The organism is Streptomyces sp. NPDC017448 (genome assembly GCF_044330565.1).
Taxonomy (GTDB): Bacteria; Actinomycetota; Actinomycetes; order Streptomycetales; family Streptomycetaceae; genus Streptomyces.
Genome location: NZ_JBIRLM010000009.1, coordinates 215,452 through 273,122, shown reverse-complemented (window position 1 = coordinate 273,122; position 57,671 = coordinate 215,452). Strand labels below are relative to the sequence as shown.

At 73.6% G+C, this 57,671-nt stretch carries 37 protein-coding genes and 1 other RNA gene (2 of these 38 only partly in view); 25 read left to right on the top strand and 13 right to left on the bottom strand.

What is annotated here, in order from left to right; genetic code table 11:
* Positions 1 to 75, bottom strand: partial view of a GNAT family N-acetyltransferase gene (locus ACH4K1_RS17905; protein ID WP_398090244.1) — the 5' end (the start) only. Its footprint begins 537 nt before the window's first position; only the first 75 of its 612 coding nucleotides appear in the window; the start codon lies at positions 73 to 75; the stop codon falls past the left edge of the window.
* Positions 76 to 315: 240 nt separating this feature from the next.
* Here ACH4K1_RS17905 and secA point away from each other — a divergent pair, with 240 nt between their 5' ends.
* Entirely contained in the window at positions 316 to 3,123 is a 2,808-nt protein-coding gene (gene secA, locus ACH4K1_RS17900) for a preprotein translocase subunit SecA (RefSeq protein WP_398090243.1), read from the top strand.
* 62 nt (positions 3,124 to 3,185) lie between these two features.
* Here secA and ACH4K1_RS17895 read toward each other — a convergent pair whose 3' ends face one another.
* Entirely contained in the window at positions 3,186 to 3,632 is a 447-nt protein-coding gene (locus ACH4K1_RS17895; protein WP_398090242.1) for an Rv3235 family protein, read from the bottom strand.
* Positions 3,633 to 3,906: 274 nt separating this feature from the next.
* Here ACH4K1_RS17895 and ACH4K1_RS17890 point away from each other — a divergent pair, with 274 nt between their 5' ends.
* From ACH4K1_RS17890 to ACH4K1_RS17880, 3 genes are all read left to right on the top strand, one after another.
* Positions 3,907 to 4,413: a DUF6912 family protein gene (locus ACH4K1_RS17890; protein WP_398090241.1), complete on the top strand. Its 507-nt coding sequence runs from the start codon at positions 3,907 to 3,909 to the stop codon at positions 4,411 to 4,413.
* A 38-nt stretch (positions 4,414 to 4,451) separates the two neighbouring features.
* Positions 4,452 to 5,129 carry an HAD family hydrolase gene (locus tag ACH4K1_RS17885; RefSeq protein WP_398090240.1) on the top strand — a complete coding sequence of 226 codons (678 nt, stop codon included), beginning with the start codon at positions 4,452 to 4,454 and terminating at the stop codon, positions 5,127 to 5,129.
* A 390-nt stretch (positions 5,130 to 5,519) separates the two neighbouring features.
* Entirely contained in the window at positions 5,520 to 10,496 is a 4,977-nt protein-coding gene (locus ACH4K1_RS17880) for an NAD-glutamate dehydrogenase (RefSeq protein WP_398090239.1), read from the top strand.
* A gap of 156 nt (positions 10,497 to 10,652) precedes the next feature.
* Here the strand turns inward: ACH4K1_RS17880 and ACH4K1_RS17875 are convergent, their stop codons facing one another.
* Positions 10,653 to 11,444: an ABC transporter ATP-binding protein gene (locus tag ACH4K1_RS17875; RefSeq protein ID WP_398090238.1), complete on the bottom strand. Its 792-nt coding sequence runs from the start codon at positions 11,442 to 11,444 to the stop codon at positions 10,653 to 10,655.
* On the bottom strand, positions 11,437 to 12,387 hold the full coding sequence (locus ACH4K1_RS17870; RefSeq protein WP_398090237.1) for an ABC transporter permease: 951 nt from the start codon (positions 12,385 to 12,387) through the stop codon (positions 11,437 to 11,439). Before ACH4K1_RS17870 ends, ACH4K1_RS17875 begins: the two co-directional genes overlap by 8 nt.
* Before the next feature lie 224 nt (positions 12,388 to 12,611).
* On the opposite strand from ACH4K1_RS17870, the gene ACH4K1_RS17865 reads away from it, so the two are divergent.
* Positions 12,612 to 13,244: a TetR/AcrR family transcriptional regulator gene (locus tag ACH4K1_RS17865; RefSeq protein WP_398090236.1), complete on the top strand. Its 633-nt coding sequence runs from the start codon at positions 12,612 to 12,614 to the stop codon at positions 13,242 to 13,244.
* An 83-nt stretch (positions 13,245 to 13,327) separates the two neighbouring features.
* Here ACH4K1_RS17865 and ACH4K1_RS17860 read toward each other — a convergent pair whose 3' ends face one another.
* Positions 13,328 to 14,551 carry a hypothetical protein gene (locus tag ACH4K1_RS17860; protein ID WP_398090235.1) on the bottom strand — a complete coding sequence of 408 codons (1,224 nt, stop codon included), beginning with the start codon at positions 14,549 to 14,551 and terminating at the stop codon, positions 13,328 to 13,330.
* A gap of 137 nt (positions 14,552 to 14,688) precedes the next feature.
* Entirely contained in the window at positions 14,689 to 18,435 is a 3,747-nt protein-coding gene (locus ACH4K1_RS17855) for a CDP-glycerol glycerophosphotransferase family protein (RefSeq protein ID WP_398090234.1), read from the bottom strand.
* Positions 18,436 to 18,536: 101 nt separating this feature from the next.
* Here ACH4K1_RS17855 and ACH4K1_RS17850 point away from each other — a divergent pair, with 101 nt between their 5' ends.
* The 6 genes from ACH4K1_RS17850 to ACH4K1_RS17825 all read left to right on the top strand — a co-directional run bounded on the left by ACH4K1_RS17850 (position 18,537) and on the right by ACH4K1_RS17825 (position 29,395).
* The gene (locus ACH4K1_RS17850; RefSeq protein ID WP_398090233.1) at positions 18,537 to 19,865 is read left to right on the top strand and encodes a CDP-glycerol glycerophosphotransferase family protein; all 1,329 of its coding nucleotides are present in this window, start codon (positions 18,537 to 18,539) and stop codon (positions 19,863 to 19,865) included.
* Between the two features lie 40 nt (positions 19,866 to 19,905).
* Complete coding sequence (locus tag ACH4K1_RS17845) at positions 19,906 to 20,691, top strand: methyltransferase domain-containing protein (RefSeq protein WP_398090232.1); 786 nt, start codon at positions 19,906 to 19,908, stop codon at positions 20,689 to 20,691.
* 11 nt (positions 20,692 to 20,702) lie between these two features.
* Positions 20,703 to 21,563: a TylF/MycF/NovP-related O-methyltransferase gene (locus ACH4K1_RS17840; RefSeq protein ID WP_398090265.1), complete on the top strand. Its 861-nt coding sequence runs from the start codon at positions 20,703 to 20,705 to the stop codon at positions 21,561 to 21,563.
* A gap of 301 nt (positions 21,564 to 21,864) precedes the next feature.
* Positions 21,865 to 25,386, top strand: a complete 3,522-nt coding sequence (locus ACH4K1_RS17835) for a CDP-glycerol glycerophosphotransferase family protein (RefSeq protein ID WP_398090231.1) — start codon at positions 21,865 to 21,867, stop codon at positions 25,384 to 25,386.
* On the top strand, positions 25,383 to 28,256 hold the full coding sequence (locus tag ACH4K1_RS17830) for a CDP-glycerol glycerophosphotransferase family protein (RefSeq protein WP_398090230.1): 2,874 nt from the start codon (positions 25,383 to 25,385) through the stop codon (positions 28,254 to 28,256). The genes ACH4K1_RS17835 and ACH4K1_RS17830 overlap by 4 nt, the downstream gene beginning before the upstream one ends.
* The gene (locus tag ACH4K1_RS17825) at positions 28,253 to 29,395 is read left to right on the top strand and encodes a glycosyltransferase (protein WP_398090229.1); all 1,143 of its coding nucleotides are present in this window, start codon (positions 28,253 to 28,255) and stop codon (positions 29,393 to 29,395) included. The genes ACH4K1_RS17830 and ACH4K1_RS17825 overlap by 4 nt, the downstream gene beginning before the upstream one ends.
* Positions 29,396 to 29,424: 29 nt before the next feature.
* On the opposite strand, the gene ACH4K1_RS17820 is transcribed toward ACH4K1_RS17825, so the two are convergent.
* From ACH4K1_RS17820 to ACH4K1_RS17800, 5 genes are all read right to left on the bottom strand, one after another.
* Positions 29,425 to 31,650: a CDP-glycerol glycerophosphotransferase family protein gene (locus tag ACH4K1_RS17820; protein ID WP_398090228.1), complete on the bottom strand. Its 2,226-nt coding sequence runs from the start codon at positions 31,648 to 31,650 to the stop codon at positions 29,425 to 29,427.
* Between the two features lie 204 nt (positions 31,651 to 31,854).
* Complete coding sequence (locus ACH4K1_RS17815) at positions 31,855 to 32,796, bottom strand: carbohydrate ABC transporter permease (RefSeq protein WP_398090227.1); 942 nt, start codon at positions 32,794 to 32,796, stop codon at positions 31,855 to 31,857.
* Positions 32,793 to 34,079 carry a carbohydrate ABC transporter permease gene (locus ACH4K1_RS17810; protein ID WP_398090264.1) on the bottom strand — a complete coding sequence of 429 codons (1,287 nt, stop codon included), beginning with the start codon at positions 34,077 to 34,079 and terminating at the stop codon, positions 32,793 to 32,795. The genes ACH4K1_RS17815 and ACH4K1_RS17810 overlap by 4 nt, the downstream gene beginning before the upstream one ends.
* Before the next feature lie 100 nt (positions 34,080 to 34,179).
* On the bottom strand, positions 34,180 to 35,544 hold the full coding sequence (locus tag ACH4K1_RS17805) for an ABC transporter substrate-binding protein (RefSeq protein ID WP_398090226.1): 1,365 nt from the start codon (positions 35,542 to 35,544) through the stop codon (positions 34,180 to 34,182).
* Positions 35,545 to 35,868: 324 nt separating this feature from the next.
* Complete coding sequence (locus ACH4K1_RS17800) at positions 35,869 to 39,585, bottom strand: FHA domain-containing protein (protein ID WP_398090225.1); 3,717 nt, start codon at positions 39,583 to 39,585, stop codon at positions 35,869 to 35,871.
* Positions 39,586 to 40,056: 471 nt separating this feature from the next.
* Between ACH4K1_RS17800 and ACH4K1_RS17795 the strand changes: the two genes are divergently transcribed.
* From ACH4K1_RS17795 to ACH4K1_RS17780, 4 genes are all read left to right on the top strand, one after another.
* Complete coding sequence (locus tag ACH4K1_RS17795) at positions 40,057 to 41,730, top strand: serine/threonine-protein kinase (RefSeq protein WP_398090224.1); 1,674 nt, start codon at positions 40,057 to 40,059, stop codon at positions 41,728 to 41,730.
* 313 nt (positions 41,731 to 42,043) lie between these two features.
* Positions 42,044 to 43,291, top strand: a complete 1,248-nt coding sequence (locus ACH4K1_RS17790; protein WP_398090223.1) for a serine/threonine-protein kinase — start codon at positions 42,044 to 42,046, stop codon at positions 43,289 to 43,291.
* 94 nt (positions 43,292 to 43,385) lie between these two features.
* Positions 43,386 to 44,492, top strand: a complete 1,107-nt coding sequence (gene prfB / locus ACH4K1_RS17785; RefSeq protein ID WP_073766593.1) for a peptide chain release factor 2 — start codon at positions 43,386 to 43,388, stop codon at positions 44,490 to 44,492.
* A gap of 331 nt (positions 44,493 to 44,823) precedes the next feature.
* A complete protein-coding gene (locus ACH4K1_RS17780; protein WP_398090222.1) occupies positions 44,824 to 45,774 on the top strand; it encodes an LPXTG cell wall anchor domain-containing protein in 951 nt (316 codons plus the stop codon).
* Positions 45,775 to 45,974: 200 nt separating this feature from the next.
* On the opposite strand, the gene ACH4K1_RS17775 is transcribed toward ACH4K1_RS17780, so the two are convergent.
* Positions 45,975 to 46,175, bottom strand: a complete 201-nt coding sequence (locus tag ACH4K1_RS17775; protein ID WP_398090221.1) for a hypothetical protein — start codon at positions 46,173 to 46,175, stop codon at positions 45,975 to 45,977.
* Between the two features lie 257 nt (positions 46,176 to 46,432).
* Here ACH4K1_RS17775 and ftsE point away from each other — a divergent pair, with 257 nt between their 5' ends.
* The 5 genes from ftsE to ssrA all read left to right on the top strand — a co-directional run bounded on the left by ftsE (position 46,433) and on the right by ssrA (position 50,351).
* On the top strand, positions 46,433 to 47,122 hold the full coding sequence (ftsE, locus tag ACH4K1_RS17770) for a cell division ATP-binding protein FtsE (protein WP_003968787.1): 690 nt from the start codon (positions 46,433 to 46,435) through the stop codon (positions 47,120 to 47,122).
* A gap of 54 nt (positions 47,123 to 47,176) precedes the next feature.
* Positions 47,177 to 48,094, top strand: a complete 918-nt coding sequence (ftsX, locus tag ACH4K1_RS17765) for a permease-like cell division protein FtsX (protein ID WP_145800320.1) — start codon at positions 47,177 to 47,179, stop codon at positions 48,092 to 48,094.
* A gap of 68 nt (positions 48,095 to 48,162) precedes the next feature.
* Entirely contained in the window at positions 48,163 to 49,350 is a 1,188-nt protein-coding gene (locus ACH4K1_RS17760; RefSeq protein ID WP_398090220.1) for a S41 family peptidase, read from the top strand.
* Positions 49,351 to 49,368: 18 nt separating this feature from the next.
* Positions 49,369 to 49,857, top strand: a complete 489-nt coding sequence (smpB, locus tag ACH4K1_RS17755; protein ID WP_228991657.1) for an SsrA-binding protein SmpB — start codon at positions 49,369 to 49,371, stop codon at positions 49,855 to 49,857.
* A gap of 107 nt (positions 49,858 to 49,964) precedes the next feature.
* Positions 49,965 to 50,351, top strand: a transfer-messenger RNA (tmRNA) gene (ssrA, locus tag ACH4K1_RS17750).
* 170 nt (positions 50,352 to 50,521) lie between these two features.
* Here ssrA and ACH4K1_RS17745 read toward each other — a convergent pair.
* Positions 50,522 to 51,964 carry an MFS transporter gene (locus ACH4K1_RS17745; protein WP_398090219.1) on the bottom strand — a complete coding sequence of 481 codons (1,443 nt, stop codon included), beginning with the start codon at positions 51,962 to 51,964 and terminating at the stop codon, positions 50,522 to 50,524.
* A 103-nt stretch (positions 51,965 to 52,067) separates the two neighbouring features.
* Here ACH4K1_RS17745 and ACH4K1_RS17740 point away from each other — a divergent pair, with 103 nt between their 5' ends.
* The 5 genes from ACH4K1_RS17740 to ACH4K1_RS17720 form a co-directional block, all read left to right on the top strand.
* Complete coding sequence (locus tag ACH4K1_RS17740) at positions 52,068 to 53,039, top strand: LysR family transcriptional regulator (RefSeq protein WP_398090218.1); 972 nt, start codon at positions 52,068 to 52,070, stop codon at positions 53,037 to 53,039.
* A 162-nt stretch (positions 53,040 to 53,201) separates the two neighbouring features.
* Positions 53,202 to 53,858 carry a hypothetical protein gene (locus tag ACH4K1_RS17735; RefSeq protein WP_398090217.1) on the top strand — a complete coding sequence of 219 codons (657 nt, stop codon included), beginning with the start codon at positions 53,202 to 53,204 and terminating at the stop codon, positions 53,856 to 53,858.
* Positions 53,859 to 56,264, top strand: a complete 2,406-nt coding sequence (locus tag ACH4K1_RS17730) for a glycosyltransferase (protein WP_398090216.1) — start codon at positions 53,859 to 53,861, stop codon at positions 56,262 to 56,264.
* A complete protein-coding gene (locus tag ACH4K1_RS17725; protein ID WP_398090215.1) occupies positions 56,261 to 57,439 on the top strand; it encodes an acyltransferase family protein in 1,179 nt (392 codons plus the stop codon). Before ACH4K1_RS17730 ends, ACH4K1_RS17725 begins: the two co-directional genes overlap by 4 nt.
* Before the next feature lie 131 nt (positions 57,440 to 57,570).
* Positions 57,571 to 57,671: the 5' end (the start) of a nitrate/nitrite transporter gene (locus tag ACH4K1_RS17720; protein ID WP_398090214.1), read on the top strand. Its footprint extends 1,231 nt past the window's final position; the window shows 101 of its 1,332 coding nt (coding positions 1-101); the start codon lies at positions 57,571 to 57,573; its stop codon lies off the right edge, out of view.

Here is a 57,671-nt window from a genome sequence, read left to right as displayed (position 1 = left end):
GTGCACCTGGAAGGTGTCCTGCGGACCGAAGGGCCGCAGCAGCAGGCGTTCCGTGGTGAGGGTGATCGGCTCCATGGTCCGATTCTCGTGAGGCCGCTCCGCCGGCGCGAGCACTTTCGGGGCTTCCCGGCACCTTCCGCGCGCCCGGACCGTTGTCCTGCGAGGGGGCGGAGAGGTCCACGCGGCAGCAGCCCTCCCGACGCGGTGGTGTCCTCGCTTACGATGGCCGTTGCGGTGGGGCCCACCTGCCGTGCCCGCGCCAGTGTCCATCACACGACCCAGTGCCAGGCCCGACCGGCAAGGAGACCAGCCTCAGTGTCCGTCTTCAACAAGCTCATGCGTGCAGGCGAAGGCAAGATCCTGCGCAAACTGCACCGCATCGCGGACCAGGTCAGCTCCATCGAAGAGGACTTCGTCAACCTCTCCGACGCCGAGCTGCGGGCGCTCACCGACGAGTACAAGGAACGGTACGCGGACGGCGAGAGCCTGGACGACCTGCTTCCCGAAGCGTTCGCCACGGTCCGCGAGGCCGCCAAGCGCGTTCTCGGACAGCGCCACTACGACGTACAGATGATGGGCGGAGCCGCCCTGCACCTCGGCTATGTGGCCGAGATGAAGACCGGTGAGGGCAAGACCCTCGTCGGCACCCTGCCCGCGTACCTGAACGCGCTCTCCGGCAAGGGCGTGCACCTGATCACGGTCAACGACTACCTCGCCGAGCGCGACTCCGAGCTCATGGGCCGGGTCCACAAGTTCCTGGGCCTGACCGTCGGCTGCATCGTCGCCAACATGACCCCGGCCCAGCGCCGCGAGCAGTACGCCTGCGACATCACGTACGGCACGAACAACGAGTTCGGCTTCGACTACCTCCGCGACAACATGGCGTGGTCCAAGGACGAGCTCGTCCAGCGCGGCCACAACTTCGCCGTGGTCGACGAGGTCGACTCGATCCTGGTCGACGAGGCCCGTACGCCGCTGATCATCTCCGGCCCGGCCGACCAGGCCACCAAGTGGTACGGCGACTTCGCCAAGCTGGTCACGCGGCTCACCAAGGGTGAGGCGGGCAACCAGCTCAAGGGCATCGAGGAGACCGGCGACTACGAGGTCGACGAGAAGAAGCGGACCGTGGCCATCCACGAGGCCGGCGTCGCCAAGGTCGAGGACTGGCTCGGCATCGACAACCTCTACGAGTCGGTCAACACCCCGCTCGTCGGCTACCTGAACAACGCCATCAAGGCGAAGGAACTGTTCAAGAAGGACAAGGACTACGTCGTCATCGACGGCGAAGTCATGATCGTCGACGAGCACACCGGCCGTATCCTCGCCGGCCGCCGGTACAACGAGGGCATGCACCAGGCGATCGAGGCGAAGGAAGGGGTGGACATCAAGGACGAGAACCAGACGCTCGCCACGATCACCCTGCAGAACTTCTTCCGCCTCTACGACAAGCTCTCCGGCATGACCGGTACGGCGATGACCGAGGCCGCCGAGTTCCACCAGATCTACAAGCTCGGCGTGGTGCCGATCCCGACCAACCGGCCGATGGTCCGCGCCGACCAGTCGGACCTGATCTACCGCACCGAGGTCGCCAAGTTCGCCGCGGTCGTCGACGACATCGCCGAGAAGCACGAGAAGGGCCAGCCGATCCTGGTCGGCACCACCTCGGTCGAGAAGTCCGAGTACCTCTCGCAGCAGCTCTCCAAGCGCGGCGTCCAGCACGAGGTCCTCAACGCCAAGCAGCACGACCGGGAGGCGACGATCGTCGCCCAGGCGGGCCGCAAGGGCGCCGTCACCGTCGCCACGAACATGGCCGGACGAGGCACCGACATCAAGCTCGGCGGCAACCCCGACGACCTCGCCGAGGCGGAGCTGCGCCAGCGCGGCCTCGACCCGGTGGAGAACGTCGAGGAGTGGGCGGCCGCGCTGCCTGCCGCGTTGGAGGCGGCCGAGGCGGCCGTGAAGGCCGAGTTCGAAGAGGTCAAGAACCTCGGCGGGCTCTACGTGCTCGGCACCGAGCGCCACGAGTCGCGCCGTATCGACAACCAGCTACGCGGCCGCTCCGGCCGTCAGGGCGACCCGGGCGAGTCCCGCTTCTACCTGTCGCTGGGCGACGACCTGATGCGCCTGTTCAAGGCCCAGATGGTCGAGCGCGTCATGTCGATGGCGAACGTCCCCGACGACGTCCCGATCGAGAACAAGATGGTCACCCGCGCCATCGCCTCCGCCCAGTCGCAGGTCGAGCAGCAGAACTTCGAGACGCGTAAGAACGTCCTGAAGTACGACGAGGTGCTCAACCGGCAGCGCGAGGTCATCTACGGCGAGCGCCGCCGCGTCCTGGAGGGCGAGGACCTCCAGGACCAGATCCGGCACTTCATGGACGACACGATCGACGACTACATCCGGCAGGAGACCGCCGAGGGCTTCGCCGAGGAGTGGGACCTGGACCGGCTGTGGGGCGCCTTCAAGCAGCTCTACCCGGTGAAGGTCACCGTCGAGGAGCTGGAGGAGGCGGCCGGCGACCTGGCGGGCGTCACCGCCGACTTCATCGCGGAGTCGATCAAGAACGACATCCACGAGCAGTACGAGGAGCGCGAGAAGACCCTCGGCTCCGACATCATGCGTGAGCTGGAGCGGCGCGTCGTCCTCTCGGTGCTCGACCGCAAGTGGCGCGAGCACCTCTACGAGATGGACTACCTCCAGGAGGGCATCGGCCTGCGGGCCATGGCCCAGAAGGACCCGCTGGTCGAGTACCAGCGCGAGGGCTTCGACATGTTCAACGCCATGATGGAGGGCATCAAGGAGGAGTCCGTCGGCTACCTGTTCAACCTGGAGGTCCAGGTCGAGCAGCAGGTCGAGGAGGTCCCGGTGCAGGACGGCGCCGAGCGTCCCTCGCTGGAGAAGGAGACCACCCCGCAGATCCGCGCCAAGGGTCTGGAGGCCCCGCAGCGGCCGGACCGGCTCCACTTCTCCGCCCCCACGGTGGACGGTGAGGGCGGTGTCGTCGAGGGCGACTTCGCCAACGACGAGGCCGCCGGCGCCACCCGCTCCGCCGACGGCATGACGCGTGCGGAGCGCCGCAAGGCGCAGAAGAGCGGTGGCGGCGGCCGCCGCCGCAAGAAGTAGCGGCACCACCCCGGCAGGGGCCGGACACCTCCCGGTGTCCGGCCCCTGCCGCGTTTCCCGGCTCACCGCGGCCCCGGGGCCGCGGCGGCGAGGCGTTCGCCGCCCAGCTCCACGGCGGCGCAGCGCCAGCGCCGGTCGGGGCCCTGCTCCAGGCGGAAGGCCATCGCCCGGACCCGGTCGCCCGCCGCGATGCTGGCGAACGCCTCGACCACGCCGGTGGCGGGCTGCGCCCCGCGGCAGTGGCGGAGGACGGGACGGCTGCCCCGGACGGCCCCCAGCGGGGTGCTGGGAGCCAGTTCGGCAAGCTGGTCGTACGCCTCGCCGATGGTGTGGCCGAGCATCCAGTGCACCGGGCGCTGGCCGCTGAGGACCGCGAGCAGACGCTCGGCGAACCACTGGTGCGGCCGCTGCGGCCGGCGGGCCAGCTGCCCTCGGGACCGCTGCGGAGGTACCGACCGGGGACCGCGCTGGTCGCGGCGGCCGGCGGGCCTCGTCCTGTCCGTGCTCATGATCGATCGCCCCCGTTGACCGGGCCCGGCGGTACCGGGCGGTAACTTGTGTTGGGGATCTTCTACGGGTGCGGTCGTCAGCCCCGCAACCGGCCTCCGGGCGCCGAACGGGCGGGGGCGGATTCACCTATCCGTGGCGAACCCCTTGTGCGGCAAGGGCGATGGCGGGGGTGACGAGACGTCGGCCGTTAACGGAGGCCCCCGGTTGCCGAAACCCGAAAGGGGACGGCCCCACGTATCCTGAGGACGTTTCCCCCTACGAAAGCGGCCTGTCATGCGCGTGTACGTCCCCCTGACCCTCTCCGGTCTCGCAGCGGCGCACGGTGCGGGCGAGGTCGGACCCGGACCGCTGACCGCCTACGCGGTGACCCCCGGGCTGCGCGAGTGGTACGTCTCCGACGACATCGAGGAGCTGGAGTACGCGGCGCTCAGCCGGGCCGCCGCCGCCTCGCTCCGGATGATCGCCGGCGACCCGGGGGCGGCGCGCCGGCGGGTCGTCGTCGCCGTCGACGTACCGGAGGGGGCCGCCGTCGCCGACCCCGATCAGGGGCTGAGCGCGGCGTCGCTCGGCGAGGTGCGGATCGCCGCCCCGCTGCCGCTGGCCAAGGCGGCGGCGGTGCACGTGGACGCCGACGAGGCGGAGGAGGACGTGGCCGCCGCGGCGGCCGCCCTGGGCGCGGCCGACCTCGGCGACGACGACGCGCGGTTCACCGTGGACGGGGCCGAGGACCACGAGCTGCTCTGGTTCGGCGTCCAGGAGATCCCGCAGCTCATCGGCTGAGGACCGGGGCTGTCGGACCCGGCCGGTAGATTCTGTGCATGACTTCCGGAACGACACGCACACATCTGGTCTGGGACTGGAACGGCACGCTGCTCGATGACACGCACGCCGTCATCCGGGCGACGAACGCCGCGTTCGCGGAGGTCGAGCTGGCGCCGATCACGCTGGAGCAGTACCGGGAGATGTACACCATCCCCATACCCCGCTTCTACGAGCGGTTCCTCGGCCGGCTCCCCACCGAGGCCGAGTGGGAGCGGATGGACGGCATCTTCCACCGGTACTACGCGGAGCAGCGGGCGGCCTGCGGGCTCACCGCCGGGGCGGAGGAGCTGCTGCACCGGTGGCAGCGGGCCGGGCGCAGCCAGTCGCTGCTGAGCATGTACGGGCACGAGCAGCTGGTACCGGTGGTGCGGGGGTACGGGATCGAGCCGAGGTTCGTCCGCGTCGAGGGGCGCACGGGGCCGTCCGGCGGGAGCAAGGCGCTCCACATGGAGCGGCACTTCGAGGCGCTGGCCGGGGCGGGCGGAATCCTCCCGGAGAACTCGGTGGTCATCGGGGACGCGCTGGACGACGCCGTCGCGGCGGCGCACGTGGGGGCGCGGGCGGTGCTGTACACCGGGGGGTCGCACAGCCGCAACAGCCTGGAGGGCGCGGGGGTGCCGGTGGTGGACAGCCTGGCGGAGGCGGTGGCGCTGGCGGAGACGTTCGCCGCATAGGGGGCGTTCGGCGGAGGAGTGCCGAGCGGGGGGCGGGGAACGAGCTCCGGTGAAGGGCGTCGCGCACTGTCCGGAGTGTCAAAGTTCGGGGGGTTCTTTTGTACACAAGCAGCTCATGACGTGAGGGGCCCCGGGGGCGATAGCCTGGTGCCGTGATCAGCGCGATACGCCTCGGGGGCAGCGAAGCCCCCGGCCGCCGTCCGGAGTGCCACAGCACCCGGGCGATCCGCGATCTCCCGACCCCGGCCCCCCTGCCGAAAACGGCCCACACGGTCCGGGGTATCTCTCGAAGCGGCATAGCGTCGACCCAGACCGGAAACCCCGCGTCGTGGCGGTACGCCGCTTTTCTCACCTACGTCACGCAACGGCGCGCGACAGGAGCCAGAGGACATGCAGACCAAGCTGGACGAAGCCAAGGCCGAGCTGCTCGAAGGGGCCGCCAAGGTAGCTGAAAACGGTCCGGGCGGTGGTGTCGACGGGCCGGGAGGCGCCCCCCGGGCGAGGGCCGCCGGGGCCGAGGGGAGCGCCTCCACCGGCGAGGAGACCGTGCTCGCCTACCTCCAGCGTTACTACCTGCACACGGCTCCGGAGGACCTCGGCGGCCGTGACCCGGTCGACGTCTTCGGCGCCGCCGCCTCGCACTACCGGCTGGCGGAGAACCGCCCGCAGGGCACCGCGAACGTCCGGGTGCACACCCCGACCGTCGAGGAGAACGGCTGGACCTGCAGCCACTCCGTCGTCGAGGTCGTCACCGACGACATGCCCTTCCTGGTGGACTCGGTCACCAACGAGCTGTCCCGGCAGGGGCGCGGCATCCACGTCGTGATCCACCCGCAGGTCACCGTCCGCCGCGACGTCGCCGGCCGGCTCCTCGAGATCCTCTCCGGCGGACCGGGCGCCCCGAAGCCCGGGGCGAAGGCGGAGCGGCCGCACGACGCGCTCGTCGAGTCCTGGATCCACGTCGAGATCGACCGCGAGACCGACCGCGCCGACCTCCAGCAGATCACCTCCGGCCTGCGCCGCGTCCTGTCCGACGTGCGCGAGGCCGTCGAGGACTGGCAGAAGATGCGCGAGGCCGCCCTCCGGATCGCCGACGACCTGCCCGGCGAACCGCTCGACGACCTCGCCGACGAGGAGGTCGAGGAGGCCCGCGAGCTGCTGCGCTGGCTGGCCGCCGACCACTTCACCTTCCTCGGGTACCGCGAGTACGAGCTGAAGGACAGCGACGCGCTGGCCGCCGTGCCCGGCACCGGGCTCGGCATCCTGCGCTCCGACCCGCACCACAGCGAGGACGAGGCCCACCCCGTCAGCCCGTCGTTCGACCGGCTGCCGGCCGACGCCCGCGCCAAGGCCCGTGAGCACAAGCTCCTCGTCCTGACGAAGGCCAACAGCCGGGCCACCGTGCACCGCCCCAGCTACCTCGACTACGTCGGCGTGAAGAAGTTCGACGCCAAGGGCAACGTGGTCGGCGAGCGCCGCTTCCTCGGCCTGTTCTCCTCCGCCGCCTACACCGAGTCCGTGCGCCGGGTGCCCGTCATCCGCCGCAAGGTCGCCGAGGTCGTCGAGGGCGCCGGCTTCTCGTACAACAGCCACGACGGCCGCGACCTGCTCCAGATCCTGGAGACCTACCCGCGCGACGAGCTGTTCCAGACGCCCGTCGACCAGCTCCGCTCCGTGGTGACCTCCGTCCTCTACCTCCAGGAGCGCCGCCGGCTGCGGCTCTACCTGCGCCAGGACGAGTACGGGCGCTACTACTCCGCGATCGTCTACCTCCCGCGCGACCGCTACACCACCGGCGTGCGCCTGCGGCTGATCGACATCCTCAAGGAGGAGCTCGGCGGCACCAGCGTCGACTTCACCGCCTGGAACACCGAGTCGATCCTCTCCCGCCTGCACTTCGTCGTCCGCGTCCCCGTCGGCACCGAGCTGCCGCACCTGACCGACGCCGACGCCGAACGCATCGAGGCCCGTCTCGTGGAGGCCGCCCGCTCCTGGGCCGACGGCTTCCAGGAGGCGCTCACGGCCGAGCTGGGCGAGGAGCGCGCCGCGGAGCTCCAGCGCCAGTACGGCCACTCGTTCCCCGAGGGCTACAAGGCCGACCACTCGCCGCGCGCCGCCGTCGCCGACCTGGTCCACCTCGAAACCCTCAAGGAGGGCGAGAAGGACTTCGCCCTCAGCCTGTACGAGCCGGTCGGCGCGGGCCCCGGCGAGCGCCGCTTCAAGATCTACCGGACCGGTGAGCAGGTCTCCCTCTCCGCCGTCCTGCCGGCGCTCCAGCAGCTCGGCGTCGAGGTCGTCGACGAGCGTCCGTACGAGCTGCGCTGCGCCGACCGCACGCACGCCTGGATCTACGACTTCGGGCTGCGGATGCCGGTGGCCGAGGGCAACGGCGGCCACCTCGCCGACGACGCCCGCACCCGCTTCCAGGAGGCGTTCGCCGCCGTCTGGAAGGGCGAGGCGGAGAACGACGGCTTCAACGCGCTGGTCCTGGGCGCCGGGCTGTCCTGGCGGCAGGCCATGGTGCTGCGCGCGTACGCCAAGTACCTGCGGCAGGCCGGTTCGACGTTCAGCCAGGACTACATGGAGTCCACGCTCCGCAACAACGTCCACACCACCCGCCTGCTCGTCTCGCTCTTCGAGGCCCGCATGTCGCCCGGCCGCCAGAGCGCCGGCACCGAGCTGACCGACGGGCTCCTGGAGGAGCTGGACGGGGCCCTGGACCAGGTCGCCTCGCTCGACGAGGACCGCATCCTGCGCTCCTTCCTCACCGTCATCAAGGCCACCCTGCGCACCAACTTCTTCCAGAGGACGGACGAGGGCGCGCCGCACTCGTACGTCTCGATGAAGTTCGACCCGCAGGCCATCCCGGACCTGCCCGCGCCCCGCCCGGCGTTCGAGATCTGGGTCTACTCGCCGCGGGTGGAAGGCGTCCACCTGCGCTTCGGCAAGGTCGCGCGCGGCGGCCTGCGCTGGTCGGACCGGCGCGAGGACTTCCGCACGGAGATCCTCGGCCTGGTCAAGGCGCAGATGGTGAAGAACACCGTCATCGTGCCCGTCGGCGCCAAGGGCGGCTTCGTCGCCAAGCAGCTCCCGGACCCGTCCGTGGACCGGGACGCCTGGCTCGCCGAGGGCGTCGCCGCGTACCGCACGTTCATCTCGGCGCTGCTGGACATCACCGACAACATGGTGGCCGGCGAGGTCGTGCCGCCCGCCGACGTCGTCCGGCACGACGAGGACGACACCTACCTCGTCGTCGCCGCCGACAAGGGCACCGCGAGCTTCTCCGACATCGCCAACGAGGTCGCCGTCGCGTACGGCTTCTGGCTCGGGGACGCGTTCGCCTCCGGCGGCTCGGCCGGCTACGACCACAAGGGCATGGGCATCACCGCCCGGGGCGCCTGGGAGTCGGTCAAGCGGCACTTCCGGGAGCTGGGCCACGACACCCAGACCGAGGACTTCACCGTGGTGGGCGTCGGCGACATGTCCGGCGACGTGTTCGGCAACGGCATGCTGCTCTCCGAGCACATCCGCCTGGTCGCCGCCTTCGACCACCGGCACATCTTCCTCGACCCGAACCCGGACGCCGCCACCTCCTACGCGGAGCGGCGCCGCCTGTTCGACCTGCCGCGCAGCTCCTGGGCCGACTACGACAAGGACCTGCTCTCGGCGGGCGGCGGCGTCCACCCGCGCAGCGCCAAGTCGATCCCGCTCAACCCGCACGTCCGCGAGGCGCTCGGCATCGACGCGTCGGTGAGCAAGATGACGCCCGCCGACCTGATGCAGGCCATCCTCAAGGCCCCCGTGGACCTGGTGTGGAACGGCGGCATCGGCACGTACGTCAAGGCCGTCTCCGAGTCGAACGCCGACGTCGGGGACAAGGCCAACGACGCGATCCGCGTCAACGGCGAGGACCTGCGGGCCAAGGTCGTCGGCGAGGGCGGCAACCTCGGCGCGACCCAGCTCGGCCGGATCGAGTTCGCGCGCAGCGGTGGCCGGATCAACACCGACGCGATCGACAACAGCGCCGGTGTGGACACCTCCGACCACGAGGTGAACATCAAGATCCTGCTCAACGGCCTGGTCCGCGACGGCGACATGACCGTCAAGCAGCGCAACAAGCTGCTCGCGGAGATGACCGACGAGGTCGGCGCGCTCGTCCTGCGCAACAACTACGCGCAGAACGTCGCGCTCTCCAACGCCTCCGCCCAGGCGCAGTCCCTGCTCCACGCCCAGCAGCGCTTCATGCGCCGCCTGGAGCGCGACGGCGCGCTCGACCGGGCCCTGGAGTTCCTGCCCGCCGACCGGCACATCCGGGAGCTACTGAGCAACGAGAAGGGGCTCACCCAGCCCGAGTTGGCCGTCCTGATCGCCTACACGAAGATCACGGCGGCGGACGAGCTGATCTCCACCGTGCTGCCGGACGACCCGCACCTGCAGAAGCTGGTCCACGCCTACTTCCCCAGCCAGCTGCGCGAGCGGTTCCCCGAGGCGGTCGACGGCCACGCGCTGCGCCGGGAGATCATCACGACGGTTCTGGTCAACGACACGGTGAACACCGCCGGTTCGACCTTCCTGCACCGGCTGCGGGAGGAGACCGGGGCGTCGATCGAGGAGATCGTGCGGGCCCAGTTCACCGCCCGTGAGATCTTCGGCCTCTCCCAGGTGTGGGACGCCGTCGAGGCGCTCGACAACAAGGTCGCCGCCGACGTCCAGACCCGGATCCGGCTGCACTCGCGGCGGCTGGTCGAGCGCGGTTCGCGCTGGCTGCTGGGCAACCGGCCGCAGCCCGTCGCCATCGCGGAGACCATCGGGAGCTTCCGGGACGGCGTGGCGCGGGTCTGGGACGAGCTGCCCAAGCTGCTCAAGGGCGCGGACCTCGACTGGTACCACTCGATCCTGGAGGAGCTGACGGCCGCGGGCGTGCCGGACGAGCTGGCCGTGCGGGTCGCCGGGTTCTCCTCGGCCTTCCCGGCGCTGGACATCGTGGCCATCGCCGACCGCACGGGCAAGGAGCCGCTGCAGGTCGCGGAGGTCTACTACGACCTCGCGGACCGGCTGCGGATCACCCAGCTCATGGACCGGATCATCGAGCTGCCCCGGGACGACCGCTGGCAGTCGATGGCCCGTGCCTCCATCCGCGAGGACCTGTACGCGGCGCACGCGGCGCTCACCTCGGACGTGCTCAGCGTGGGCAACGGCTCGTCCACGCCGGAGGAGCGGTTCCGGGCGTGGGAGGAGAAGAACGCGGCGATCCTGGCCCGTTCGCGGGCGACGCTGGAGGAGATCCAGGGGTCGGACGCGTTCGACCTGGCGAACCTGTCGGTGGCGATGCGGACGATGCGGACGCTCCTGCGTACGCACGCGTAAGTCCTGGTACGTCGAGGGGCCGGCGCCCGGTGGGGTGCCGGCCCCTCGGCGCGGGCTCCCGTCCTCATGTGCCGGGCGGGCGGGGGAGACGTCCTCGGCCGCCGGGCGGACCGAACAGGCGCCCCCGGCCGCCGGGCCGGGGCCGGACCCCAGCGGTCACTTGCGTTTGGTGAAGGCCTCGTACGCCTTCACCACGTCCTCGGCCGGACCGTCCATCCGCAGGGTGCCCGCCTCCAGCCACAGGGCGCGGTCGCAGGTCTCGGTGATCGACTTGTTGCTGTGGCTGACCAGGAAGACCGTGCCCGCCTCGGCGCGCAGCTCCTTGATGCGGTCCTTGCTGCGGCGCTGGAACTTCGCGTCGCCCGTGGACAGGGCCTCGTCGATCAGGAGCACGTCGTGGCTCTTGGCCGCCGCGATGGAGAAGCGGAGCCGCGCGCCCATCCCGGAGGAGTACGTGCGCATCGGCAGGGTGATGAAGTCGCCCTTCTCGTTGATGCCGGAGAAGTCGACGATCTCGTCGTAGCGTTCGCGGATCTGCGCGCGCGTCATCCCCATCGCGAGCCCGCCCAGCACCACGTTGCGCTCGCCGGTCAGGTCGCCCATCAGCGCCGCGTTGACGCCGAGCAGCGAGGGCTGGCCCTGGGTGTGGACCCTGCCCCGGGTCGGCGGGAGCAGGCCCGCGACCGCCTTCAGCAGCGTCGACTTGCCGGAGCCGTTGGAGCCGATCAGGCCGATGGCCTCGCCCTTGTACGCGGCGAAGCTGACCCCCTTCACGGCGTGCACCGTGCGTGCGCCGGGGGTGCGGCGGCGCGAGGTGAGCCGGCTGAGCGCCGAGGTCGCGCTGCCCCGGCCCGTACGCGCGCCGTTGACCGTGTAGGTGATGTGGACGTCGTCGACGACGACGGTCGGAACCCGCAGGTCCTCGGGGGTGTCCTCGACGTCAGCCACGTCCGTACGTCTCCTCGGCCTTCCAGAAGTACACGAATCCCGCCACCCCGCACAGCAGCGCCCAGCCGGCCGCCGCCGCCCAGGCGAAGGGCGGCAGCTGGTCCCAGGTGTAGCTGTCGATGAGCGCGTACCGCACGAGGTTGATGAAGAGGGCCGCCGGGTTGTACTCCAGCACCACCATGACCGCGTGCGGCACCCGGTCGCCCGCCAGCAGGTGGTCCAGGCTCCACATGACGCCCGAGGAGTACATCCAGGTCCGCAGCACGAACGGCGTCAGCTGCGCGATGTCCGGGGTCCGCGCGGCCAGCCGGGCCATGGCCATCGACAACCCGGTGTTGAACAGCGCCTGCAGCGCCAGCGCGGGGACGGCGATGAGCCAGGCCGGGCTCGGGTACTGGCCGAACACCAGCAGGATCAGGGCCAGCGCGCCCAGGGAGAACAGCAGTTGCTGGAGCTGCTGGAGCGCCAGCGCCACCGGCAGGGAGGCGCGCGGGAAGTGCAGGGCCCGCACCAGGCCGATGTTGCCGCTGATGGCCCGGGTGCCGGCGGTGATCGAGCTGCTGGTGAAGGTCCAGATGAAGACGCCGGTGACCAGGAACGGGACGAAGTCCTCCACCCCGCGCCGGGTGTCCATGAGGACGCCGAAGATGAAGTAGTAGACCGTGGCGTTCAGCAGCGGCGTCATGATCTGCCAGATCTGGCCGAGCTTCGCCTGGCTGTACTGGGCCGTCAGCCTGGCCGTCGCGAACGCCGTGATGAAGTGCCGCCGCCCCCACAGCTGCCGGACGTAGGCGGGCAGGGAGGGCCGGGCCCCGCTGACCGTCAGTCCGTGCCGGGCGGCCAGGGCCGCCAGCTCGCCGGGGGCGTAGGTGGGAGCGGGCTGGTCGAGGGCGCTCGCCGGAGACGGCGCCGGGGACGGTGGGGCTGCTGTCTGGCTCACCACGAACGATCGCTTTCGACGGAAGCGGGAGGGGGGAAGGGGGACGGAAGGAGGGGCGGGGAGGACGGGAGCCGGGTGGCGGGGCGGGAGGGGGTGGAGCGGGTGGAACGACACGGTCCCGTGGGGACGACCTCGTAGGGACGGGACCGTATCGTCGTAACGCTGAGAGTAGGACGCTTCTACGTCGCAACGCAACCGTTTCGTCGCGGCGGACTATCATGCGGGCCATGACCACCGAACGGGGAACCCGCCGCCGAGCCCCCGCGGGCGCCGCCGTCCTGCGGGAGGACGTGACGGACGCCATCCGCGCCGCCGTCTTCGAGGAACTCGCCGCCGTGGGGTTCGCCCGGATGTCCATCGAGGGCATCGCCCGGCGCGCGGGGGTCGGCAAGACCGCCGTGTACCGCCGCTGGAAGTCCAAGCTGGCGCTCGTCCTCGACCTGGTCGCCGCCGTCGCCGCCCAGGGGATGCCCGCCCCGGCCACCGGTTCGCTGTACGGGGACGTGCGCGCCGTCCTCGAACTGGCCGCCTACGCCCTGCGCCACCCGGTCGCCTCGCAGGTCATCCCGGACCTGCTGGTGGAGGCGGCCCGCAACCCGGAGATCTCCGAGGCGATCAAGGCCGCCCTCCTGGACCAGCAGCAGGGCGTCGCCGCCGTGGTGGTCCGGGAGGCGGTGGCCCGCGGCGAACTGCCGCCGGGGAGCGATCCGGACCGGGCGCTCGACCTCATCGTCGGCCCGCTGTACTGGCGGCTCGTCGTCGTGCGCGGCGAGCTGCCGCAGGGGTACCTGGACGACCTGGCCGCGTCGGCGGTCGCCGCCCTCAACCACCCCGGGCACGAGCCGCCGGACGTCCCCTAGAGTCTGTCGTCGCCCTGCCGCCTGCCGCCTGCCGCCTGCCGCCTGCCGCCTGCCGGGCGACGACGGCAGGGCGACGGCAGGTCCTAGCCCGGCGCCACCCGCGCCAGTACCTCGCCGGTGCGCGGGCTGAACGCCAGCACCGTCGCGTTCTCGGGCAGCCGTTGGTTGCGGGTGAGCAGCAGCCACCGCACGCCGTACCGGCCGGTGATCCCGTCCCGCCGGGCCTGCGGGGTCGCCGTGTCGAGGTAGGCGGCCACCGCCCGGCTCCGCTCCCGCCGCTCCGCGGCCGCGAGGCCCGCGTCCGGCAGCGCGTCGGCCAGGACGTACGCCCCGTGCCCGGCCAGCGCGTACATCGCCGGGCGGCTGTCCGTCAGGACCACCTCGCCCGGGGGCACGTAGGCGGTCGCCCAGGTGTACGGCTCCCCGGCCGCCCGGACCCCCTCCACCGCCGGAGGCCGCGTGGTCCTGCCCTCGGAGGGGGTGCGCGGGGCGGTGAGCCCGTTGTAGTACGGCCACGCCGCCGCCACGGTCACCGCGCACACCGCGGCGGCCGTCCACCGCCACACGACCGGTCTGACCCGGGTCCGCGTCCGCACCGCGATCAGGGCGAGGCAGCCGATCGCCGCACCGATCGCCGTGAGCGGATGGACCAGCAGGACGAGCCCGAGCAGCACGCCGATCCCGGCCGCCTCGCACCACGTGGGCGTCCGGCCGGGCCTCGGTGCGCCCGGGCGCGGGGCCCGGACGACCACGCGTCCGGTCCACGCCCACAGGTGCAGGGTCACCGCCACCGCGAACGTGCTCGGCGCGCTCCAGCGGGCCGGGTCCGCCCAGTGGATCAGGGCCAGCGGCGCCAGCACGAGGACCGGCACCCAGCGGTTCGGGGTCAGCAGCCGGGTGAGCCGTCCGATCCCGGTGAGCAGGAGCAGCAGGTTCGCCGAGGCGGCCAGCGCGACGACGGACGGGCCGGAGAACCCGGTCGCGCGGGCCGTCAGACCCTGGAGCAGCGCGTACGGGGAGTAGTGCGCGCTCGCGACGGCGGGCAGGTCCGTCATCGGGAACGCCGGGTGCAGCAGGCTCGTCCGCAGCCGCTCGACGATCGCCGCCTGGAGCCCGGCCTCGCAGCACAGCGGGGCCCGCCAGGCCGCCGCCGACAGCACCGCCCACAGCAGACCGCCCAGCACCAGGTAGGGCGAGGGCAGCCACAGGGGCGGCCGGGCGGCCTTGCCGCCCCCGCCCCCCTCGGTCGCGACGGGCGGGAGATCGGGGGCGGCGGACGGGGCGGAGGCAGCGGAGAAGAGGGGCACACCCCATGGGTTCCGTGCGACGCGCCCGCTCTCCCCGCAGCCACCCGTCCGAGGGATTCCGCGCCACGGATCGCCGGGGCGGCGTCCGGGCCGGTGCGGCGGGCCCGCGGGCCGGGGAGCCCGGGCCCGCGGGCGCGCTACGCGGGGTCCGCCAGCAGCCGGTCCGCGACCCGGGCCGCCGCGCCGCCGTCGTCCAGGTCGCAGAAGTCACGGCGGAAGCTCTCGTACGCGTCCGCGTGCCGGGCCGCCACCGCCCGGGTGTCGCGCAGCGCCTGCGCCACCTCGTCCGTCGTGACCAGCAGCGGTCCCGGCGCACGGGTCTCGAAGTCCAGGCAGAAACCGCGCACGGTGTCGCGGTAGTGCTCCAGGTCGTAGGCGTGGAAGAGCATCGGCCGGCCCGTCAGCGCGAAGTCGAACATCAGCCCCGCGTAGTCCGTCACCAGGACGTCGGCGACCAGGAGCAGGGCCGCCGCCTCCGGGTGCCCGGACACGTCGAGCACGCCGGGACCGTCCTGGAGTCCGCCGGTGACCCGGGGGTGGCGGCGGACCAGCACCGTGTGGCCCGGGCCGAGCGCGCGGGCCAGCGCGTGCGGGTCGAGCGCCGGATCCCAGCGGTAGGGGCCGGGGAGCGTGCGGTCCGGGGAGGCGGAAGGGGGGTGGGCCAGGTGGTCGCGGTAGGTCGGGGCGTACAGCACGACGCGGTGGTCCTCCGGCACGCCGAGCCCGCGCCGGACCTCCTCCGCGGCCTTGTCCCGGTCGGGCGGGAACAGCACGTCGTTGGCGGGCGAACCGGCCTCCAGCACCTCGCCCCCGTACCGGAGCGACCGGCGCAGCCACGGGGTCGCGAAACTGCTCGGGGAGATCAGGACCGACCACTGGGCCGACCGCTGCGGCAGGGTGGCGAGGTACTGGTGATCGGCGTAAAGGGTGTCCGCCAGGTCGACGCCGAACCGGCCGAGCGGGGTGCCGTGCCAGGTCTGGACGACCGTCTGCCCGGGACGCCGTTCGAACCAGGCGGGCAGCTGCCCGTCCGTGACGATCCGGCGGGCGCGGGCCAGCGCCTCGTACCAGTCGGCGCTGTGCACGGGGACGGCCCGCGCGCCGGGCGGTACGGCGGTGGTGCGGCCGGGGGCGGTGCCGGTGACCCACAGGTGCTCGACCTCCGTGCCCCGGCGCACCAGCTCGGCGTGCACGGCGCGCGGGGAGTCGCCGCCCGCGTAGAGGACGGCGTCCCGGAGCGGAGGTCCCCCCGGCGCACGCCGGCCGGGGAGGCGCGGGGCGGGCGTGCGCCGGTCGGGGTGGTGCGCGGCCCGCAGGAGCCGCCTGCCGTACGCGCTCCGCCCGGCGGCGGCGGTGGGGCCGGGCTCCGCGACGACGGACAGCCGGTCTCCGTGCCGCCGCTCCGGGCGCAGCGCGGTCCCGCCGTCGCCGGTGCCGGGCCACCGCGTGGCGAGCGGGCCGAGGACGCGTACGGGAAGACCGTCCAGCCGCACCTCCCAGCGGCCCTCGGCGAGGGGCGGCGCGATCAGGGCGGAGAACCGGAGGCGGCCGCCCGGGGCCGGGGCCGCGTCCGGGTGCCGGAGGCCGCCCGGGGCCGGACCGGCGACGACCGCCGGGGCCCCGGAGGACCCGGTGTCCGCGCCGGTTTCCGTGTCCACGGCGGCCCCCGTGTCCATGGCCGCCTCCGTGACCCTCACCTCCTCGTGCAGCGTCTCGTGGCGCAGGACGAGGCGGCTGCCGGGCGGGGCCGCCGCCCCCGGCGCGTACCTTCCCGTCCCGTGCGCCCCTGCCCCGTGCGCCTCCGGCACGTACGTCCCCGAGATGCGCAGGCCCCCCTCCCGGGTGGGCTCCACGCGGTCCGCGTACGGGTGGCCCGCCAGCTCCAGCACCAGGTCGCCCGCGGCGTCCGCGAGCGCGGGCGGCGGCAGGTGCGGGGCGGCGGGCAGCGGGACGCGCTCACCGCCCGGCAGCAGCAGCCGGACCCGCCACCGCGTGCCCCCCGCCTCCTTGACCTCACGAGGAGCGCGGCGCGGGGCGGGCGGGGCGGCGGCCAGCTCGGCCAGCGGCACGCGCACGGTGAACGCGACCCCGCCCCCGCCACTGCCACCGTCCTCATCACCAGCACCAGCACCAGCACCAGCACCAGCACCAGCACCAGCACCAGCACCAGCACCAGCACCGCCATCGGCATCCGCTTCGTACTCCACCGGACAGGAACGCTCCTCCTCGCCTTCTCCGCCCCCCGCGCCCTCCCGGACCAGCAGCAGCGCCACCGGCCTGGCCCCGTCGAACAGCCGGCCCCCGATCTCCAGCGCCTCTCCCGCCGCCCCGGCCGCCCGGTGGGAGTCCGCCCGGGCCCGCAGACGGGACACGGTCAGCCGGAGCCGGCCGTCGCGGTAGTCGAGCACCGCCCGCCGCCCGTCGTCCAGGTCGTGGGCCCACGGCTGGTCCGCACCCGCGTCCGGGGCGCGGACCGCCACCCGGCGTACCGCCCCGGGGGCCGCGAGGACCAGCCCCACCAGCCAGCCGCCCTCCGCCGTCGCGGGCAGCCGGTCCGGGTCGAGGACCATCTCGAAGCCCGCGTGGTCGTAACCGTGCAGCTCCTGGCCGGAGTCGACCGTCGCCTCGGGCGCGTCCACGGGCCGCACCGGCACCGGCCGCACCCGGGAGCCCCGTTCCGCCCGGACCACGCCCACCGTCAGCCGCCGGCGCGCCGACCCGGCGGGGAGGTTGCGCAGGTAGGCGTACCCGCGCAGTCGCAGCTTCCCGTCCGCGCCCCACCGCGCCTCCAGGAGCCGTGCCACGGCGGGGATGTCCGTGCGGGCGAGCCGGGCGCTCGCGCCGCGCACGCCGGGGTACACCGCCCGCCGTCGGCCCGGCGGTCCTTCGACGGCGAACACCCCTGTCCCGTTGGCCCGTTCGAAGGCCAGCACCTCCAGCAGCTCCTCCATGCGCCGCTCCCGCACCAGCGACCACTTGACGCGCAGCTCCGCCGGCAGCCCCTCCAGCACCCTCTCGCCCGCCCGGTCGACGAAGGCTCCCGCACCCTCCAGGAACGCCGTCCGGTAGGCCGGTCCCCCCATCGGCAGGCCGTCCAGGAAGTACCCGAAGTCGTCCCGCAGGCAGGACGCGTCGTAAGCCCGCCGGTGTGCCGCGTCCCGGCGGCCGAGGAACGCGCTGACCTGCTCGCACGCGGCGATCCGGTCTCGTACGCCCGTGACGTCCGTGCGCCGCCGGGTGATCGAGCCCTCCCGCACCCGCCAGTAGTAGACGTGCTCGTGCAGGACGTCGACGGCCCCGGCGAGGTAGTGGGCGGGGATCATCACCGGGGTGTCCTCGTACAGCCTGCCCTCGGGGAAGGCGAAGGCGTGCGCGTCCCAGAAGGAGCGGCGGAACACCTTGTTCCACGCCACCCGGTCGGCCAGCAGGCGCGGATCCCGGGTGATGTGGGTACGCGGCCGGGGGCCGGTCAGCCAGCGGTACTGCCACGCCTGGTGCCGCCCCTGCCCGGTCAGCCGCCACACGTTGCCGGTCGCCAGGTCGGAGCCGGTCGACTCCAGCGAGGCCGTCATCCGCTCGTACGCGTCGTGCACGACGACGTCGTCGCTGTCCGCGAACGCCAGGTACGGGACCGTGGGGGTGGTGTGCCGTACGCCGGTGTTGCGGGCCGCGCTCAGCCCCGCGTTCTCCTGCCGCACCAGCCGGAAGCGGTCGTCCCGGGCGGCGAACTCCGCCGCGATCCGGCCGCTGGCGTCGGTCGAGCCGTCGTCGACCATGACCACCTCGATCGCGCCGAGGGTCTGGTCCGCCACCGACCGCAGACAGTCCTGGAGGTAGGCCTCCACGTTGTGGACGGGGACGACGACGCTGAGGAGTGGCTTCATGTCCTGGTCAACACGGGGCCGGTCCCGGGGTCACCGACGCTGACCCGAACGGGTGAACGCGACCCGCCCGCCGTCCGGCCCCGCCAGTACGCTCGGCTCCCATGCCCACCCGAGCCACCGTGAAGCGGTATGTCCGCAGGCGCGTCCTGCGGGCCGTCTACCGCGCCGACCTGCGCCGACCGCTCGACCCGAACCTGGCGGTCTACGGGGCGTACTGGAACCGGGGCGTCGCCTGCAATCCCGCCGCGATCCACGCCAAGGCGCGCGAACTGATGCCCCACATCCAGGGGTTGTGGGTGGTCTCCTCCCGGCACCGCGACCGGATGCCGCCCGGGGTGCCGTACGTCGTCGAGGGCTCGCGCCCCTACTGGCGGGCCATGGCCACCGCCGCCTACCTGGTCAACAACTCCAGCTTCCCCGGCGGTTTCGTCAAACGGCCCGGCCAGCGCTACCTCCAGACCCACCACGGCACCCCCCTCAAGACCATGGGGCTCGACCAGCGCGCGTACCCCGCCCTCGCCCGGAGGACCGACTTCGGCAAGCTCCTCGCCCACGTCGGCCAGTGGGACGCCAGCCTCTCCGCCAACCCGCACTCCACCGGGGTCTGGGACCGCGTCTACCCGGGTGGCTACGAGCGGCTCGACCTCGGATACCCGCGCAACGACGTGTACTTCACCGCCACCGCCGATGAGATCGCGACGATCCGGGCCGGGCTGGGCATCGCGGAGGGGCAGACCGCCCTGCTGTACGCCCCGACCCACCGCGACTACCGGGACGGCTTCGTCCCCGACCTCGACCCGGAGCGGCTGGCCCGCGAACTGGGGCCGGACCACGTGGTTCTGGTGCGGGCCCACTACTTCTACGGGCGGAACGCCGGAGCCGGCGCGACGGGGGGAGCACCGGACGTGCATCACGCGTCGAGGCTGTGTAGAGAATGCGGAAATGGCTCGCCCCCCGCCGCGCCGCCACCCCCGGCGGCACGGGTCCTCGACGTCACCGGGCACCCCCGGGTCGAGGAACTGTGCCTGGCCGCCGACGCGTTGATCACCGACTACTCCTCCCTCACCTTCGACTACGCCTGCCTGGACCGCCCCATCGTCGTCCACGCCCCCGACTGGCCCGCCTACCGGGCCGCGCGCGGGACCTACTTCGACCTGCTCTCCGGCCGTCCCGGCGACACCCCCGGGCCGGTCACCACCACCCCGGCCGAGCTGGCCGACGTGTTCCGCACGGGGGAGTGGCGTTCGCCGGAGGCGACCGCGCTGCGCACCGCGTTCCGGGAGCGGTTCTGCCCGTACGACGACGGGCGCGCGGCCGAACGCGTCGTGAGGCACTTCTTCACCCGGCCCGGAGAGGACCCCGGTCGCACCGCCACCCGGATGGCTCATTCGGCCACCGGCCCCGATTCCTCCGCCCCGCACGGTCGTTGAGCCCCACAGCCCGCTCGCCCCGCCATGTTGGGAGACGTCCATGCACCGGTCCGCCTACGAGCAGATGGAACTCTGCATCAAGGAGTACCTGCCCGTCGAAGGGCCCGTCGCGGGGCCCGCGTCCGGCAAGGGCGGCCGCCGGAGCGGCACGTACCGGGTCGTCGACCTCGGCTCCCGCGTCTCCGGCAAGCAGACCCGCACCCATCGGGCGCTCCTCGCCGGCCACCCCGTCGACTACTTCGGGGTCGACGTGCAGGACGGACCCAACGTGGACGCCGTGATGGCGAAGCCGTACCGCATCCCCGCCCGCTCCAACAGCGCCGACGTCGTGCTCTCCGGTCAGGCGTTCGAGCACATCCCGTTCTTCTGGGCGTCGATGCTGGAGATCGCCCGGGTGCTCAAGCCCGGCGGCCACGCGTTCATCACCGCCCCCTCGCGCGGCCACGTCCACGACGCCCAGGACTGCTGGCGCTACTACCCGGACGGCTTCCGAGCCCTCGCCGCCCACTCCCGGCTCGAACTGCGCGAGGCGTACACCGACTTCCCGCCGCGGCAGGGCATCTGGCACGACTACCGCGCCATCGACAAGAAGGCCGCCTACTGGGGCGACTCCGTCGGCGTCTTCCGCAAGCCCGAGCGCTACCCCCGCCTGACCATGTTCGCGGTACGGGAGTTGGCCGTCTGGTGGGCCAACCGGGTCGGCGGTGTGGACGGCGTCCCGCTCCCTCCTCCGGTGGACGGCCGCCAGCGGTGCGGGCGCCCGGAGGCCGTGCCCGCGCAGACAGCCTCACTCGAACAGGAGCCGCCCCGATCAATGGCAGGTTGACGAAAGATGACATGTGGCGCAAAGCGCGCGTACTGTCCCGGGGCATGGCTTGGCGCAACGCCGTCAACGGCGTCCTTCAGCAGCTCACCGGATACCAGCTCAGGCGCGTCACCGTGCCCGCCGCCCGCACCGCCCCCGCCCCGGCCGCTCCTGCGGCCCCCGCGCCCGCGCGGCCGAAGGCGAAGAAGCCCGCCCCCGCGTTCCCGGCGGACTACGACGACGAGGCGAAGGACATCATCCGCGCGGTCAAGCCGTACTCGATGACCTCGCCGGAGCGGCTCAACGCCTTCATCCTCGCCACCCGGTACATCGCCCGGCACGGCATCCCCGGCTCCGTCGTGGAGTGCGGCGTCTGGCGCGGCGGCTCCATGCAGGCATGCGCCCGCACCCTGCTGTCCGTCGGGGAGACCGAGCGCGACCTGTACCTCTTCGACACGTACGAGGGCATGACCCCGCCCACCGCCGAGGACCTGCGGCGCGACGGCCGGCCGGCCCAGGAGCTGCTGGACGCCCAGGGCAAGGACCGGCCGATCTGGGCGGTCGCCTCGCTGGAGGACGTCCGGGCGGGCTTCGCCGAGGTGCCGTACCCGGAGGAGCGCGTGCACTACGTGCGGGGCCGGGTCGAGGACACCGTCCCCGGCCAGGCCCCCGAGCAGATCGCGATCCTGCGCCTGGACACCGACTGGTACGCCTCCACCAAGCACGAACTGGAGCACCTGTACGACCGGTTGGTCCCCGGCGGAGTGCTCCTGATCGACGACTACGGCTACTGGCAGGGGTCGCGGCAGGCCGTCGACGAATTCCTGGAGAAGACCGGGGAGCGGCTGCTCCTGCTCCGCATGGACGAGGGCCGGATCGCCGTCAAGCCCTGACCCGGTCCCCTCCCGCGGCAGCACCGAGCACCGAGCCCCGTGCCCTTCCCGGTACGGGGCTCGAACGTGCCCCGGGCGCGCCCCCGGACGCGTGGCTCCGCCCTTTCCGTCACCCGAACGGGCCCCCTCGGGTGACTCGGCCATCCGGCGCGGGTTGTACCTCATGGACCCGAACGGCTCCGGAGGCTCTTCGCGTCCGGGGCATCCCGTGCCCGAAGGCCCTTGTGCCCCTGTCGGAAACCCCGCCCACCGACGCTCATCCGCCCCGATGTCGTCCGCCCCGGAAGGATCGTGCGCCGCGATGGCACCCCGTCTCACCGTCGTCGTCCCCCTCTACAACGTCGAGGAGTACCTCGGTGCCTGCCTGGCCTCGCTCGCCGAGCAGACCATGGCCGACCTGGAGGTCGTTCTCGTCGACGACGGCTCCACCGACCGAGGCCCGGAGATCGCCCAGGAGTTCACCGAACGCGACCCCCGCTTCCGGCTGGTCCGGCAGGAGAACGCCGGACTCGGTGCGGCCCGCAACGCCGGAGTCCGCGAGGCCCACCCCGAAGCGGAGTTCCTGGCGTTCGTCGACAGCGACGACGTGGTGCCGCCCGGCGCGTACGCCCGGATGCTGGCCGAACTCGACGCCTCCGAATCCGACTTCGCCACCGGCAACGTGCTGCGGCTGCGGGCCGGCGGGGAGCTGGAGCAGTCCCCGATGTTCCGCAAGCCGATGGAGAAGGCGCGCCGGGCCACCCACGTCACGCGGGACTGGATCCTGCTCGGGGACCGCATCGCCTGCAACAAGGTCTTCCGCCGCACCTTCTGGGACGAGCACGCCTTCGCCTTCCCGACCGGCGTGCTGTACGAGGACATCGCCGTCGTCCTGCCCGCCCACTTCCTGGCCCGTTCGGTGGACGTCGTCGAGGAGCCCGTCTACCACTGGCGCGACCGCGACGGCTCGATCACCACCCGGCGGGCCGTACCCCGGGGCATCCGCGACCGGGTCACCGCCGTCACCACCGTCAGCCGCTTCCTCGCCGGGCGTTCCGAAGCGGCGGGAACGGGCGGGGCGAAGGGAGCGGCCGAGGCCAAGCGGCGTTACGACGCGCACGCCCTCTCCGGAGACCTCTGGCTGTTCATCGAAGCCCTGCCGGACGGCGACGCGGAGTTCCACGAAGCCTTCCTGGAGCACGCGGGCGCTTTCGCCGCCACCGTCGAGCCGGGCGTCCTCGCCTCGCTCCCCCTGCACCTGCGGGTCAAGTGGCAGCTCATCCGCGAACGCCGCCTCCCCGAACTCCTCGCCCTCCTCGCGGACGAGAAGGAGGACCGGGACGCCTTCCACGTCCGCGGACTGCTCCGCCCCCGCGCCCACCACCCGGCCGTCCGTGCCCCGCTGCCGCCCGCCGCCACCGCGCTGGCCTCCGCCGACCTGCCCGTCCACGCCCACCTCACCGAGGCCGTCTGGCGGGACGGGCTGCTGCGCCTCACCGGGTACGCCTATGTGCGCAACGCCCCCGGCGGGCCGCCCCGGCTCGGCTGGCTGCGCGCCGGGAGACGGCTCGTCCCCCTGCGGCTGCGCCCGGTCGGCGGCGAGGAGGCCACCGCCCGCTCCGGCCGCTCCCTGCACCGCTACGACCGCGCCGGGTTCGAGGCCGTCGTCGACCCGCGCGCCCTCGCGGCCAAGGCCGACAGGGGCGGTGCGGACCCCGGGCGCACCACCTGGAAGCTGGAGGCCCTCGTCGTCGGCGCGGGCCGGCCGCGCCGGGGGCCGATGCGGCTCGTCGGCGCCCCCGCCCCGCCCGCCGTGGTGTACACCGACGAGCGGACCCGTATCGTCCCCGTCCTCTCCGGCAACAAGCTGGAGCTGCGCACCGAACGCGTCGCCGCCGTCCTGACCGGGCAGTCGGCGGTCGAGGACGCGGTGCGCCTGGAGGTGAAGGTCCTCGGCGCCGCCGGTCCGGTCGCCCTCCGGCTCACCGAGTGGCGCACCAAGGAGACCCGGGAGTTCGCCCTGCGCGGCTCGGCCGGCACCCGCTCGGCCGACGTCCCGCTCAGCGCCTTCCGGGGCGAGGACGACATCTGGGGCGTCCACCTCGTCACGGAGGGACGGCCGCTGACGGTCGCCGCCCGGCCGGACGGGCCGGACGGGTGCTATCCGCTGCCGGGCGGGCGGGAGCTGACCGCGGCCCCCAACCCCTCCGGCGACCTCGTCCTCACCGACCGGCCCGTCCACCCCGTCGTCACCTCCGCCGACTGGGCGGAGTCGGGCGAACTGGCCCTCGCCGGAGCCTTCCCAGAGCCCACCGGCGCCGCCCACGAACTCGTCCTGCGCCACAGCGGCCACCAGGAGGAGGCCGTCGTCCCCCTGGAACGGGCGGACGGCGACGGCTTCCGCGCCGTGCTCGCCCCAGCCGCCGTCGAAAGCCTCGGCGGCGCCCTGCCGTTGGCCGAGGGGCGCTGGTACCTCTTCCTGCGCGTACCGGGGGAACGCGATCCGGAGGCGTACCGGCCGCTCCGCCTGAGCACGGCCCTCCACCGCTCCCTGCCGCGGCAGAAGCAGATCGGCGGACGGGACTTCGTCCTCCAGCGGCGCCACCACGACCGGCTCGTCCTGGAGTCCGGCAGCGCCCTCCCCGCGGCGGAGCGGGGCGCGTACGGCCGGCGGGTCCAGCGCGAACGGTACGCCGCGCTCCGGGCCCGCACGGCGGGCGAACTGCGCCCCGCCGTCCTCCTCTCCAGCTTCGACGGCCGCCAGTTCTCCGACTCGCCGCGCGCCGTCCACCGCGAACTGGCCGCGCGCGGAAGGGAGATCGAACACCTGTGGGTGGTACGCGACCAGCAGGCCGCCGTACCCGAGGGCGTCCGCCCCGTCGCCCTGCACAGCGCGGAATGGCACGAGGCGCTGGCCCGCAGCCGGTGGATCGTCACCAACACCCATCTGCCGCAGTGGTTCGAGCGCGCCGAGGGGCAGTGCGTCGTCCAGACCTGGCACGGCACCCCCCTCAAGCGCATCGGCCGCGACCTCGCGGGCACCCCGCACGCGGACGCCGCCTACATGGCGTCCATGGAGCACCGGTCCGCCCAGTGGAGCTTCCTGGTCTCCCCCAACAGCTTCTCCACCCCCGTCCTGCGCCGCGCCTTCGGCTACTCCGGCGAGGTCCTGGAGTGCGGCTACCCGCGCAACGACCTGCTGTACGCCCCCGACCGGGACAAGGTCGCCGCCGCCGTACGGGAGAGACTGGCGATCCCCGAGGGGCGGCGGGTGGTCCTGTACGCCCCCACCTGGCGCGAGGACCGGCCCCGGCAGGGCGGGCGGTACGCCCCCGACCTCCCCCTGGACCTGGAACAGGCCCGCCGGGCCCTCGGCGACGACCACGTCCTGCTGGTCCGGCGGCACTACCTCGTCGGCGGGAGCGTCCCCGACACCGCGTTCGTCCGGGACGTCTCCCGCTACCCGGACGTGGCCGAACTGCTGCTGGTCAGCGACGCGTTGGTGACGGACTACTCCTCGATCATGTTCGACTTCGCCCAGACCGGCCGCCCCATGCTCTTCCACACCCACGACCTGGCCCACTACCGCGACACCCTGCGCGGCTTCTGCTTCGACTTCGAGCGCCGCGCCCCCGGGCCCCTGATCCCCGACTCCGCCGGCGTCGTCGCCGCCCTGCGCGACCCGGAGGCCGCTGTCGCCGGGCACCGGGACGCCTACCAACGGTTCCGCGAGGCGTTCTGCGACCTCGACGACGGGACCGCCGCCGCCGGGGTCGTCGACCGGATGCTCAAGGGAGACCGGACGGCCGGGGGAGACCGGACGCCCGAGGGGGGAGAGGCGTGACCGACTTCAGCTGCGTCATCACCGGCGAGGGCGAGGGGACGGGCGGCGCGGACGCCCTGCGCGCCTCCGTCGCGTCCGTGCTCGGCCAGTCGCTGCGCGGGTCCGAGGCCGTCGTGGTCCTCGCCTCCGCCGCCGACCCGGCCGTCCGCGCCGCCGCCCGCGCCCTCGCGGACCGGACCCCCGACCGGGTCCGCCTCGTCCACGCCGACCCCGCGGCCCGCACCACCGGGGCCCTGCGCAACGCGGGCCTCGACGCCGCGACCGGCCGGTACGTCCTGGTCCTCACCCCCGGCGAACGCCTCCACCTCCACGGCTGCCGCAACCTCTGGCAGGCCGGCGAGACCGGCCGCGCCGACCTGGTCGCCGGCCGCTGGAGCCGGGCCGCCGACGAGAGCGGCAAGGAGCGGGAGCCGTCCTGGCAGGGCGAGCTGTACGCCCGCTCCCGCACCCTCAACCGCTTCACCGAGGCCCCCGGCCTCGTCGTCAGGGACGCCCTGGTGACCGGCTTCTGCCTGCGCCGCGAGGCCGCCCGGCGGCACGGGCTGCGGTACGAGGAGGACCTGGCGCACGGCGAGATCCTGTTCGGCCCGCTCGCCGCCGCCTCGGTCGGCCGGATCGCCCTGGTCCGCCGGCTGATCGTGACCGGCCGGGCCATCCCGGACCGGGCCCGCGACCTCGCCGCCCTCGTCGAGGCCCACCACCGGGTCGCCAACACCCTCCTCGCCCACGGGCTGCCCGACCTGCGGGCGGAACGGGAGACGGCGTTCGCCCGCGACCACCTGGTGCCGCTCGCCCGGTCCTTCCCCCGGCTGCCCGCCGCCCGCCGAGACCGGGCCGCCGCCACCGCCGCCCGCGTGCTGACCGGGCCCTTCCGCTCGGGCGTGCCGGACCTGCCGCCGCTGGAGCGGGTCGCCGTCGCCCTGCTGGCCCGGGGCGACGCCGAAGGGGTCCTCGCCGCGGCCTACGCGCTGAGCCGGCCCGCCACCGTGTGCGCGCCCCTGACGACGGGGCCCGGCGGCCGGATCGCCTGGGGCGGCGACCCGGAGGACCCCGCCTTCGACGTCACCGGACTCGGACACCAGTACCGCAGGTTCGGCGAGATGCGGCTGATGAACCGGCTCACCCGCGCCACCGCCGAGGAGGGGGGCCTGCTGCTCGAAGGCCGCCTCGTACTGCCCGGCCACACCGGCCCCGGCCCCGGCGACCCGCTCACCGCCACCCTGGAGTTCCGGGCCCGGGGCGGGGCGCGCGCCGTCGCGTTCCCGGTCGAGGACGTCCGCCACGACGGCGACGGGATCACGTGGCGCGCGCGGATCGACGTCACGCGCCGCCTGCGCCCCCTCGGCCTCCGCGACACGGCGTGGGACGCGCGGCTGACCGTGCGGGCGGGGGGCGCCGACGGCCCCCGGTCCGTCAGCGACCTGTTCGCCCCGCAGGACCAGGTGGCGGCGGCGGACCGGTTCGCCGCCCGCCCCCGCCTCGGGCGGCTCACCGGGGACACCTGGGAGCCCTACGTCACGCTCAAGGACCACTTCGCGCTCCGGCTGACCGGCCGCCGCCGCCCGGCCCGCACCGCCCACCGCCTGGTCCGCTACGCCACCCGCTTCCGCCCCGCCCGCAAGGCCAAGCTCCTCGTCCGGGCCCTGCGCAAGCGGCTGGACCGCTACCGCTCCCGCGGCTTCAAGGCCCCCGTCTACAACACCTGGCTCACCCGCCTCCCCGTCCGCCGGGGCTCCGTCGTCTTCGAGAGCCACATGGGCACCTGCTACGGCGACAGCCCGCGCGCCCTCTACGAGGAGATCCGCCGCCAACGCCTGAAGCTCCGCGCCACCTGGTCCTACGACCCCTCCCCGGCCGGCTTCCCGGACGGCGCCCGCCTCGTACGCCGCTGGTCCTGGCGCTATCTGTGGGCGCTGGCCCGCGCCGAGTACTGGGTCGACAACCAGGGCTTCCCGCAGCACCTGCGCAAGCCCCGGCACACCACGTACCTCCAGACCTGGCACGGCTCCGCCTACAAGCGGATGGGGTTCGACGAGACCCGCGTACGGCTCCAGAACGCCCCGCAGCGTGAACGGCTCCGACAGGCCGTGGACCGCTTCGACCACTTCCTCGTCCGCTCCGAGCACGACGTGGCCACCCTCGCCCGCGCCTACCGCCTCCCCGAGGAACGCCTCCTGCGCACCGGCTACCCGCGCAACGACGCCCTGATCGCCGAGCGCCACCGGGCCGAGACCGAAGGACGGCTGCCCCGCCCGGCGCTCGCGGCGGAACTGGGGCTGGACGACCACCGCAGGACCGTGCTGTACGCCCCGACCTTCCGGGGCGGCCCCGGCAAGCAGCACAGGAGCCGGCTGCTGCTGGACGTACGGGAGTTCGCGGAGCGGTTCGGGGACACCCACACCCTGCTGGTGCGCTCCCACTACCTGGAGTCCGCGCGGCTGCCCGTCTGCCCGCCCGGAACCGTCGTGGACGTCTCCCGCCACCACGACACCAGCGAACTCCTCGCGATCACCGACGTGTTGATCACCGACTACTCCTCCATCATGTTCGACTTCGCCCTCCTGGACCGGCCCGTCGTGCTGTTCGCCCCCGACCTCGACGCGTACGCGGCCGAACGCGGCAGCTACTTCGACCTGCGGGAGAAGGCGCCGGGGCCGGTCACCGCCACCCCGGAGGAACTGTTCGACGTCCTCTCGGAGTTGAAGAGGAACGACCTCCGGTGGGCCGACCGGCGCCGGGAGTTCGTCCGGCAGTTCGGACCCTACGACCGGGGCGACGCCGCCCGCAGGACCGTCGCCGCCGTCTTCGGGCCCAAGGTCTGCCGGGACGCCCGCCACATCACCGACCACGAGCGGGGGGCCGGCCGATGAGCCGCGACATCTTCATCGTCTCCAACAGCACCGATGAACTCGGCGGCGTCACCGGCTGGATGCACCAGACCGCCCGCCTCTTCGCCGACCGCGGCCACCGGGTCCACGCCATCGGCATCCACGCCTCCGACCTGAAGATGGCGCTGCCCGAGCAGCCCGCCCACCCCGTCACCGCCCTCTACCCCGCCCACCCCCCGACCCCCTGGACGCCCCACGGCGTCCGCGACCGCTTCCGCATCCCCACCCGGCGCAAGGAGGCCGCCCGGGCCGCCGCGAAGAAGCGGGCGGTCGCCCGGCTCTCCGGGATCTTCGCCGGCGCCCGCCCCGGCGCGGTCGTCATCGTCACCCAGGTCTGGGCGATGGAATGGGTCGGGGAGGCCGACACCACCGGGCTGCGCGTCATCGGGATGAGCCACGAGTCCTACGACTACTCCCGCGCGAGCCACCGCTACCGCTGGATCAAGAACCACTACAAGGACCTCGACCACTGGCTCGTCCTCACCGCGGAGGACGCCGACCGGTGGGCCGGCGACGGCATGAACAACGTCGGCTTCCTGCCCAACGCCCTCGCCCGCCTCCCCGCCGTCCCCTCCCCGCGCAGCGGGAAGACGGTCGCCAGCATCGGGCGGCTCAGCGACCAGAAGGGCATCGACCTCCTCCTGGACACCTGGGCGCTGGTCGCCCCCGCCCGCCCCGACTGGCGGCTGCGCGTCTACGGGGCGGGCGAGGACGAGGCCGCGCTCAAGGCCCAGTGCACCGGCCTCGGCCTCGACGGGTCCGTGGAGTGGATGGGCCGCACCGACGACGTGGAGGGGGCCCTCGCCGACGCGTCCGTCTTCGTCCAGTCCTCCCGCGGCGAGGGCTTCCCGCTCGCCCTGCTGGAGGCGATGGCCAGCGGCGTGCCCTGCGCGGCCTTCGACTGCGCGCCCGGCGTCCGCGAGATCGTCCGCGACGGCGAGGACGGGCTCCTGGCCCCCGCCGGGGACGTCGACGCCCTCGCGGACCGGCTGCTGCGGCTCACCGGCAACCCCCGGCTGCGCGACGCGATGGGGGCGCGCGCCCGGTCCGGCGTCCAGCGGTTCTCCGAGCCGGAGACGCTGCGCCGCTGGGAGGAGCTGTTCGCGTTCCTCGAACGCTGAGCACCCGCGCCGCGGGGGCGGCCGGGGCCTCAGCCCCGGACCGCCGCCCCGGCCCCGTCCTGCGCGGGCAGCGCCGCGGGCGTCCGGCGGGCGGCGTACGGCACCGGCAGCGGCAGTCCGTCCGTCTCCCCGAGGAAGACCCGCCGCACCACCCGCTCGGCGGCGTACCCGTCGTCGTACGGGCAGAACCGGGCCCGGAACGCGGCCCGCAACTGCGCCGCGTGGGCGCCGCGCCAGTGGTCCGTGGTGAAGACGTCGACCAACTCGTCCTGGCTCCGGACCACGATGCCGGGCGGGAAGGCGGTGATGTCGAAGTACGTGCCCCGGGCCGCCTCGTACGCCTCGACGTCGTCGAGGTGCAGCACCACCGGGCGGTCCAGGTTGACGTAGTCGAACATCAGCGACGCGTAGTCGGTGATCAGCGCGTCCGAGGCGAGCGCCAGCGTCTCCACCGACCGGTGGGCGCCGACGTCGATGATCCGGGGGTGCGGCGCGCGGCCCCCGGGGTCCGCCGGGCGGGGCGTCCGGGACAGGACCACGAACCGCGGGCCCAGCAACCCCAGCAGCCGCTCCAGGTCCAGGGCGGGCCGCTGGATCCGCCGGTAGTCGCGGGGAGCCGGGGCGTACAGCAGGGCGGTCGCCCCCTCCGGGACGCCCAGCGTCTCCCGCAGCCGCGCCACCTCGCCCGCACCGGTGCGGTGGTACACGTCGTTGCGCGGCGAGCCGTACTCCAGCGTCGTGTACGCGGACGGATAGGCCCGCTCCCGTACGAGGGTGGAGTGCGGGTTGGCCGAGAGGGAGAAGTCCCAGGTGTCGGCCGAGCGCAGCAGCTCCTCGAAGTCGGTGCCCCCGGCGGCGGCGGGCCGGTCCAGCAGGTCGACGCCCACGGTCCCCAGCGGCGTGCCCTCGTGCGTCTGCAGCACGGTCTGGCCCCGCCGCTTGACCAGCCCCCGGTCGAAGGAGCCGTCGTTCACCAGATAGGCCGAGCGGGCCAGCGCCGTCCAGTGGGCGAACGTGCCGGGCGCGAGGTGCCGGGCGCCGGTCGGCACGGTGTGGGCGTCGGCGGGCCGGCAGATCCAGGCCGTCCGCACCCCCGGGACCAGCTCGCGGACCTTCGCCTCGATCGCCGCGGGACTGCCCGTGTACCCCCGGCCGCTCCGGGCGGTGAACACCGCGTCCCGGGGGCGCAGCGGAAGCCGCGACTGGATCCGGTAGTGCGCCCGCAGCGCCGCGGACCGCACCGCCCCGCGGGCGGCCGCCGCACCCGTGCGCAGCCGGCCGCCGAGGCGCTGGGCGCCCGACAGGGCCTGATAGGTGCGCCGAGCGCCGAGCCGCAGCAGCCCGTGGCGCAGCAGCGCGCGGCGGGGGGCCGGGGCGCCGGGGGTGCGGTAGCGGCGGCAGGAGGCGGTGGCCCGGCGGAAGAACGCGGCGCGGCTGTGGGGCGGCAGCCGGTCCCGGGAGGCGTACAGGGCGGTGAAGTGGTCCAGCATGCGCCGGAATATCACCGGCCGCCACCGGGCGAGTTCGGGGCGCGCGTCGATGAACGCGAAGACCCGGTCGTACTGATCGAAGACGTCGAAGTGCTTCTCGCTGGTGGTGGAGAGGATGTTGCCGCGCCGCCGCTGCCGGTAGGAGACGCAGACCGCGTCGAGCACCGCGATCGACCCGGCCGACATCAGCACCGGGTAGGTCCAGGGGGTGTCCTCGTAGTAACCGGGCGGGAAGGCGAACCCCTCGGCCTCGACGAACGCGCGGCGGTACGCCTTGTTCCAGACGACCATGAGGAGGCGCAGCAGCTCGGGGCGGTCGGCGAGCCGGAAGCGGGCGGGGCCCGTCTCGTGGAGGAGGCCGCCCAGGACGTTGCGGACGCTGCGGCCCGTCCAGTACGTACGGGCGTAGTCGTACATCAGGACGTCGGGCTCGTCGGTCGCGTCGATCCGGTCGGCGATGGCCTGGAGCGCGTCCGGCAGCAGGGTGTCGTCGCCGTCGAGGAAGATCAGGTAGTCGCCGGAAGCCCGGTCCAGTCCGGCGTTGCGGGCCGGTCCCAGCCCCCTGTTGCGGGGCAGGTGGAGCGCGGTGACGCGGGGGTCCCGGCGGGCGTACTCGTCGGCGATCGGCCCGCAGGCGTCGGGGGAGCAGTCGTCGACCACGATGATCTCGTAGTCCTTGAAGGACTGGGCCAGCACCGAATCCAGACACGCGTGCAGATACGCCTGGACCCGGAACGCGGGCACGATGACGGAGAACCGGGGCACTACACATCCATGGGTCGATCGTTCGCGGAAACCAGGCAGAGCGCAAACGTCGGATGGAATGACAGGGTTACGTCGGACGTGGCAATCGGGGGACGCGGACGCCGAAGCGGCCCGGTTCCGGGGAACCGGGCCGCCGCGTGTTGACGTACATCTGTGCGTTCCGGGGGCGTACGTACCGGACGGCGTACGGCCGGGTGGCGCCCGCTACTTGACCGCGCCCGCCATCACGCCGGAGACGAACTGCCGCTGGAAGGCGAAGAACACCACCAGCGGGATCACCATCGACACGAACGCGCCGGGTGCGAGCACGTCGATGTTGTTGCCGAACTGGCGTACCTGCTGCTGGAGTGCCACGGTGATCGGCGGCGCCCCGGAGTCCGCGAAGATCAGGGCGACCAGCATGTCGTTCCACACCCACAGGAACTGGAAGATCCCGAGCGAGGCGATCGCCGGGCCGCCCAGCGGCATCACGACCCGGGTGAAGAGACGGATCTCGCCCGCCCCGTCGAGCCGGGCGGCCTCCAGGAGTTCCCGGGGGATCTCCGCGAAGAAGTTCCGCAGCAGGAAGATCGCGAACGGCAGGCCGAACGCCGTGTGGAACAGCACCACCCCGAGCGTCGTCTCGAAGATCCCGATGGTCCCGAACAGCTCGGAGACCGGGATCAGCGCCACCTGCACCGGTACCACCAGCAACCCGACGACCAGCAGGAACCACCAGTCCCGGCCCGGGAACTCCATCCACGCGAAGGCGTATCCGGCGAGGGAGCCGATCACCACCACCAGCAGGGTGGACGGCACGGTGATCATGACCGTGCTGAACAGCGACCCGGTGATCGTCGAATTGTCCAGGATCCGCTGGTAGTTGTCGAAGGTCAGCTCGGACGGGGCGGTGAAGACCTTCCACCAGCCGGTCGCCGCGATGTCCTGCGGTCCGCGCAGCGAGGACAGCAGCAGGCCGATGGTGGGCATCAGCCAGAAGAGGGCGACCAGGATCAGGAAGACCCGCAGCACCCCGCCGCCGGCCTTGGCGGCGATCCGCGCGGCGGGGGACCGCCCGGCCCGGGGCGCCTCGGCCCGCCCGGCGTCCGGGGCCCCCGCCCTCTGGCGGCCGATGCGCGCGGCGTCCACTTTCGGTGCACTGCTCATCGCCGTCCCTCCTTCCGGATGCGCCGAATGTTGAACAGCATCACCGGGATCACCAGCAGCAGCAGGAGCACCGCGATCGCGCTGCCGATCCCGAGATCCGCGTCCGTGCCGAACGAGGACCGGTACAGCTGGAGCGCCAGGACGTTCGCGTCGTCCTGGGAGGAGCCCGGCGCGATGATGAACACGAGGTCGAAGACCTTCAGCACGTTGATCATCAGCGTCACCAGGACCACCGCCAGCACCGGCGCCAGCATCGGCACCGTGATCCGGCGGAACACCTGCCACTCGTTGGCCCCGTCCACCCGGGCCGCCTCCAGCAGTTCGCGCGGCAGACCGGCCAGCCCCGCCGCGATCAGCACCATCGCGAACCCGGCCCACATCCACACGTAGCTGCCGATGATCCCGGGCGTCACCAGGGACGGTCCGAGCCAGTCCACGCCGTTGTAGGGCTCGCGGAAGTTCTCGGCGGGCAGCCGGAGCTGCGCCCCCTCCGCCGAGGCGGGCAGGGTGAACACGCCGTCCGCCCCCGCCGTCGCCGAGGCGACGACCTTGCCGTCCTTCACCGCCTCGACGGTGAGGCCCTTGAGCCCCAGCTCCTTCGGGTCGACGACGTTCGGCTTCCCGCCCCCGCCCCGAGTGAAGTCCAGCCAGGCCGTCCCGGAGATCCCGTCCCCGGAGGCGGCCGGAGAGCCCTGGGCCGGCCGCGCGTCGCCCGGCATCTTCGCCGGAGCCACGCCCACCAGCGGCACCAGCAGCGGGCGGTCCGCCCGGATCGGCTCCTTGGACACGTACGTCCCGCCCCCGCCCTTCTCCAGGGGGTGCACGGGCAGCGGGCGGGCCTTCGGGAAGCCGGCGGACGCGTTGAACGTGTCGTGCACGCCCACCGCCACCGCGTTGGCGACGCCCCGCTCGGGGGCCTGGTCGTACACCAGCCGGAAGATGATGCCCGCCGCCAGCATCGAGATCGCCATGGGCATGAAGACGATCAGCTTGAACGCGGTGCCCCAGCGGATCCGTTCGGTCAGCACCGCGAAGATCAGACCCAGCGCGGTGGCGACCGTGGGGGCGAAGACCACCCAGATCGCGTTGTTCCTCACCGCCGTGAGGATGGTGTCGTCGGTGAAGAGGGCGGTGTAGTTGTCGAACCCGGCGAACCCCGTACCGGCCTGGTCGAAGAAGGACCGGTAGACGGAGTAGCAGATCGGATAGACCACCAGCGCCCCGAGCAGCACCAGCGCGGGCAGCAGGAACGCCGCCGCGATGACCCTGCGGGTGCCGGTCACGCCCCGGCCCGGCTTCTCCGGTCCGGGGGACGGGCGCGGACTCGTCTCGTCGGCGGGAGGCGCCGCACCGGCGCCCCCCGCGGTCGCTGTCGTCACGGCGTCAGCTCTTGTACGCCTTGGCCGCTTCGGACTCCAGCTGCTTCTGGGTCCCCGCGATGTCCTTCGGGTTCTTCAGGAAGTCCTGGAGGATCTTCCACTCGCCCTTGCCGGGGGTCCCGCCGAACGACTGCGGGGCCTGGTCGGACATGTCGAACCGGACGTCGTCGCCCGCGTCGATCAGCGCCTGCGCCATCGTGCGCTGCACGTCGTTCGGGTACGCCTTCAGGTCCAGGCCCTTGTTCGGGGAGATGAACCCGCCCGCCTCGGCCCAGATCTTCGCCGCGTCCGCCGACGCCAGCCAGGTCAGCAGCGCCTGCGCGCCCTTGGTCTCCTTCAGCGCCACCGCCGCGTCGCCGCCGGTCACCACGGGGGAGTCCGCACCGACCGCCGGGAAGGGGAAGACCTTGGCGTCCGTACCGATCTTCGCCTCGGTCTGCGCGATGTTGATGGAGACGAAGTCGCCCTCGAAGACCATCGCGCCCTTGGGCTGGTCGCCCCCGGTGAAGGTCTGGGTCACCGATGCCGGGAACTCCGTCTGGAGCGCGCCGTCCGCCCCGCCCGCGATCAGCTCCGGCCTGCCGAACAGCTCGGCCAGCGTGGTCAGCGCGTCCTTCACGGACGGGTCGGTCCACGGGATCTCGTGCTTCGCCAACTGGTCGTACTTCTCCGGGCCGGCCTGCGAGAGGTAGATGTTCTCGAACCAGTCGGTGAGGGTCCAGCCGTCCGCCCCGCCCACCGAGACCGGGGTGACGCCCGACGCGGAGATCGTCTCCGCCGTCGTCAGGAAGTCCTTCCAGCTCTTCGGCTCGCTCGCCCCGGCGTTGTCGAACGCAGCGGCGTTGTACCAGATCAGCGACTTGTTGGCGGCCTTGAAGTACACCCCGTACTGGGTGCCGTCCACCGTGCCGAGCTCCTGCCAGACCTTCGCGTAGTTCTTGTCGAGCTGGGCCTTCGCCTCGGCGCCGACCGGCTTGGCCCACTTCTTCGCGGCCGCCTGCTGGACGGCGCCCACCTGCGGGATCATCGCCACGTCCGGCGGCTGCTGGCCCGCGATCTTGGTCCCCAGGAAGTTGATGATCGGGTCCTGCGCCGGGACGAACGTCACGCTCGCGCCCGTGCGCTTCTCGAACTCGTCCAGGACCTTGGTGAAGTTCTCCTGCTCGGGCCCGGTCCAGACCGCGGCGACGGAGACGTTCTCCCCGTCCAGTTTCGGCAGGCTCACCGTGGGCGCGCTGTCCGTGCCCTTGCCGGAGCCCTCGTCCGTCTTCTTCTTGCCGTCGCCGTCGCCTCCGCAGCCGGTGAGCGCCAGAGCGCCGACCGCCGTGAACACGAGGGCGGCCCTGCGTATCGAGAAGGTTGTGCTCATTCCTGCCCCGTCTCTTCCGTACGGGTCCGGCCCCGTCGACGTGGCCGGACCGCGTCGTCCGTGCGCACAGTCCTACGCCGGGCGCACCGGCCCCGCAATACCGCGGAAGGGGCCAACGGGCCGATCGTGATCGCCTCGTGACGTCATGTCAGGGCATGTCGGAAGCCCGCGGGGGAAGGGGTAGGAGCGGGCCTCCCGAAGCCGTGCCCGCGGAGGGCGGAGCTCCCTCCGACGGGTGTTCGGGCGGGGCGGTGGACGGGTCGGGCGCGGGCGGAGGCGCGCCCGCCACCGGGTGGACGGGCCGGGGTCGAGGAGCGGTCGGCCTCAGGGGGTGAACGGGACGAGCGCGGGCAGGCGTTCGGCGTCCACCGAGCGGGCCGCGCGCTCCAGCGCGCTGGCGAGCAGCGCCAGGTCGGTCGGCCCGTTGCCCAGCTCCCGCACCGGGCGCCGGGCCGGCGGGTCGCCCATCCGCTCCCACTCCAGGGGTACGACGGTGGGGCGCAGCGTCGCCGTGCGCGGGATGCGGCCGGTGACCCGGCCCCCTTGGAACGGCGTCACCCGGCCGTCCGGGTGCCCCAACCGCCCCCGGCCGGGCGCCGGTTCGTCCGGGGAGGGCGGCAGCACCGGGGCGTCCAGCACGATGCGCAGCCGGGCGCCCCGGGCCAGCTCGGTGTCCTCGGTGCGGTCGGGGCGCGCGGAGGCGGCGACCAGGTGCACGCCGAGCCGCCCGCCGTCCCGGGCCACGGCCTCCAGCGCCCGCACCACCGAGCCGGCGGCGGGCCGGCCGGGGGAGCCGAGCGCCGGGGCGACCAGCGCGTCGAAGTCGTCGGCGAGGACGACGAGGCGGGGCAGCGGGGACGGGCCCGGGTCGGCCGGCCGGGCGGCGGCCGGGCGCAGCCGCAGGGTGCCGGTGGGCGGGGAGTCCAGGTCGCCCAGGCGCTCGGCGCCGGACGGCGGGCGCCGGCCCACCACGCGGCCGGAGACCTCCGCCCGGCCCTCCTCCCGGGCGTGCAGCTCGTGCCAGGTCGCGAAGTCCAGGTCGCCGAGCAGCTCCGCGCGCCGCTTCAGCTCCCCGCCCAGCGCCTGGGCGAACTGCCGCATCCGGACCGGGTCGTACGCCATGAGGTGGCCGAAGACGTGCGGCAGCTCCGTACAGGGGAGCAGACCCTCGCCGCGGTCGCCCTGCTCGCCACCCGAACCGTCGACCAGCAGGATGCCGAGCCGGTCGGGCCGGGCCGCGGAGGCGAGCGAGGCGGCGACGGCCCGGAGCAGTTCGGTACGGCCGCTGCCCGGCGGGCCCTCGATCAGCAGGTGCGGGCCCTCGTCGGCGAGATCGACGCTGAGGGGGCCCCGGGGCCCCGCGCCGAGCACGAGCACGGGCCGCGCGGCGCCGGGTACGGCGGCCCGGCCCGGGGCGGCCGCCCCGGGGGAGACGGCCGCCGCGGAGTCCGAGCCGCGCCCCTGTCCGGTCTGCCCGCCCCCCGGCCCCGAAGCGGAACGCTGAGCGCCCAGCTGGGGCACGCGGCCCGAGTCCCGGGAGTCGAGGGGCGGATACGGGGTGCGCCCCGAGTCGCGGGAGTCGAGGGGCGGGTACGGCGTGCGCCCCGAGTCGCGTGCGTCCAGCGGCGGGTACGGCGTGCGGTCCGGATCGGGGGCGCCCGCCGCCGGGTACGGCGTGCGGCCGGAACCGTGGTGCGGGGAGGAGACGGCGGTGCGCTGGGGTCCGACGCGCGGGCCCGTGCTGAGGGTGCGCCCGGAGTTCGGGCCGTCCGGCTCCGAGCGGGGCGGGGTCGCCGCGACCCGGGGCGCAGGGGCGCCGGGCCGGGCCTCCGCCGTGGACGCCCAGCGGGCCATCAGGGAGGCCGGTGTGGCGCGGGCCAGGCCCAGCTCGTCCAGCAACCGGGCGGACGGCGGCAGTGCCGCCGTCGTCGGGCGGCCCGCCAGCGCGGCCGAACCCTCCTCGCGCAGGGGTGCCAGAGCCCGCCCGAACCGCTCGGCCCAGGCCGCCGACACCGCGTCCACCGCCGCCACCGTGCCGTGCCCCGCGGCCTGGCCGCCCGCCGTGCGCAGCAGGCGCAGCGCCGTGGCGACGTCCCCGCTCAGCAGGGCGACCGCCCCGCACTCCCGGAAGGCTATGGACGCCCGGCAGGCCGCCTCGTAGGTCGCGGCCACCGGGGAGGTGGGGGAGGCGGCCGGGGTCTCGGCCAGGCAGATCAGGTGGACACCGGCCGCCGCACCCGCCCCGGCCAGCCGCGCCGTGGTCTCGCGCAGGAACGCCGTGCCGGGGTCGCCGTCCAGGACGACCACCGTGTGCGGCCCCGTGTGGGCGCGGGCGGCCTCGGTCAGGGAGGCCCGGTCCAGATGCGGCCAGCCCGGGCCGAGGGGGCCCTCGTCGAGGCGGCGCACCAGCTCCGCCGTACGGGCCTCCGCCTGCTCACGCTCGTAGGCGAGGAGGAGACGGCAGTCCTGGCCGTGCGTCGGGCGCAGGTGCGGCAGCCACCCCAGCCAGGACCACTCGCGCCGCCGCTCCTCCAGCGGGCGGGAGCGGTCCGTGCTGATGAGGACGATCTCCAGGTCGAAGGGGGAGTGCAGCGCGGCGAGCTGCGCCACCGTCGCACGCGCCAGCCCCGCCAGCCGGGCGCGCGGACCGGCGAGCCCGAGCGAACCGGCCTCCCGCAGCCCCACGGTCACCGGCACGGCGGGCACCTCGGCCCGGTCCGTGGTGCCGAGCCGCACCACCAGCGCCTCGGGATGGTCCGGGCGGCGCTCCCAGAGCCGGGGCCCGGGGCCGAGCGCGGTCAGCAGCACGGCGGCCGGGTCGGGCCAGGTGCCCTCGGGGGCGGACGGCCGGGCGGAGAAAGGAGAGCCGGGGGAGGCCGGGGAGGCGAGGTGTCCGGCCCCCGAAGGGCCGCCCGAGGCGTCGTCGAAGCCGCTGGGGGAGCCGGGGGGGCCCGACGCGAAGCCGTACCCCGGCGATCCGGCGGCCGGCGTCGGATCGCCCTGGGCGTGCCAGGCGGCGTACGCGTCCGGGGCGGCGGCCGAGCCGTCGGCGTCCGGTTCGGGGCCCGACGCCCGCTCGCCCTTCGCGCCGCCCTTGAACCGCCTCGCCCAGGCCCCTATGCCGCGCCGGGGTGCGGGGGGCGCGGCGGGCCGCTCGCCCCCGGCACGGGCGCCGGACTCCGCGCCCCCGCCGCCCGCCCCGGACTCCGCCCGCTCCGGCCAGGACTCCGCGTCGTACGCGCCGGCCCCCTCCGGGGCCGGAACGGCGGAGGCGCGGGACGGGGCGGGGGAGGCGGCGGAGAACGGGGGCGCCGACGAGGACGCGGCGTGTCCGAAGCCCCCCTGCTCGGCGGCGTCCGGCCCGGAGGGCGTACCGGCGGAGCGGTCCAGCTCGGCGCGGGTCACCCGCAGGTGCCCCTCGCCGTCCGGGGCGGTGGTCAGCCTCGGCGGCCGGGAGCCCGGGGCGAGGCGGAGGGCGGACTCGCCGAGCCGCAGCAGCGCGCCGGGGGCGAGGCGGACCGGCCGCTCGCGCACCTCGACGCCGTCCAGCGAGGTGCCGTTCGTCGAGCCGAGGTCGGCGACCGAGACCCGGCCGTCGTCGGAGACCGTCACCGCGCAGTGCAGCCGGGAGACGTCCGGGTCGTCGAGGGGGACGTCCGCGTCCGCGGAGCGGCCGATCCGGATCCGGCCGCCGTGCAGCAGGTGGACCCCGCCCGCGTCCGGCCCCGCCACCACGTGGAGCTGGGCCGGAACCGCGTCGTCCGTCGCCTCGTCGTCCCCGGGGGCCTGGAGCGAGAGGACCGCGCCGTCCACCAGGGGCGGTTCGCCCAGCGCGATGCGGTGCCCGTCCAGCCGCTCCCGCCCGGCGAAGAGCACGACGGCCCCGCCGCCCTGGGAGCTCTCGGGGCCCGACACGGCGGCGGCCAGCTGTGAGGCGACGGCGGCCAGCGCCGTCCCGGCGGGGGCGGTGACGAGCACGTCGCAGGTGCGCGCCGGGGTCTGGCCGCTGCGCGGCGCGAGGACGGTCAGCCGGATCTGCATCGCCGTCAGCGGTCCCTTCTGCGCGAGGGTGCCCGGCAGGGGAAACGCCCTGTGACTCCCCCCACCCGGCACGGACACGTCGTCCGTACAGGTCGTCACGGACCGCGGGACTCCGCGTCCGCAGATCCGTGCTGCAGGCATCCTCGCACCTGCCACTGACAACACGCCCGGCGGTCGCCTCCAAATGATCTTGAATGGTCGGCTGTGGGCGCAAAACTGCCTGCTTGCGTCCGGATTCCGCTGCTTGGAGGGGCCTCCCGGGGGTAAGCGGCCATGTTCCGGGCGGAAACCCGCACACGCGATCGAACGCTCGCCCGCTCCCCGGCCGTCCGTGCGGCAACCTTCGACCCGGTCTGCGCGTCTTCCCCCGAAACGTGAGCCCCCTGCGCCCCGTTCGGCGGCATTACAGTGGGCCGGAGCATTCGGGCCCCGGAGGGGCGTGAGCACCACGATCAGCAGGGAGCGCATGACGTGCGGCCGGTAGGCAGCAAGTACCTGCTCGAGGAGCCGCTGGGACGCGGCGCCACGGGCACCGTCTGGCGAGCCCGCCAGCGGGAGACCGCAGGCGCCGAGGCGGCCGTCGCGGGACAGCCCGGCGAGACCGTGGCCATCAAGGTCCTCAAGGAGGAGCTGGCCAACGACCCGGACGTGGTGATGCGGTTCCTGAGGGAGCGCTCCGTCCTGCTGCGGCTCACCCACCCCAACATCGTGCGCACCCGCGACCTGGTCGTCGAGGGCGACCTCCTCGCCCTGGTGATGGACCTGGTCGACGGTCCCGACCTGCACCGCTACCTCCGCCGGAACGGCCCGCTCACCCCGGTCGCCGCAGCCCTGCTCACCGCGCAGATCGCGGACGCGCTCGCCGCCAGCCACGCCGACGGCGTCGTCCACCGCGACCTCAAGCCGGCCAACGTGCTGCTCGACGAGCGCGACGGCGGCATGACCCCGATGCTCACCGACTTCGGCATCGCGCGCCTGGCCGACTCCCCGGGGCTGACCCGGACCCACGAGTTCGTCGGCACGCCCGCCTACGTGGCGCCGGAGTCCGCCGAGGGCCGCCCGCAGACCTCCGCCGTCGACATCTACGGCGCCGGCATCCTGCTGTACGAGCTGGTCACCGGTCGCCCGCCGTTCGCCGGGGCCACCGCCCTGGAGGTCCTGCACCAGCACCTCAGCGAGGAGCCCCGCCGGCCCTCCACCGTCCCCGCGCCGCTGTGGACGGTCATAGAGCGCTGCCTGAGCAAGGACCCGGACCGGCGGCCCAGCGCCGAGAACCTGGCCCGCGGTCTGCGTACGGTCGCCGCGGGCATCGGCGTCCACGCCAACTCCGCCCAGATCGCCGCCGCCGACGGCGTGGGCGCCCTGCTCGCCCCGGACCCGGCGCCCACCGCCGTCCCCGACACCCCGGGCGCGGCCGACCCCACGCAGGTGCTCCCCAGCAACGCGGGCTCCTTCGACCCGGCCGCCGCCACCAGCGTGCTCCCGCAGACCGGCCAGGGCGGCCGGGGCGGCCCGGGCCAGGGGCCCAACGCCGACCCGACCGCCGTCCTGCCGCCCGTCCCGCAGCGCCCGGACGGGCCGCCGCAGCCGGACGGGCCGCACCCCTGGCAGTCGCAGCTCCAGGCGGCCCGCGACCGCAACGAGCAGACCCAGGTGCAGTACCTGGACCCGAGCCAGGACCCGCTGCGCCGCCGCCCCCAGCGCCAGCAGCCGCAGCAGCCGCAGCAGCCGCAGCAGCCGCAGCGCCGCCAGCCGCCGCCCCAGCAGTACCCGCCGCAGCGACAGCACCAGCAGCCTCAGCCGCAGCGCTACCAGCAGCCGCCCCAGCCCCAGCGGCAGCAGCAGTACGCACCCCAGCCCCAGCAGCCGCAGCCGCCGGCTCCGCGACCGCCGCGCGAGCCCCGTCCGCCGAGGCAGCGCAGCGCCAACCCGATGCGCATCCCCGGCCTCGGCTGCCTCAAGGGCTGCCTGTTCACCGTGGTGCTCCTGTTCGTCGCCGGCTGGCTCATCTGGGAGCTGACCCCGCTCCAGGACTGGGTCGCCCAGGGCAAGGGCTACTGGGAGGCCATCGGCGACGCGATCGGCACGGTCACCGACTGGATCTCCCAGCTCGGCGAAGGCTCCGGAGGCCCGGGCGGGGCGTGAGCCCGCGCCCTCCCCGCGGGGCGTGAGCCCCGCGGGCCCGGTCCGCGTGCGGCGGCCCGGCCCGGACCGCCCCCGCACCCCGGCGAACCCTGAAGCCGCGACGGCCGGGACGGCCCGGCCCCGGCCCTCCGGCGGGGGCCGGCCCGCGACCGCTCGGGCACGGCTCCGCCCGTCGTCCTGTCCCTTTGTCGACTTCCCCGGGCCCATTCCGCCCGCAGAAGCCGAGGTCGGTGCCATCCTGGGCGCGCGACGCCCCGAACGCCGCGTAACTTTGTCGACCGGGGGTCCACCGCCAGCCGCTGAGGGAGCAGTCGTGGCACGGAATATCGGCAGCCGGTACACGGCCCACCAGATCCTGGGGCGCGGCAGCGCCGGAACGGTATGGCTCGGCGAAGGGCCCGAGGGCCCGGTCGCCATCAAGCTGCTGCGTGAGGACCTCGCGTCCGACCAGGAGCTCGTGGGCCGCTTCGTACAGGAGCGCACCGCCCTGCTCGGGCTCGACCACCCGCACGTGGTCGCCGTCCGGGACCTCGTGGTGGACGGCAACGACCTGGCCCTGGTCATGACCCTCGTGCGCGGCACCGACCTGCGCACCCGCCTGGACCGCGAGCGCCGGCTCGCCCCCGAGGCCGCCGTCGCGATCATCGCGGACGTCGCCGACGGCCTGGCCGCCGCCCACAAGGCCCAGATCGTCCACCGGGACGTGAAGCCGGAGAACATCCTGCTCGACATGGAGGGGCCGCTCGGCCCCGGCGGCGCCCACCCCGCCCTGCTCACCGACTTCGGCGTCGCCAAGCTCATCGACACCCCGCGCCGCACCAAGGCCACGAAGATCATCGGCACGCCGGACTACCTGGCCCCCGAGATCGTCGAGGGCCTCCCGCCGCGCGCCGCCGTCGACATCTACGCCCTGGCCACCGTGCTCTACGAGCTGCTCGCCGGGTTCACCCCCTTCGGCGGCGGCCACCCCGGCGCGGTGCTGCGCCGCCACGTCACGGAGACCGTCGTCCCCCTCCCCGGCATCCCCGAGGAGCTGTGGCAGCTCCTGGTCCAGTGCCTGGCCAAGGCCCCCGCCTCCCGGCTGCGCGCCTCGGAGCTGGCCGTACGGCTGCGCGACCTGCTGCCCCTGCTGGCCGGGATACCCCCGCTGGAGGTCGACGAGCCCGGCCCCGAGGAGAACGAACAGCGGCCCGACGCCTACGACGAGCAGCAGTACACCCCGGCCGCCGAGGAACCCCGCCGCCGCGGCGCGGTCCCGCTGGTGCCCGGCTCCGCACCCGACTCCAACCGCGACACCCACACCAGCATGCGCGTCCCGGCCCCCGACGAGCTGGCGGGCGGCCCCCTCGGCACCGCCCGCGCCCCCCGGGCCCCCGGAAAGCCCCGCCCCGGTTCCGCCCGCAACAAGGCGGCCGCCGTCCGCAAGCGCCGCCTCACCCTCGGCGCCGCCGCCGTCGCCCTCTGCGCCGCGATCGCGGTCGGCGGCTGGCTGGCCTCCGGCGGCGGCGACGGCGACCCGGCGCCCCGGGACGGCGGGAACTCGGCCCCGGCGACCCCGTGAGCGCCCCCGGCGCCCGAGCCCCTTCCCGGCCCCGTTCCCGGGCCTGTTCCCGGGGGAGGGCGAGCTTCAGCCGCCATGCCGTTACGCTGGACCCGTGGCAGTCGTCGATATTTCCGAAGAGCTGAAGTCCCTCTCCTCGACCATGGGGTCGATCGAGGCCGTCCTGGACCTGGATGCGCTGAGGGCCGACATCGCCGCGCTCGAGGAGCAGGCGGCGGCGCCGTCCCTCTGGGACGACCCGGAGGCGGCGCAGAAGATCACCAGCAAGCTTTCGCACCTCCAGGCCGAGGTCCGTAAGGCCGAAGCCCTGCGAAGCCGTATCGACGATCTCGGCATCATGTTCGAGCTCGCCGAGGACGAGGGTGACGCCGATGCGCTCGCGGAGGCGGAGACCGAGCTGGTGTCCGTCCGCAAGGCGCTGGACGAGATGGAGGTCCGCACGCTCCTCTCCGGCGAGTACGACGCGCGAGAGGCCCTGGTCACCATCCGGGCCGAGGCCGGCGGCGTCGACGCCGCGGACTTCGCCGAGAAGCTCCAGCGCATGTACCTCCGCTGGGCGGAGCGGCACAACTACAAGACCGAGGTCTACGAGACCGCGTACGCCGAAGAGGCCGGCATCAAGTCGACCACCTTCGCGGTGGAGGTGCCGTACGCCTACGGCACGCTCTCCGTCGAGCAGGGCACCCACCGCCTCGTGCGGATCTCGCCCTTCGACAACCAGGGCCGCCGCCAGACGTCCTTCGCGGGCGTCGAGGTCCTGCCGGTGGTCGAGCAGACCGACCACATCGAGATCGACGAGTCCGAGCTGCGCGTGGACGTGTACCGCTCCTCGGGCCCCGGCGGACAGGGCGTCAACACCACGGACTCCGCGGTCCGTCTGACCCACCTGCCCACCGGCATCGTCGTCTCCTGCCAGAACGAGCGCTCGCAGATCCAGAACAAGGCGTCCGCGATGAACGTCCTCCAGGCGAAGCTCCTCGAGCGCCGCCGCCAGGAGGAACAGGCCAAGATGAACGCGCTCAAGGGAGACGGCGGCAACTCCTGGGGCAACCAGATGCGTTCGTACGTCCTCCACCCGTACCAGATGGTCAAGGACCTGCGCACCGACTTCGAGATGGGCAACCCCGAAGCGGTCTTCAACGGCGAGATCGACGGCTTCGTCGAAGCCGGCATCCGCTGGCGCAAGCAGAGCGAGAAGTAGCCTCCGCGCTACGGAGGCCGGGCCCGGACAGGCGACTGTCCGGGCCCTTCCGCGTGGGGGAGGAACGGTGCCCGATGCGTCACAGTCGCGCTTCCGAATAGCCGTCAACACCCCTCATACCGGTGCCTAGTGCACGGAACGGCCTTGACGTAGTCCTTAACTCTGGCCAGGGTGCTAGAGCAGCATGCGTATGTTCGGGACGGGTGCGAACCAGGGGGCGGGCGGGGTGACCACGGCACGACGTGGCCTTGCCGAGAGCGATGCCCCGCAGGGCCCACGGCCCGCATACCGCTGCTCCATGACGAGATTCAGCTACTGGGGGTAGCAACACATGACGAAGAAGACGCGTGTGCGCGTCGCGCGGATCGCCGCTGGCGCGGTCATCGCCGCGGGCGCCTCGCTGACCGCGGCCGGCGCGGCGCAGGCCGTCGGCATCGGCATCGGCGTCGACGCCGGTGTCGCCGAGGTCGAGGCGCAGGCGAGCGTGCTGGGCGGGGACGACAGCGGTGCCTCCGAGGGCAACGACAACCCGCTCGGTGGCGCTGACGTCGGTGGCGGCGACCAGGGTGGCGGCGACCAGGGTGGCGGCGACCAGGGCGGTGGCGACCAGGGCGGCGGCGACCAGGGCGGTGGCGACCAGGGCGGCGGCGACCAGGGCGGTGGCGACCAGGGTGGCGGCGACCAGGGCGGTGGCGACCAGGGCGGTGGCGACCAGGGCGGTGGCGACCAGGGTGGCGGCGACCAGGGCGGTGGCGACCAGGGCGGTGGCGACCAGGGTGGCGGCGACCAGGGTGGCGGCGACCAGGGTGGCGGCGACCAGGGTGGCGGCGACCAGGGTGGCGGCGACCAGGGTGGCGGCGACCAGGGCGGTGGCGACCAGGGCGGTGGCGACCAGGGTGGCGGCGACCAGGGCGGTGGCGACCAGGGTGGCGGCGACCAGGGCGGTGGCGACCAGGGCGGTGGCGACCAGGGCGGTGGCGACCAGGGCGGCTCCACCACCGGCGGCTCCACCACCGGCGGCTCCACCACCGGCGGCTCCACCACCGGTGGCGACGACACCGGCTGCACCGTCGACCTCGACGGCGCCGAGTGCACCGACAACACCGACACCGACAGCGTCGGCAACAAGCCGGTCGAGCAGAGCAAGGGCAAGGAAGAGCTCGCCGAGACCGGTGCGGCCGAAACGACCTTCCTGGTCATCGGCGCCGCGACGATGATCGCGGGCGGCATCGGCTTCCGCATCCTGCCGCGCCTGGTCGGCGGCGGTCGCACGGTCGCCTAGCTCCGAGCGGACCGCGGTGGACCGTACCGACGCGTAGCGGGCGCGAGCGAGGCCCGTACACGGCACGGAACAGCACGAAGAAGGGCCCGGGAGGCGTCGAACGCCTCCCGGGCCCTTCCGCGTGGCCCGGACCGCTCAGGAGGCCGTACGCGTACGTCTGTCAGCCCCGGCGGGGCGGGGAGGGGAGGGGCGCTCCCGGATCAGGCGGCCTGGTGGGCCAGCAGCGCGAGCGCCGCCAGCAGCACCACCATCAGGGCGATCAGCGCCGCCGGGCTCATCCCGGCCAGCGGGCCCTGGCCCTGCTCCTCCAGCATCTGCTGCCGGACCGCGCGGCAGACGCGGCAGCGGCCCTCGCTGACGGGGGACGCGCAGTTCGCGCACACCAGTCGGTCGTAGGTCATGCGCATTCCTCCTCCCGCGCGGCGGAACCGGTCCCGGTCTCTCCCGCACAACGCTCACGGAAACGCAACCGTTCCCCCCACCACTGTGCCAGCTCGCGACGGTTTCGGCGCGGCCCGCCGGACAAGGTCCGGCGCGACCCGCTTCGTTCCGGGGGCGCATCCGCCATAAATCGCCCATTGCCGGACGCTGCCTGCGCGCGTGAGCCCGGTTCGCGTATGGTCACGCTCACCTACTCCCGGCCGACCGTGGTGCATTCGTGATCCGATTCGACAACGTCTCCAAGACCTACCCGAAGCAGACCCGACCGGCTCTGCGCGATGTCTCGCTGGACATCGAGAAGGGTGAGTTCGTCTTCCTGGTGGGGTCCTCGGGCTCCGGCAAGTCGACCTTCATGCGGCTGATCCTGCGCGAGGAGCGCGCCAGCACGGGCATGGTCCACGTGCTCGGCAAGGACCTGGCGCGGCTGTCCAACTGGAAGGTGCCGCAGATGCGCCGCCAGCTCGGCACCGTCTTCCAGGACTTCCGGCTGCTGCCCAACAAGACGGTCGCGGAGAACGTGGCCTTCGCGCAGGAGGTCATCGGCAAGCCGCGCGGAGAGATCCGCAAGGCCGTGCCGCAGGTCCTCGACCTCGTCGGCCTCGGCGGCAAGGAGGAGCGGATGCCCGGCGAACTCTCCGGCGGTGAGCAGCAGCGCGTGGCCATCGCCCGCGCCTTCGTCAACCGCCCCATGCTGCTGATCGCGGACGAGCCGACCGGCAACCTCGACCCGCAGACCTCGGTGGGCATCATGAAGCTGCTGGACCGGATCAACCGGACCGGCACCACCGTGATCATGGCCACCCACGACCAGAACATCGTCGACCAGATGCGCAAGCGCGTCATCGAGCTCGAGCAGGGCCGTCTCGTACGCGACCAGGCACGCGGCGTCTACGGCTACCAGCACTGACCGAAGGGCTCCGGCCCTTCGTGCGTTTCGAGCATCGAGTACTGAAAGGACGCCATGCGCGCCCAGTTCGTCCTGTCGGAGATCGGCGTCGGTCTCCGCCGCAACCTCACGATGACCTTCGCGGTCGTGGTCTCCGTCGCCCTCTCGCTCGCCCTGTTCGGCGGTGCGCTGCTGATGCGCGAGCAGGTCAGCACGATGAAGGACTACTGGTACGACAAGGTCAACGTCTCGATCTTCCTCTGCAACAAGAACGACGCCAAGGACATGCCCAAGTGCGCCAAGGGGGCTGTCACCAAGGAGCAGAAGGACCAGATCAAGGCCGACCTGGAGAAGATGGACGCCGTCGAGACGGTCCACTTCGAGACGGTCGACGAGGCGTACAAGCACTACCAGGAGCAGTTCGGCGACTCCCCGATGGCGGGCAACATCACGCCCGACCAGATGCAGGAGTCGTTCCGCGTGAAGCTGGACGACCCGCAGAAGTACAAGGTCGTCGCGACGGCCTTCGCCGGACGGGACGGGGTGCAGTCCGTCCAGGACCAACGGTCCATCCTGGACAACCTCTTCGAGCTGATGAACGGCATGAACGTCGTCGCGATCTACGTGATGATCCTGATGCTGGTCATCGCGCTGATCCTGATCGTCAACACCGTGCGCGTCTCCGCGTTCAGCCGGCGGCGTGAGACGGGCATCATGCGCCTGGTGGGAGCCTCCGGTTTCTACATCCAGGCGCCCTTCATCATGGAGGCGGCCGTCGCCGGCCTGATCGGCGGCGTGCTGGCCTGCGCGATGCTGCTGGGCGGCCGGTACTTCCTGATCGACGGTGGTCTCGCCCTCCAGGAGAAGCTGAACCTGATCAACTTCATCGGGTGGGACGCGGTCCTCACCAAGCTTCCGCTGGTGCTCGCGATCGGTCTGCTGATGCCCGCCGTCGCCGCTCTCTTCGCGTTGCGCAAGTACCTGAAGGTGTGACGTAAGCCCCTTGGGGTGCACGGGCGATCACCCGTGCGCCCCAAGGGGTTTGTCCTAGACTCGTCGCCATGTCCGGCTCCGCACAGCGCTTCGGGCCCCGCGGCCTGCGCCGCGGGGCGACCCTGACCCTGGTCTTCGGGTGTGCTCTCGCCACCGCCGCCGCGACCGGTTCGCTGCCGCAGGGCCCCGACCCCGCACCCGGACCGCAGACCCGTGCCGTCTCCTCCACCGTCGCCCCGGTCGACCGCCAGGAGATCGAGGACGCCGCGGCCAGGGCCGAGGCGGACGGCACGTCCGTGAAGGCCGCCGCCGAGGAGGTCGTCAGCCGCAGCGGGGACCGCTGGGGCGCGGTCTACGACGAGCGGGAGTACGAGGAGTTCGAGCAGGCCCTGGACGGCTCGTACACCGGGGTCGGGCTCTCCGCCCGGCGCACCGCCCGCGGCGACGTCGCCGTCTCCCGCGTCCAGCCCGGCGGCCCCGCCGACCGGGCCGGCGTGCGGGCCGGCGATCTGCTGCGCACCCTGGACGGCCGCGCGGTCGGCAGGCGCCCCGTCGCGGAGGTCGTGGCGTTGCTCCGGGGCGACCGTACGGGGGCGGCCGAGGGCAGCCGGGTGGAGCTGGGGCTGGTCCGCAAGGGCCGGAGCTGGACGAAGACGGTGGAGCGGGCCCGGCTGACCACCGAGGCGGTCACCGTGCGACGGCTGGGGAAGGCGTCCTCCCCGGCGGTCCTGATCAAGGTCGCCGCCTTCACCAAGGGCGCCGGGGCCGACGTGAGGGACGCGGTCCGGGAGGCCCCCGGCGACGCCGGGATACTCCTGGACCTGCGCGCCAACTCCGGCGGACTCGTCGCCGAGGCCGTCGTCGCCGCCTCCGCCTTCCTGGACGGCGGGCTGGTCGCCACGTACGACGTACGCGGTCAGGAGCAGGCGCTCTACGCGGACCGGGGCGGGGACACCGACCGGCCGGTCGTCGTCCTGGTGGACGGCGGCACGATGAGCGCCGCCGAACTGCTGACCGGTGCGCTCCAGGACCGGGGCCGGGCGGTCACCGTCGGCTCCCCGACCTTCGGCAAGGGTTCCGTGCAGATGCCGAGCCGACTCCCGGGCGGTTCGGTGGCCGAGCTGACCGTCGGCCACTACCGCACCCCGGCCGGCCGCACCGTCGACGGCAGGGGCATCACCCCCGACCTCGTGGTGCGCGAGGGGGCCCAGCGGCGGGCCGAGACGGTATTGAGTGGCCTCGGGGGCGGGTCGTAGTGCGAAAATGACCGCACTATGGCGAAGGACAAAGACACCGGGCGCAAGATGATCGCGCAGAACAAGAAGGCGCGGCACGACTACACGATCCTCGACACCTACGAGTGCGGCCTCGTCCTCATGGGTACGGAGGTCAAGTCCCTGCGCATGGGACGGGCCTCCCTGGTCGACGGGTTCGTCCAGATCGACGACCACGAGGCGTGGCTCCACAACATCCACGTGCCGGAGTACGTCCAGGGCACCTGGACCAACCACGCGGCCAAGCGGAAGCGCAAGCTGCTGCTGCACCGGGCCGAGATCGACAAGCTGGAGTCGAAGTCGCAGGAGACGGGCCACACGATCGTGCCGCTCGCGCTGTACTTCAAGGACGGCCGGGTCAAGGTCGAGATCGCGCTCGCGAAGGGCAAGAAGGAGTACGACAAGCGGCAGACGCTCCGGGAGAAGCAGGACACGCGGGAGACGAACCGCGCCATCGCGGCGGCCCGCCGCCGTCAGCGCAGCGCCTGAGGGGCCCGCCGGACCCGGGCGCGGGAATACGGTGGCATCGTCCCGCGTTGGTCACGTACGATGGGCCGTGCACCTCAGCGAAGGTGCGCGGATTGAAAAATCAACATGGGGATGATCGGTTTCGACAGCGGATGTCGAAGCAGGGGAAGCGAGTCGAGGAAGCGGCAATGATCTCGTAAACCATATGTCGCAAACAATAATCGCCAATTCCAAGCGCGATTCCTCCGCCTTCGCCCTCGCTGCCTAATTAGCAGCTAGCGAAGACTCTGCGGAGTGTCAGCCCGGGAGTGGTCCCGGCCCGGATCCTGGCATCAACTAGGGATCTAAACTTCTCGGCCCGGCCACGGGGCCGAGAAGGAAATCAAACAGTGGCTGGGCCTGTCGGAGGCTTGTTCGCGTGACCTCCGGGGCCGAGAAAAGCGTAGCGAACTGCACTCGGAGAAGCCCTGGTTCCGCACCGTTGGACGCGGGTTCGATTCCCGCCATCTCCACAATTCCCATGTGGGCCGTTGCCCCGCGAGTCAGCTCGCGGGGCAACGGCTTTTCTGCTGTCCCGCGAGCGCCTGCCGCCCCTCGGCGGGGTGCGCGACCGCCTCGCGGGGGCTCCGGCCGAGAGGACCCCCGAGCGGTCCGCGGGGGACTGTCAGCGGCCCGCGCGGGGCTGTCAGCGGGTCCGGGCGGGGTCTCGGCCCAGGACCCGTCGCCCCGCCCCCGCGACGGCCAGGGCCAGCGCCGCCGCCGTCATCGGGGCCGTGTAGCCGGGGACCGTCCCGGCGTGCTCGACCAGCCAGCCGCCCGTCGCCGCCCCGGCCGCGACGCCGCCCAGCAGCGCGGTCACCGCGAGCGTCATGCCTTCGTTCAACTGCTCGGGACGGGTGGCGCGTTGGACCAGCGTCATGCCCGTGACCATGGTGGGCGCGGTCGCCGCCCCCGCCACCAGCAGGCAGAGCGCCAGGACCGGCAGGGGTGCGGAACCCGCGGCGGCCAGCAGCGGCAGGGACATCAGCGCCGTCATCCCGGCCAGGCACAGCAGCAGCCGGCGGTGGACGTCCCGGGCGGGCCGCAGCGAACCGTAGACCAGGCCCGCCGCGCACGAGCCCGCCGCCTGGAGCGCCAGGATCGCACCCCCGGCATGGGCGATGGAGACCACCTCCAGCGCCCCGAACACCGCGCCCGTGGCCAGGAAGACCGCCAGCAGCGCGGGCGTCCCCGGGGTGCGCAGCGGCGAGGCCGTCCTCCGCGTACGGGGGGTGACGGGCGGTTCCGTGGCACGCTGGGCGGCGAAGACCAGGACGCCGGTCATCAGGAGCACCGCGCCCACCAGGGTGCCCGCCTCCGGGAACAGCGCCCCGCAGAGCGTCGCCGCCAGCACGGGGCCCAGCATGAAGCACAGTTCGTCGGCGGCCTGTTCGAAGGAGTTCGCGGTGTGCAGGGCCGCCGGGTCGCCCCGGTGCAGGTGCGCCCACCGGGCCCGGGACATCCCGCCGGTGTTCGGGGTCGTCGCGGTCGCCGCGTACGCGGCGAACAGGGTCCAGGTCGGGGCGTCGTGGTGGACGCACAGCACGAGCGCCAGCGAGCCCAGCACGGCGAGCGCGGTGGCGGGCACCGCGACGCGCGCCTGCCCGTAGCGGTCCACCAGCCGGGCGGTGAAGGGGGCGACGACCGCCGTGGCCGCCAGACCGGTCGCGGTGACGGCTCCGGCGAGGGCGTACGAGCCCCGGGCCCCGGCGATCATGATGACCGCGCTGACGCTGAACATCCCCATCGGCAGCCGGGCGATCAGATTGCCCGCCGTGAAGGCGCGGGCCCCGGGGGTGGCCAGGAGCCGGAGGTACGGATTCGACGACGGCCGGGACCGCCGCCCCCGGCTCGCGGGTACGGAGCGCGGGGCCGCGACCAACTGGCCGCCGGAGACGGTGAGCAGGGGCGTGGAGGCGGGCGCGGCGACCCGGGACGGCCGGGCGGGCGGGGGCGGGGTCTCCGGACGCCGGGTGCCCGGAGGCGTGCGGCGTGCGGTGCGCGGGGCGGAGCCGCCGGGGGCGGCGGAGCGGGCGGGAGCGGCGGACAGGGGGGCGGTCTCCGGGTGGGCGGCAGGGCGTATCGGCATGCGGACCAGGCTCGCCGGGCCCCGCCGCCCGGGTCCAACACCTTCTGCGTACCGATTCACGCACCTGTGTGGTGAATGCGGTTCCGGGCGGTAGATTCGCCGCGTGCCTCCCCCCGACACCGACCCCCGGCTCCTGCGCGCCTTCCTCGCCGTCGCCGACGAGCTGCACTTCACCCGGGCCGCCGCCCGTCTCTTCGTCGCCCAGCAGGCGCTGAGCCGGGACGTCCGGCGGCTGGAGCGGGAGCTGGGGGCGGAGCTGTTCGTCCGGACCACCCGGCAGGTCGCCCTCACCCCGGACGGCGAACGCCTGCTGCCGTACGCCCGCCGGGTGCTCGACGCGCACGCCGAGTTGGCCGGGGCCTTCAGCGGGGCCTTTGCCCGGCCGCTGCTCGTGGACCTGAACAGCGACGGGGCCACCGCCGCCCGGGTGCTGGCCCGCGCCCGCGAGCTGGTGCCCGAGTGCGAGCTGATGGCCCGCTTCGAGTCCGGGCTCACCTGGGCGGCCTCCGAGATCCTGGCCGGCCGGCTCGACGCCTCCTTCGGGCGCGCCGCCGGACTGGCCCCGGCGGTGCGCTCGGGGCTCGCCGTGCACCCCGTGCGGTACGAGCCCATGGCCCTGATGGTGCCCGCCTCTCACCCCCTCGCCGACCGGGAGGCCGTCCCCCTGGCCGACCTGTCCGGCGAGACCGTCTACGCGGGGGCGGGCAACGAGCGGACGCGGGAGTGGACGGAGCTCGCCGCTCTGCTGTTCGCCGAGTGGGGCATCGTGCTGGCGCCCCCCGTGCCGCTGGCCGTGGGAGTGGCTGAATTCCAGCGGATCATCTCCAAGGCCGGCCACCCGGTGCTCGCCGTCACCGGCTTCCCGCCGCTGCCCGGGACGGTGTTGAGGCCGCTCGTCGATCCGATTCCGCTTTCGCCGCTGTCGCTGGTCTGGCGGAAGGGGCTGCGGCACCCCGGCGTAGACGCCCTACGCAACGCTGCTGACCAGTTGGCCCTTGCCGAAGGGTGGTTGGACCGGCCGCCCGGATCCTGGCTTCCCCGGAGCGACCTGTCACTGATGCGAAACCGTTCCTGATCAATTCCGTTCAGGGGCGCTTGGGCGTCAACACCGTGCGCTACATTCATCGTCCGGGTGCATGGTCGCCTGGTTCGTGGAGGGGTGGGGGCCCCGTCCGACAGTAAAGGACCAGTCAAATTCGGTGCGCCTGATTCGCTGAGTGGGGGATGGGCTGCATCTGTGGACAATTGGCGCGAAGACACGACGACCGGGCGGATGCACGAGCCCCATGACGCGACGCTCCAGCTCGACGGGCTGGGCCGCCGCCTCGCCGACCTCTCCGCCGAACCCGCTCCGCCGGGCGGTTCGGACGGGCCCGTCTTCGTCGATGAGAGCGGCCGCCGGAGCAAGACCTTGCGCCGCCTCGGCTGGGTCCTGGCCACGGGCTGTGCCGCCTACGCCGTGACGCTGGTCCTCGCCGTCCTCGGCGGAAACGCCAGCGCCCCCCGGCTGCCCGTCTCCGGGCCCGAGGAGAAGGCGCGGGCCGAGCAGGTCGAGGACGTCCCCGCCCCCGACCCCACCGTCCACGTCCCGTCCGACGACGTCGCCGAGCCGGAGCCCGGAGCCTCGGACCCGGCCGGCCCCGGCGGTGCGGCCCCCTCCGCCACCTCCGTCCTGGTGCCCGCCGGAAACGCGAAGGACCCCTCCGCCTCCCGGTCGGCGGACCCGGCCGCCGCCACCGGCGGCTCGGGCCCGGTCACCGAGCAGGCCCCCACGACCCCGGCCGCCGAACCGCCGGTCGATCCGCCGCCGCCCCCCGGCCCGGAGCCGACCGCCCCGACGGCCCCGCCCGCGGAGAGTCCCGCCCCTCCGGTGGAAGAAGAGAGCACCCCGTAGATGAACGCCCCCGCCACGCGGGGCAGGGACGGCAGGAAGAGGAAGGCGTCACGCGGCCGGAGCCGGTTCCGGCTCCCCATGCGCTACCTCCTGCCGACGACGTTCCTCGTCGCCCTGCTCGCGATGCTGATGCTGCGCGGATACGTGCACAACGAGATCCTCGCCGACCACCGGGTCCGCGGCGCCGACCACACCACCCGGGTGCCGGAGGAGGTCCGCTCCGGCGGGCCCGTCATCGACGCCCGCTCCGGCGACGCCAGGACCCTGCGCATACCCGACCGCACCATCGTCCTCACCTTCGACGACGGGCCCGACCCGGTGTGGACGCCGAAGGTGCTCGACAAGCTGAAGGAGCACGGGGCGCACGGCGTCTTCTTCGTCACCGGCAACATGGCCGCCCGCCACCCCGGCCTGGTCGAGCGGATGGTCGATGAGGGCCACGAGATCGGGCTGCACACCTTCAACCACCCCGACCTCTCCTACCAGTCCACCGAGCGCATCGACTGGGAGCTGTCGCAGAACCAGCTGGCCCTGGCGGGCGCGGCCGGCATCCGCACCTCGATCTTCCGGCCGCCCTACTCCTCCTTCTCGTACGCCATGGACAACACGTCCTGGCCGGTCGCCGAGTACATCGGCAGCCGCGGCTACCTCACCGTCGTCAACGACACCGACAGCGAGGACTGGAAGCGCCCCGGCGTCCGCGCCATCGTCGAGCGGGCCACCCCGAAGGACGGCAAGGGCGCGATCATCCTCATGCACGACTCCGGCGGCGACCGCTCGCAGACCGTGGCCGCGCTCGACACCCTGTTGCCCGCCCTCAAGGGCGAGGGCTACGCCTTCACCCGGCTCACCACCGCCCTGGACGCGCCCAGCGCGCACACCCCGGTCACCGGGTTCGCGCTGTGGAAGGGCAAGGCGTTCGTCTCCGCCGTCGCCGTCTCCGAGCGGGTCACCGGCGTGCTGGTGGTCGGGCTCGCCGTCGTCGGCGCCCTGGTGCTGGCCCGCTTCGGACTGATGCTGCTGCTCTCCTTCCTGCACGCCCGCAAGGTCCGCCGCCGGAACTTCGCCTGGGGCCCGCCCGTCACCCGCCCGGTCTCCGTCCTCGTCCCCGCCTACAACGAACGCGCGTGCATCGAGGCCACCGTGCGCTCCCTCGTCACGAGCGAGCACAGGATCGAGGTCATCGTCATCGACGACGGCTCCACGGACGGCACCGCCGACCTCGTCGAGGCCCTGCGGCTGCCCCGCGTACGGGTCGTGCGCCAGCGCAACGCGGGCAAGCCCGCCGCCCTCAACAACGGCATCCGGCACGCCCGGTACGACATCGTCGTGATGATGGACGGCGACACCGTCTTCGAACCCGCCACCATCCGCGAACTGGTCCAGCCCTTCGGCGACCCCCGGGTCGGGGCCGTCGCGGGCAACGCCAAGGTCGGCAACCGCGACTCCCTCATCGGCGCCTGGCAGCACATCGAGTACGTGATGGGCTTCAACCTGGACCGCCGCATGTACGACGTGCTCGGCTGCATGCCCACCATCCCCGGCGCGGTCGGAGCCTTCCGCCGCGAGGCCCTGGAACGGGTCGGCGGGATGAGCGAGGACACCCTCGCCGAGGACACCGACGTCACCATGGCCCTGCACCGGGACGGCTGGCGCGTCGTCTACGCCGAGAACGCCCGCGCCTGGACCGAGGCCCCGGAGTCCGTGCAGCAGCTCTGGTCGCAGCGCTACCGGTGGAGTTACGGCACCATGCAGGCCATCTGGAAGCACCGCCGCGCGGTCGTCGAACGCGGGCCCTCGGGCCGCTTCGGCCGGATCGGGCTGCCGTTCGTCTCCCTCTTCATGGTCCTCGCCCCGCTGCTCGCCCCGCTGATCGACGTGTTCCTGCTGTACGGACTGGTCTTCGGCCCGACCGGGAAGACGGTGGCCGCCTGGTTCGGCGTGCTGGTCGTCCAGGCGGTCTGCGCCGCGTACGCGTTCCGGCTGGACAAGGAGCGGATGACGCACCTGATCTCGCTGCCGCTCCAGCAGATCCTCTACCGCCAGCTCATGTACGTCGTGCTGCTCCAGTCCTGGATCACCGCGCTCACCGGCGGCCGGCTGCGCTGGCAGAAGCTGCGCCGCACGGGCGCGCTGGAGGTGCCCGGCGGGGTTCCGGCCCCGTACCCGCAGCGGCCCGCCGCGGAGGTGCCGTATCCGCAGCGGCCCGCCGCGGAGGTCCCGTACCCGCAGCGGTCGGCCGCCGAGGTCCCGTACCCGCGGCCGTCCGCCGCCGACGCGCCGTATCCGCAGCGGTCCGCCGCGGAGGTCCCGTACCCGCAAAGGTCCGCCGCCGGGGCCCCGTACCCGCAGCGGCCCGCCGCCGACGCGCCGCGCGACACCGCGGAGTGGAGGCCCTTCGGATGACCGCCCCGCCCCTGCCCGCCCCCGCCGCCACCGTCCCGGCCCCCGCGGTCCCGCCGCCCGCCGTGCGGGCGGAGCCCGTCCGCGACCGGTACTTCGACCTGCTGCGGGCCCTCGCCCTCTTCCGGGTCGTCCTCTACCACCTCACCGGCTGGGCCTGGCTGCCCGTCGTCTTCCCCTCCATGGGCGTCATGTTCGCCCTCGCCGGGACGCTGATGGCCCGCTCGCTGAAGCGGCCCGCCGTCCAGGTGGTCCGCGGCCGCGTCCGCCGGCTGCTGCCGCCGCTCTGGCTGCTCGGGGCGGTCGGCGTCACCGGCATGGTCGCCCAGGGCTGGGGCCCGGACGCCGAGGGCCACCCCGGCTGGTGGTGGCAGCACCTGGCGTACTGGGTGCTGCCGCTCAGCGACCCGCCGTACGCGTACGACGTGGCGGGCGTCGACGGGTTCCTCGGCGACAGCTGGCCGGAGGAGCTGGCCGGGCCGCTCTGGTACATCCGCGCCTACCTGTGGTTCGTGCTGTTCTCCCCGCTGCTCCTGCGCGGTCTGCGCCGGCTGCCCTGGCCGACGCTGCTCGCCCCGCTCGCCCTGGCCGTCGTGATGCGGCTGGAGCTGTTCTCCGCCCCCGACCGCCTCGACTCCGCCATCACCGACCTCTCCACCTTCGGTGCCTGCTGGGTCCTCGGCATGGCCCACCAGGAAGGCGTCCTGAGGAGGCTCCCCGCATACGTCGTCCCCTCGACCGCCCCGCTCTTCGCGGGCGCCGGGCTGTGGTGGGCGGCCCACGAGGGGTTCCGCAGCGGTTTCGACCTGGACTCCATCCCGCTCGCCCAGGCCCTGTGGTCCTTCGGCTGCGTGCTGCTCCTGCTGCACTACAGCCCCTCCTGGACCGAGTGGCCGCGGCGGCTGCGGGCCTTCGACCGGCCGATCACCCTGCTCAACTCGCGGGCCGTGACCGTCTACCTCTGGCACAACGTCTGCATCCTGGCCGCCGCCACGCTCTACGACCGGCTCTGGTCGGTGGACGCCCTCGGCGAGAACGTCCCGTGGCTGCTGGAGAGCTGGATACCGGTCCTCCTGATCGCCTGGGCCCTCGTCGCGCTCTGCGTCCTCGCCTTCGGCTGGGCCGAGGACGTCGCCGCGAAGCGCCGGCCCCGCCTCTGGCCGGACGGCCGGGACTGACCGCCCGTCTCACCGGGCCGCCCCCGGCCCGGTGAGAGCAAGGTTGCGCCCCGGTCACCTCGCGGCACCGCACCGAAACGCACGCTCCCTAGCGTCGGGACCGACACCCCGACCCGCAGTGGAGGCGCGTGATGGCAGGCCGTTGGATCGAGACCTGGGAGCCGGAGGACACCGCGTTCTGGCGGGAGACGGGCGAACGCGTCGCCCGCCGCAACCTGTGGTTCTCCGTGCT

What these genes read in the sequence shown, in the direction of transcription:
- ACH4K1_RS17895 (WP_398090242.1), bottom strand. Translation starts at nt 3,632, where the DNA reads ATGAGCACGGACAGGACGAGGCCCGCCGGCCGCCGCGACCAGCGCGGT.
- ACH4K1_RS17890 (WP_398090241.1), top strand. Translation starts at nt 3,907, where the DNA reads ATGCGCGTGTACGTCCCCCTGACCCTCTCCGGTCTCGCAGCGGCGCAC.
- ACH4K1_RS17885 (WP_398090240.1), top strand. Translation starts at nt 4,452, where the DNA reads ATGACTTCCGGAACGACACGCACACATCTGGTCTGGGACTGGAACGGC.
- ACH4K1_RS17880 (WP_398090239.1), top strand. Translation starts at nt 5,520, where the DNA reads ATGCAGACCAAGCTGGACGAAGCCAAGGCCGAGCTGCTCGAAGGGGCC.
- ACH4K1_RS17865 (WP_398090236.1), top strand. Translation starts at nt 12,612, where the DNA reads ATGACCACCGAACGGGGAACCCGCCGCCGAGCCCCCGCGGGCGCCGCC.
- ACH4K1_RS17855 (WP_398090234.1), bottom strand. Translation starts at nt 18,435, where the DNA reads ATGAAGCCACTCCTCAGCGTCGTCGTCCCCGTCCACAACGTGGAGGCC.
- ACH4K1_RS17850 (WP_398090233.1), top strand. Translation starts at nt 18,537, where the DNA reads ATGCCCACCCGAGCCACCGTGAAGCGGTATGTCCGCAGGCGCGTCCTG.
- ACH4K1_RS17845 (WP_398090232.1), top strand. Translation starts at nt 19,906, where the DNA reads ATGCACCGGTCCGCCTACGAGCAGATGGAACTCTGCATCAAGGAGTAC.
- ACH4K1_RS17840 (WP_398090265.1), top strand. Translation starts at nt 20,703, where the DNA reads ATGTGGCGCAAAGCGCGCGTACTGTCCCGGGGCATGGCTTGGCGCAAC.
- ACH4K1_RS17835 (WP_398090231.1), top strand. Translation starts at nt 21,865, where the DNA reads ATGGCACCCCGTCTCACCGTCGTCGTCCCCCTCTACAACGTCGAGGAG.
- ACH4K1_RS17825 (WP_398090229.1), top strand. Translation starts at nt 28,253, where the DNA reads ATGAGCCGCGACATCTTCATCGTCTCCAACAGCACCGATGAACTCGGC.
- ACH4K1_RS17815 (WP_398090227.1), bottom strand. Translation starts at nt 32,796, where the DNA reads ATGAGCAGTGCACCGAAAGTGGACGCCGCGCGCATCGGCCGCCAGAGG.
- ACH4K1_RS17805 (WP_398090226.1), bottom strand. Translation starts at nt 35,544, where the DNA reads ATGAGCACAACCTTCTCGATACGCAGGGCCGCCCTCGTGTTCACGGCG.
- ACH4K1_RS17800 (WP_398090225.1), bottom strand. Translation starts at nt 39,585, where the DNA reads ATGCAGATCCGGCTGACCGTCCTCGCGCCGCGCAGCGGCCAGACCCCG.
- ACH4K1_RS17780 (WP_398090222.1), top strand. Translation starts at nt 44,824, where the DNA reads ATGACGAAGAAGACGCGTGTGCGCGTCGCGCGGATCGCCGCTGGCGCG.
- ACH4K1_RS17775 (WP_398090221.1), bottom strand. Translation starts at nt 46,175, where the DNA reads ATGACCTACGACCGACTGGTGTGCGCGAACTGCGCGTCCCCCGTCAGC.
- ftsX (WP_145800320.1), top strand. Translation starts at nt 47,177, where the DNA reads ATGCGCGCCCAGTTCGTCCTGTCGGAGATCGGCGTCGGTCTCCGCCGC.
- ACH4K1_RS17760 (WP_398090220.1), top strand. Translation starts at nt 48,163, where the DNA reads ATGTCCGGCTCCGCACAGCGCTTCGGGCCCCGCGGCCTGCGCCGCGGG.
- smpB (WP_228991657.1), top strand. Translation starts at nt 49,369, where the DNA reads ATGGCGAAGGACAAAGACACCGGGCGCAAGATGATCGCGCAGAACAAG.
- ACH4K1_RS17745 (WP_398090219.1), bottom strand. Translation starts at nt 51,964, where the DNA reads ATGCCGATACGCCCTGCCGCCCACCCGGAGACCGCCCCCCTGTCCGCC.
- ACH4K1_RS17730 (WP_398090216.1), top strand. Translation starts at nt 53,859, where the DNA reads ATGAACGCCCCCGCCACGCGGGGCAGGGACGGCAGGAAGAGGAAGGCG.
- ACH4K1_RS17725 (WP_398090215.1), top strand. Translation starts at nt 56,261, where the DNA reads ATGACCGCCCCGCCCCTGCCCGCCCCCGCCGCCACCGTCCCGGCCCCC.